Origin of the sequence: Streptomyces sp. NPDC046862 (genome assembly GCF_040704615.1) — a bacterium.
In the GTDB taxonomy this organism is placed as follows: Bacteria; Actinomycetota; Actinomycetes; order Streptomycetales; family Streptomycetaceae; genus Streptomyces.
In genome coordinates this window covers 1-55,644 of the sequence record NZ_JBEYXP010000067.1, presented here as the reverse complement: position 1 = coordinate 55,644, position 55,644 = coordinate 1, and the positions used below count along the sequence as shown (strand labels likewise).

Below are 55,644 nucleotides of genomic sequence, written 5' to 3'. Positions count from 1 at the left end.
GTCAGGAGTCACGATGACAGCCCCGTCCCCCGTCCCCCTGGCGTCGAACGCCCTGGTCAACACGTTCTTCGACGGGGACCTCATCGCCCGGACCTTCCCCCGGCTGCTCACCGAGGGCTTGTTCAACACGCTGGTGATCGCCGCCGGCGCGATCGTCCTCGGTGTCGCCATCGCCCTTCTGGCCGCGATGCTGCTGCTGTCCAAGCGCTGGTGGGTGCGCCTGTCGGCCCGGCTCTACGTCGACGTCTTCCGCGGCCTCCCGGTGATCATCACCGTGATGCTGGTCGGTGTGGGCCTGCCCGCCGCCGGAATCCGGCCCTTCGGCACCAACCCGTTCGGCTACGCGATCCTGGCGATCGGCATCATCTCCGGCGCCTACACCGCGGAGATCTTCCGCTCCGGCATCCAGAGCGTCGACGCCGGGCAACTGCAGGCGGCGCGCAGCCTCGGCATGCCCTATCTGACGGCCATGCGACTGGTCGTCGTGCCGCAGGGCATCCGCCGTGTGCTGCCCGCGATGGCCGGCCAGTTCGTCAAGGACATCAAGGAGAGCTCGCTGGTCTACCTCCTCGGACTGGCCGCCGGACAGCGCGAGTTGTACTTCATCGCGCAGGAGGAGGTCGCCCGGACCTACAACTCCTCACCCCTGATCGCCGCCGGCCTCTGCTACCTCGCGCTCACGATCCCCCTGACCTACTTCGTGAACCACCTCGACCGGCGGCTGCGCGAAGGCCCCCGGCCCCAGGCCGCCCCGCCGGACCCCACCGAGCCGGACATGCCCAGAACCCCGGTCCAGGCCGCTCGGGGAAAGATCCGTGTCGCCGGAGGAGAGACCCGATGACCACGACCGAGGCACCCGTCATCCCCGCCGCCCTGAAGGTCACCGGCCTGGTCAAGAGCTACGGCAGCACCGCCGTACTGCGCGACATCACCCTCGACGTCCGGCGCGGCGAGACCCTCTGTCTCATCGGTCCCTCCGGCTCCGGAAAATCCACCCTGCTCAAGTGCCTCAACCTGCTGGAGACCCCCGACTCCGGGGAGATCCGGCTCGGCGAGACCTGCCTGACCGCCCCGCACACCGACGTGGACGCCGCCCGCGCCCGCATCGGCATGGTCTTCCAGCACTTCAACCTCTTCCCGCACATGAGTGTCGAGCGCAACGTCACCCTCGCCCTGACCTCGGTCAAGCGCATGGCTCGCGAGCAGGCCCGCGACATCGCACGCCGCCGCCTCGCCGAAGTGGGCCTGGCCGCCTTCGTCGACCAGAGGCCCGGCCGGCTCTCCGGTGGGCAGCAGCAGCGCGTCGCCATCGCCCGCGCGCTCGCCATGGAACCGGAGGTGATGCTCTTCGACGAGGCCACCTCCGCGCTCGACCCCGAACTGGTCAAGGACGTGCTGGCCGTGATGCGGGACCTCGCGTCCCGCGGCATGACCATGGCCGTCGTCACCCACGAAATGGGCTTCGCCCGCGAGGCGGCGGACCGCGTGGCCTTCATGTGTGACGGCAGGCTCGCCGAGATCGACACCCCTGACCGCGTTTTCGAGCGCGCCGACCATCCGCGGCTGCGCCAGTTCCTCTCCCAGGTCCTGTGACGCCCCCGACGTCCAACTGCGTCACCTCACCTCCCTCGAAGTCCTCACCTCCCGCGAACTCCTCACCTGCCTGCCGACAAGAAAGCAGAGTCACCGTCACCATGAACACCATCTCCCGCAGATCACTGCTGATCGGCGCCGCGGCCACCACCCTGCTGTTCCCGCTCACCGCCTGCGGTGGCGACAGCGAGGCGGCCGGCACCGCGGCCGCGTCGTACGAACTCGTCCGCAGCGGGGTGATCACGGCGGCAACCCAGGCCGAGCAGCCGCCCTTCGCCGTCACCGACGCCTCCGGCCGGCCCAGCGGGTTCGCCGTCGACCTGATGAACGAGGCCGCCGAACGCCTCGGCCTGAAGGTCGAGTACCGGACCACGAACCTCCAGGGCATTCTCGCCGGCCTGTCCGCCGGGCAGTACGACATCGGCGTGGCCGGTGTCGGCGCCACCCCCGAACGCAAGAAGCAGGTCGCCTTCACCACGCCCTACTACTGGGGCTTCACCGATGTGGTGACGCTGAAGGGCGGCAAACAGACCACGCTTCCGGACTTCGACGGCGAACGGGTGGGCGCCGTCAGCGGTTCGGTGCAGGAGACCTTCGTGACCCGCGAGATGCGTGGAGCGAAGCTGGTGAAGTTCAAGGACCAGACGGCGCTGATCACCCAGTTGTTGTCCGGTGGTGTCGAGGCCGTGGTCCTCGGCGGGGCCGACGCGGACGAGTACGCCAAGAAGCAGCCGATACGCATCGCCGTCGAACTGGACAGTCTGCAGGGCAGTGCCTTCCCGCTGCGCAAGGACGGCGACCCGAAGCTGCGTGAGGACCTCGACGCCCAGATCGACGCGATGATCGACGACGGGACCTACATCAAGCTCTACAAGAAGTACTTCCACGACCCGATCGCCCGCGACCTGATCAGGGAACGGCCGAAGCTGGCACGGCAGGTCATGAACACGGATCTGGCCCCCGCCGGGAGCTGACGGTTCGGATATGATCCGGGCAGGATTTGAACTCGTTCAAAAGAGGGGGGCATGTCATGCCCGAGTCGACCGCGCCAGTCCGCACCGACACACCCGCAACAGCCCTGGGACCCACCGCCCTCGTCTTCGGCGTCCTCTCCGCCGTGGGCGCGTGGGTGCCGGCGCTCGTGTGGGTAACGCTCCCGTGGGCGATCCTCGCCGGCGCCCTCGCCGTCACGTTCGGAGTGGCGGCCATCCACTACGCCCGTCAGGGCATCGGCCGCATGTGGACCGCCGTCGCCGGAACCGCCCTCGGCGGCGCGGGCTTCGCCGGCACCGTGACCCTTCTCTGGGCGCTCGGCGCCTGAGCCTGCCGCGGGGGCGGCCGGCTTGTTCCGCCGCTCGGCCACGAAAGCGCGTGAGACCGCGATGAGTTTCCGTCGTCCGGCCGGTCTGCCTTCGCATGGATCAGGATTTCGGAGTCACCGGCTCCCACACAGAGGTCGAACTGCTCGTCGACGTCCCGGTCGAGCGGCTCTGGCAGGCGGTCACGGACCTCTCCCGGATCGGGGACTGGAGCCCCGAGTGCACCTACGCGGGCTGGCTGGACAGCCACAGCGCGCCGACGGTCGGCGCCCGCTTCGAGGCCCGCAACCGCTTCCCCAACGGGCTTGTCACACAGGTCGAATGCGTGGTCGTCGCGGCGGACCGGCCGTACTCATTCGGCTGGAACGTGTTCGGAAGCCCGCCGGAAGCCACGGAGGCGTTCGCCACCTGGCGCTACGACCTCCGTCCCGCCGCCCGGGCGAACCAGACCGTGGTCCGTCAGTCGTTCACCCACGGCCCGGGTGAGAGCGGAGCCCGCGCGGCGGTGCGGGCGGACCCCGGCAACGCCGCCGCGCTCCTGCAGGGGCGGCTGGACCAGCTGCGCCGCAACATGACAACGACGATCGAGGCCATGGTCCGCGACATCCAGAGCCGACGCGCATGACCGCGCCCGTGGTGTCACGGGGGAACGCGCACTCCGTATGCGGAACAAACCCCTCGCAACAAACCCCTCGCCCCCCGCGTCGGGGCTCCCGTAGGGTGCGCGGGTTGTGGTGGCGGAGAGGCGGTTCGGAACGTGGCACCCAGGGCAGTGACGCGGGAGCAGTTGGCGGGTGCGGCGCGGGCCGCGCTGGGCGGTGGGCGACGGCTGGAGGCGGTCCAGCGGGTCGCGGGCGGCAGTAAGAAGGGCGTGTACCGCCTGGTGATGGACGACGCGACGACGGCGATCGCCTACCTCTGGGACGACGCCGAGAACTACTGGCCGGCGGCCGAGGGTGACGACGACCTCACGGACCCGTTCTCTCCCGGTCTCGGGCTGGACCTGTTCGAGGCCGCGCACGCCCGGCTGGACGCGCTCGGCGTCCGTGTCCCGGCGATCCGTCTCGTCGACCACGAGGGCGCCCACTTCCCGGCCGGCCTCGCGATCGTCGAGGACCTCCCGGGCGAGAACCTGGAGGAACTGCTCGCGCGCGATCCGAGTGCGGCTGCCCCGGTCATGGCCCGGCTCGGGGAGGCTCTGGAGGCGATGCGGCGCCATCGGGCGCCGGCGTACGGCAAGGTGGCCGTGGTCGACGGGGGCGGAACGTCGCGCGGGACGTCGTGCGAGGGGGTCGTCCTGGACCGTGCGCTGCGGGACCTCGCCGAGGCGGCGTCGCGTGATCCGCGGATCGCGGGTGCCCGCGAGCGTCTGGAGGAGCGACTGCTGGTCCTGGCGGCGGCGGTGCGGCCGCGCACGGAGTACGCGGCCGTGCACGGCGAACTGGGCCCCGACCACGTGCTGGTCGACGCGGACGGGAACCCCGTACCGATCGACATCGAGGGCACGATGTACTTCGACGTCGAGTGGGAGCACGTCTTTCTGCGGATCCGTCTGCACGACGCCTACCGGCCGCTGGAGGTGGACGGACTCGACGAGGACCGGCTCGCGCTCTACATGCTGGCGCAGCGGCTCTCGCTGACGGCGGGCCCCCTGCGGCTGCTGGACGGGGACTTCCCCGACCGGGCGTTCATGGCGGGTATAGCCGAGTACAACCTGAAGAAGGCGCTGGAACTGGTCCGCGCCTGAACGCGGAGCCGCCCGAGGCGCCCCGGCGAGGTACGGGGTGCCCGGGCGCGTTTGTTTCCCCTGGCCCGAGCCAACTCGTTGAGGAGCCGGAGTCCGAAGAGGCGGACCGTCCCGGCCCGTCGGCTGCCGGCCACGAAGGGAACGATTCGTGATGGCCACGGTCAAGGACATGCTCGCCACCTATCCGGCCGATCTGGGCCAGGTCGACCGCGACAAGCTCACCCACTGCATCGAGGCGTGCATCGCCTGTGCCCAGGCGTGTACGGCGTGTGCGGACGCCTGCCTGTCCGAGGGCATGGTCGGCGAGCTGACCAAGTGCATCCGCACCGACATGGACTGCGCGGACATCTGCAACGCCACCGCGTCCGTGCTGTCCCGCCACACCGGCTACGACGCCAACGTCTCCCGGGCGATCCTCACCGCGTGTGCCACCGCCTGCAAGGCCTGCGCCGACGAATGCTCCACGCACGCCGACATGCACGAACACTGCCGGCTGTGTGCCGAGGCCTGTCGCTCGTGCGAGCAGGCGTGCAACGACCTCGTCCAAGCCCTCGGCTGATCCGCCCCCGGCGGGCTCGCGGCAACTCAGTGCACGTGCGGTCCGCCGGTCATCTGCGGCTTCCCACGCGGTACGAGACCCACGGCCACGGCCGCGCCGACGGCGGCCGCTGCCGCGCAGGCCGCGAAGGCGTCGGTGAAGCCGCCGACCATACCGCGTTCGATGCCGGAGGCCGCCACGGTGGAGACGACCGCGACGCCGATGGAGCCGCCCACTTCGTGGAAGGTGTTGACGACGCCGGAGGCCAGCCCGGCCTCGTGGTGTTCGACCATGGCGAGCGCCGTTGTGGTGGCCGTGACGAAGACCGCGCCGATACCGAGGGAGGCGACGGCGAAACCCGGCAGGAGAACGCCGTACACGCTGCCGGAGTCCGACAGCCGGGTCAGCGGCACCGTTCCGGCGGCCGCGATCGCCATACCGGCGACAGCCGTGGCGCGGCTGCCGATCCTGCCGACGAGGCGTGAGCCCAGGTGCGCGCCGACGCCGGTGACGACGGCAACGGGAAGGAAGACCAGGCCGGTCTCGAGCGGGCTGAAGCCGCGCAGCTGCTGGAGGTAGACAGACCCGAGGAAGAAGAAGGCGATCAGCAGGGCCGTGGCCATCAGCATGAGGAACGCCCCGGCGAGGACGGGCCGGCGGGTGAACATGCGCAGGTCCATAAGCGGGGCCCGGCTCGCCCGTTCGGCGACGGCGAACAGGACGTACGCCACCACCGCGCCGGCCAGCGGCAGCAGCGTGGCGGGAGCCGCCCACCCCGAATCGCCCGCCTCCACCAGCCCGTAGATCAGGGCGCCCGTGCCGGCCGTGACCAGGAACGCGCCGGGTACGTCGAGCCGGGCCGGCCGGGGGGCCCGGGCCGCCACGAAAGCGGGTACGGCGGCGAGGACGAGGAGCCCGACGGGCACGTTGACGTAGAAGACCCACTGCCAGCCCGGTCCGTCGGTGAGCGCACCGCCGAGCAGGACCCCGGCCGCCGCGCCGGACCCGCCGATCGCCGCCCACACGCCGAGGGCCTTGTTGCGTTCGGCGCCGTGGAAGGTGGTGGTGACGATCGACAGCGCGGAGGGGGACAGCAGAGCCGCTCCGACGCCCTGAGCCACGCGTCCGCCGAGCAGGACCGGGGCGTTGCCCGCCAGGCCGGTGAGGAGTGAGGCGGCGGTGAAGAGGGCGAGTCCGGCGAGCAGGGTGCGGCGGGCACCGAGGGCGTCGGCGAGGCGACCGCCGAGGAGCATCAGACCGCCGAAGCAGAGGGTGTAGGCGGTGACGACCCAGGTCAGCGTCTCGCGACCGAGGTCGAGGTCGGTCGCCATGTCGGGCAGGGCGACGTTCACCACGGTGACGTCGAGGATCAGCATGAACTGGGCCAGGCAGATCAGTGCCAGGGCGGCCCAGCGGCGCGGGTCGGGGTGCGGGTCGGTGTGTGCCGGCGCATGCGGCGCACCGGCCGTGGAGTGGGTCATGGGAGTTCCTTGTGGCGAGTTGCCGTCGCGGCGGGATGCCGCCCTCTTCTGAACTGTACTGTGCAGTTCATCTGAACTCAACTGTTCAGTTCAGGTGGGTGTTAGGCTCGGCCCGTGAACGTGGAAGGTGTCAAGCGGCCCCCCAGTGGCCCCCGCGCGGAACTCAAGAGGCAGGCCATCGTGGGGGCCGCCCGCGACCTGTTCCTGCGTGAGGGCTTCGGCGTGGGCATGGACGCCATCGCCGCCGAGGCCGGCGTGTCGAAGGTGACGGTCTACAACCACTTCGGCAGCAAGGAGGCCCTCTTCACCGCGGTCATCACGGGAGCTCTCGACGAGCCCCTCGCGGGGGACGCGTCCGCGGCGCTCGACAGGCTGGCCGGCGCCGAGGACCTCCGTCCGGCCCTCCTCGATGCCGCCCGCGCCTGGGTTCACTCGGTGCGCGCCAATGACGACGTGACGGCGCTGCGCAACCTCGTGGCCGCCGAGGTGCACCGCTTTCCCGAACTGGGCCGGGCCTGGCAGCGCCACGGACCCGAGGGGCACCACCCCGCCGTGGCGCGAGCGCTGCGCGCCCTGGCCGACCGGGGCCGGCTGGTCATCCCCGACCTCGAGGCGGCCATCATCCAGCTCTACGCGCTCCTGGTCTTCCCGCACATGGTCTTCGGCTCCTATGCCACGCACGTCGACGACGACCTCACCGACCGCCTCATCGTCAGTGGCGTCGACATGTTCCTGGGCCACTACGGGCCGGGGTCCGACTGACGTTGAACAATTCGTTCACAATAAAGGATTGACTCTGAAGCGTTGTTCAGGGCACGCTGATGTCATGTCCGTCACCCCTGATCAGCCCACCGACCCCTTCACGCCCCCGCAGCCGGAGCAGGCCCGCGCGCAACGTGTGTACGCGTCGCTCTTCCGCATCGCCGAACGGCACGCGGCCACCGAAGAGCAGCGCCGCCGGCAGGTCCACCCGTCGGTCCTCGGCCCGCACGAAGCCGTCAGGCTCGTGGCGTTCCTGCTCAGCGGGGCCGCACGGCCGGATGGCGGTGAGCCGGAGGTGGACCAGGCCGACATCACCGCCGCGTTGAGCCTCGTCCCGCTGGTTCGGGGAGAAATGGACGAGCTGGAAGCCGGGCTCCTCCAGATGGCGCGAGGTCGTGGCATGACCTGGCAGGAGATCGCTTTCGGACTCGGGCTCGGCACGCCGCAGGCCGCCAGGCAGCGTTACGAACGACTGGCGAGCCGCGCCAACACCGAGGGGGAGGGCGCGAATTAGAAGAGTGTCGCGGTTCGAGGGCACACCTGTCCGAGAACTCCGACGTCTGGGGCACGCGCCTGAGCCGGGACACCGGATTGTGGCTCGGAGCCCGTGGGGGAGGGCCTACTGTGGACGGCATGACCGCCCCCGAGTTGATCCGCATCGTCTCCCGCGACTCACCCATGGCGCTCGCCCAGGTGGAGCGCGTACGCGCCGAGCTGTCCGCGCTCCACCCCGGCATCCGCACCGAGGTCGTGCCGGTGAAGACGACCGGCGACAAGTGGATGGGCGACCTCGCCAAGGTCGAGGGCAAGGGGGCGTTCACCAAGGAGGTCGACGCGGCCCTCCTCGCCGGGCAGGCGGACCTGGCGGTGCACTGCGTCAAGGACATCCCCGCCGACCGCCCCCTGCCGGCCGGGACCGTCTTCGCCGCCTTCCTCAAGCGCGACGACATCCGCGACGCCCTCATCCACCCGGGCGGCCTCACCCTGGACGAGCTCCCCGACGGCACGCGCATCGGCACCTCCTCCGTACGCCGCGTCGCCCAACTCGCCGCCTCGCACCCCCACTTGGACTGCGTGCCCATGCGCGGCAACGCAAACCGGCGGCTGGACAAACTCGCGGGCGGCGACGCCGACGCCCTCCTGCTGGCCGTCTCCGGCCTCGAACGCATCAACCGCCCCGACGTCATCACAGAGATCCTTCCGGTCGACGTGATGATGCCCCCGATCGGCGCCGGGATCCTCGCCCTCCAGTGCCGCGAGGACGACACCGCCCTCATCGACACCGTCAGCGCCCTCGGTCACCCCGACACCCACCGCGAAGCCACGGCCGAGCGGATGTTCCTCCACGTCCTCCAAGGCCACTGCAACTCACCCATCGCCGGCTACGCCAAGGCCGAACGCAACGGCGAACTGTCCCTGCGTGCCTGCGTGTTCACCCCCGACGGCAAGACCATCCTCAACGCCCACGAATGGGCCGGTCGCCTCGACCCGGCCACACTCGGCACCGCGGTCGCCGTAGCACTCCTCCGCCAGGGCGCACGCGAGCTGATCGACACCATCCCCCACTGAGGCGCCGTGGGCGCCGAAGGCACCGACCTGGGTTCCGCGGTCGTCCTGATCACCGGCGTGATGGCGTCGGGGAAATCCACGGTGGCCGAACTTCTCGCCCGCCGCCTGCCCCGGGCCGCTCATGTGCGCGGCGACGTCTTCCGGCGGATGGTGGTCTCCGGACGGGAGGAACTGCTGCCCGAGGAGACCGCCGAGGCCAGGGCTCAACTGGAAATGCGCCACCGGCTCTCCGCGCTCACGGCCGACGAGTTCGCCCGCCAGGGCTGGACCGCGGTCGTCCAGGACATCGTCCTGGGGAAAGACCTGAGCCGGTACGTCGCCATGGTGCGCACCCGACCGTTGTACGTCGTCGTGCTGGCCCCCTCCGCCGCAGCCGTCCGCACCAGAGAAGCCGACCGCGCGAAAACCGGATACGGCGTCTGGACGGTCGACGCGCTCGACCACACTCTGCGCGAGGAGACGCCGCGGATCGGTCTCTGGCTGGACACCGCGGAGCAGACGGCGGAGGAGACGGTTTCGGCGATTCTCGACAACCTCTCCGCCGCCCGCGTGGAGACCGGCTGACTCGGGTCAGGCAGGCACTCCTGGGGTGACCGTCACCGCACCCTGGGCGTGCCCGTCACGGACATCATGAGTGAGTACAGCGAGGTGGTCGCCGTGATGAACATCTTGTTGTTCCTCGGGCCGCCGAAGGCGATGTTGGCGACCGGCTCGGGCACGCGCAGTCGTCCGATGAGCGTGCCGTCGGGGTGGTAGCAGTGCACGCCGTCGTCGAAGGCGGCGGCCCACAGCCGCCCCGCGTCGTCGAAGCGGATGTTGTCGAAGAAGCCGCCGTCGGTGCGCTCGGCGAAGACCACGTCGTTGGTGAGGGTGCCGTCGTCCCGCACGTCGAAGGCGCGGATCTGCGCGGCCCTCGTGTCGGCGACGAACAGCCGGCTCTCGTCCGGTGAGAAGACCAGGCCGTTCGGCCCGCCGAAACCGTCGGCGACGCGGTGGACCCCGCCGGTCACGGGGTCGATCCGGTAGACGTCACATGTGCCGATCTCACTCTCGGCACGATGTCCCTCGTAGTCGCTGAGGATCCCGAAGTCCGGGTCCGTGAACCAGACCGAGCCGTCGGAACGTACGACCGCGTCGTTCGGGCTGTTGAAGCGCTTGCCCTCGAAGCGGTCGGCGAGCACGGTGACGCTGCCGTCGTGCTCGGTACGGGTGACCCGGCGGTTGCCCTGCTCGCAGCTCACCAGCCGGCCCTCGCGGTCAAGGGTGTTGCCGTTGACGTACCCGGCCGGGGAGCGGAAGACCCCGGTCGTGCCCGTGGCCTCGTCCCAGCGCAGCAGGCGGTCGTTGGGGATGTCGCTCCAGATCAGCTGCCGCCAGGCGGGCAGGTAGAGCGGCCCCTCGGCCCAGCGGCAGTCGGCGTGCAGCCGCTCCAGCCGTGCGTCGCCACTGGCGCACCCTTCGGTGTGAAAGCGCTCGTCCAGGACCTCGTACAGATTCTTCAGCACCACGCCGGACACGATCCGCCTCTCTCGCAAAACAGCTGAATGGCATTCATCGTGATCCTAGTGCGTCCGAACCAGATATGGTGGAGACGTGGGGATGGTCAACGGAATCAACGGGATCAACGGGATCGTGGACGACGTCGACAGGGCACTGATCGCAGAGCTTCAGCGCGACGCCACCCAGGCCTACGCGGCGCTCGGCAGGGCGGTCGGCCTGTCGGCCGGCGCGGCCCATGATCGCGTACGCAAGCTCCGTGAACGCGGTGTCATCCTCCGTACGACCGTGGACGTCGACCCGGCCTCCCTCGGGCGGGGCGTACTCGCCTTCGTCATGGTCGACTCGTCGGCGTGGATGGGGGACGCGGCCGAGTCCTTCGCGGCCATCCCCGAGATCCAGGAAGCCCACATCATCGCGGGCACCGCCTCCGTCCTCGTGAAAGTGCGCTCGGCCACCACGCAGCAGTTGCAGGACGTCCTGCGGCGGCTCTACACGATCGACGGCGTGAGCGGGACGCAGGCGACGGTCGTACTGGAGACCTTCTTCGAAAGGCCCGTCCGCGCCGACTGATACTTGCTGGTGCAGGGATGCATCCCACACGTCCCCGTCACATGGAGCTGCCGGAAAGGGGCACCTTCGCATCGTGAACTTCTGGTCCATCTATGAGCACGGTTTCGCACGGATCGCCGCGTGCACCGGTCACGCGGCCATCGCCGACCCGCCCGCCAACGCGGAGGCGGTCCTGAGGCAGGGGCGCCGGTGCGCGCAGGAGGGGGTCGCCGTCGCCGTGTTCCCCGAACTCTGTCTGTCCGGATACTCGATCGAGGACCTGCTGCTGCAGGACGCGATGCTGGACGACGTCGAGACGGCGCTCCAGACCGTGGTGGCCGGGTCGGCGGACCTGCTGACCGTCCTCGTCCTCGGTGCCCCGCTGCGCCACCGCAACCGGGTCTACAACTGCGCGGTGGTCGTGCACCGCGGCCGGATCCTCGGTGTGGCGCCCAAGTCCTACCTGCCGAACTACCGCGAGTTCTACGAGAAACGGCAGATCGCCGCGGGCGACGACGAGCGCGGCGGGACGATCCGCGTCGGCGGCGCGACCGTGCCGTTCGGCACGGACCTGCTCTTCGCGGCCGAGGACGTCCCCGGCCTGGTGCTGCACGCCGAGGTCTGCGAGGACATGTGGGTGCCGGTGCCCCCGAGCGCCGAGGCGGCCCTGGCCGGAGCGACCGTCCTCGCCAACCTCTCGGGCAGCCCGATCACAGTCGGTCGGGCCGAGGACCGGAAGCTGCTGTGCCGCTCGGCGTCCTCGCGCTGCCTCGCCGCCTACGTCTACGCGGCGGCCGGACTGGGCGAGTCGACCACCGACCTGTCCTGGGACGGCCAGACCATGATCTACGAGAACGGCACCCTGCTGGCCGAGACCGACCGCTTCCCTCAGGACGACCAGTACGCGGTGGCCGACATCGATCTCGACCTGCTGCGCCAGGAGCGCCAGAGGATGGGCTCGTTCGACGACAACCGCCGCACCCACGCCGCACGCACCGGCGACTTCCGCCACGTGCCGTTCCGGCTCGACCCGCCCACGACCGACCTGGGGCTGCGCCGCCGGGTCGAGCGGTTCCCTTTCGTGCCGGCCGACCCCACCCGCCTCGCCCAGGACTGCTACGAGGCCTACAACATCCAGGTCGCCGGTCTGCAGCACCGGCTGGCGGCCATCGGCGGCCCAAAGGTCGTCATCGGAGTGTCCGGTGGCCTCGACTCCACCCACGCGCTGATCGTCGCCGCCCGGGCCATGGACCGCGCGGGCCGTCCCCGCAGCGACATCCTGGCCTTCACGCTGCCCGGCTTCGCGACCGGTGAGCACACCAAGGGCAACGCCCACAAACTGATGCGCGCACTCGGCGTCACCCCGGCCGAACTGGACATCACGCCGACCGCCCGGCTCATGCTCAAGGAGATCGGTCACCCGTTCTCGTCCGGTGAGCCCCAGTACGACGTGACCTTCGAGAACGTACAGGCCGGGCTCCGCACGGACTACCTGTTCCGGCTGGCCAACCAGCGCGGCGGCATCGTCCTCGGCACCGGCGACCTGTCGGAACTGGCGCTCGGCTGGTGCACCTACGGCGTCGGCGACCAGATGAGCCACTACAACGTCAACTCCGGCGTACCGAAGACGCTCATCCAGCACCTGATCCGGTGGGTCATCAGCAGCGGCCAGTTCGACGAGGAGACCAACGAGACGCTGGCCGCGATCCTCGACACGGAGATCAGCCCGGAACTCGTACCGGGGGAGGAGCTGCAGTCCACCGAGTCCAAGATCGGCCCGTACGCGCTGCACGACTTCACCCTCTTCCATGTCCTGCGCTATGGCATGCGGCCGTCGAAGATCGGCTTCCTCGCGTGGCACGCCTGGCACGACAAGGACGCCGGCGCGTGGCCGCCGGGGTTCCCCGAGGCCGAGCGGGTGGCCTACGACCTGCCCGCCATCTGGCACTGGCTGGAGTACTTCTGCCGCCGCTTCTTCGCGTTCGCGCAGTTCAAGCGCTCGGCCATGCCGAACGGGCCCAAGGTGCTGGCCGGCGGCTCCCTGTCGCCCCGCGGCGACTGGCGCGCACCGTCCGACAGCACGGCGAAGGCCTGGCTGAGGGATTTGGCCCGCTGGGACGTGCCGCGCGCCGACTGACTCCGGCCGTGGGTGTGCGCGGGCGGACACCTCCCGGCACACCCCCTTCGGCCCGTTGGCGTCCGCGGGTGCGGCGTGGTGCCGGGTGCGCGGCCGTGCTTTCAAGGGGCGCGGGGCTGTATCGATATGCGGTTCCGCCGCGGGGCGCGACCAGCCACAACGAACCCGCGGCCAGGGACGGCGGCAAACCACATCGGCGACCGGGACGGCGGCCTCAGATCGCCAGGGACCGGAGAGTCCGGGCCTCGCGGGCGAGAACCCCCTCGTCGTTCTCGGGAACGAACTCCATGAGGACGTCCAGCGGTCGGCCGTGCGCGCGCAGCCGGGCGAGAACCGCGCTCCACAGGTCGGCACGGGTGGCGAGCGGGTGGCGGGTGGTCCCGGGCCACCAGGCGAAGGCGTGCACCGCGGCGACCCGGTCGATCACCGTCTCGAGACCGGAGAGGGCGTCGGCGTCCGGCACGTCGAGCGGCGGCTGCCAGTAGGTGCGGACACCCGGGTGGTCCACCTCGTCGAGCAGCCGGAGGGTGCGGTCGGCCCCGTCGGTCAGGGTGTTGCGGTGGAACTCGTAGGCGAGTTGGATGCCCGCGCCTGCCGCCAGCATGGCCGCACGACGGGTGTCCTCGACGACCGCCGCCCGCCCCTCGGGCGACATCTCTTGCGTACCCGCCGCCCCCGCCCAGATCCGGATACGGGGCGCCCCGAGCAACACGGCGGAGCGGAGGACTCCGTCGAACTCGATGGGGTCGGTCTGTCCGGCGCGGTAGTACGAGCCGTACGAGGCGACCGCCAGGCCCGCGTCCTCGGTGGCCGCGCGAACCCGGGCGGCAACGGCCTCGTCTCCCGCCGGTACGTGGATGTCGGCGCCCCACTCGACGCACTCCAGACCCGCCTCGACCGCGGCGGCGAGAACACCGTCCACGTCGAGGTGGCGCAGGGTGACGGAACACAGCCCCAGGCGCGGTGCCACCTCGCTCACGCCGACTCCTCGGTGACCGAGGGCACGCCGGTGCCGAAGTCGACGACCGTACGGCCCCCGTCGGCCCAGCGAACAACGACGGCGAGACCGTTCACCTCGGCGGTCGCCTGCCCGGCGAGGGAGGCCGCGCCCGGTTCGCCGGTGAGCGAGGCCAGCGCGGCGAACACCGTACGGGCCGGGACCGCGCCGACCGTTCCGGTGAGTTCGGGAACGAGGGCCCACGGGCCGTAGGCCGTGCCCTGCGGAGCACGAACCGTGGCTTGCGTCTCCCAGCCGTACAGACCGAGGAGCTGGCTCGTCACCTCCGGCCCGTCGATCCGTACCTCCGCCCCCGCCTCCGCCGCCTGTTCGGTCTCGGCGGCGTCCCCCGGCGCGAGCGCGACGGCCCAACCGCTCTGGTGGACCGGCGTTCCCGTCGGCACGCCGACGGCGCGGTGCACGCGCAGTTCGACACGGCCGCGGGCCAGCGTGAGGCTCTCGATCCGGGCCGACGGAAGGACGGGACCGCCCTCGGGGAAGACCGGCCGGTGCCACGAGGCGAGCCAGTCGGGCCCGGCGGCAAGGGGGTGGATGCGGATACGGGCGCTGCGCACGCCGCGCGCCTGGAGCGCGACGTGGTTGTCGGGGGCGTTCGCGGCGCTGGTCGGGCCGGTGCGTGTGGAGTACGCGAGACGGGCGTAGAGCGGGTTGCCGGGGGCGCGTTCCGGTTCCCAGGAGGCGAGCTTGTAGCTGCCGTGGTTGTGCAGCCGCGCCAGGCCGTCCGAGCCCGTGGTCTGGATGAGCAGCCCCGGAGCGGGGAGTGCGAGCGCACGGTCGGGGCCCTCGGCGGGCGCTTTCTCCTCGGTGGCCGTCCACACCGGGTCCTCGGGCGGGATCAGCAGGGCGAGGAACCCCTTGGAGGCCCAGTACGGGGAGCCGGGCCCGGAGTAGCGCTGCAGGGTCGCCTCGTGCGGGCCGTACCAGCCGAGGCCGAGAATGCCGTCCGAGGTCAGCGCACCGCGGTCGAGGAAGTGGCGCAGCGCCCCGCTGAGGACGCGGCGGGTGGTGCCGGGGGCGAGCGGTGTCCGGCTGGTGAGGGCGCCGAGGGCCACGGCGGTCACGGCGGCGAAACGGTAGGTGAGGGAGCGCCCGTGGTGGACGGGGGCGCCGTTCGCGTCGAAGAGCAGCGCGAAACCGTCCAGGAACTCCCGCAGCCGCGGGCCGAGCCGGTCGAGCAACTCCTGGTCTCCCGCGAGGTGGGCGTGGAGCAGCGGGTAGAAGTGCAGGGCCCAGCCGTTGTAGTGGTCGAAGGACCGGCCGTCGCCGTCGGAGTACCAGCCCTGCCCCTGGTACCAGCCCTCCAGCAGGGCGAGCCCCCGCTCGATCGCGCCCCGGGTCTCGGCGTCGCCGCGCCCGGCGGACTCCAGGAAGCCCGCGACGGTCAGCGGGAAGAGGTACCAGTTGTTGGGGGCCGGAGTGTGGCGCAGCGCGCCGCGCAGCCACCGCTCGACGCGGTCCTGGTCGGCGGCGGGAAGGGTGTTCCAGGTCCAGGGCGCGGTCAGCCGCAGGGCCAGCGCCACGGAGGCGGACTCCACCATGGGCTGGCCCTGGATGCCGTGGTGGCCGATCTCAGGCCAGGACTCGGCGTCGTCACGGCCGGGCGTTCGGGTGCCCCGCGCGAGGCCGGTGGTGTAGCGCTCCAGGAAGCCGTACGGGTCCTTGCCCGACGCTCCGGCGGTGCGGAACGCGGCGAGCAGGAACGTACGCGCGAACCCCTCCAGGCCATCGGAACGCACCCCCGACTTCGAGGGCGGGCCGGGCAGGTCGATCAGGGCCTGGCCAGGAGTGGCGTAGCGGAGGGCGGAGGCCAGCAGCCGGTCGGCGGTGGCTTCCCAGTGGGCGCGGGCGTAGCCGGTGTACGGGCTGAGGGTGCGGTCTTCCTCGGGGGCCGTGGGGAGGTGCTGTTCGGGCATGGGCGGGGCCACGTCTCCTGTTCGTTCCAGCTCACGTGGGTCTGATGGGTGGGCTCAGGCGAGGCGGGCCAGATGCTCGGGCCGGACGGGGTGGGCGAAGGGGCGGCCGAGGGCGTACGCCTCGACCTCGGCCAGTGCCAGGTCGGCGAGACGGCGCAGTTCCCCACCTTTCGAGCCGGCGATGTGCGGGGTGACGAGGACGTTCGGGCACTCCCACAGCGGTGAGTCGACGGGCAGCACCTCCGGCTCGGTGACGTCAAGGATCGCGTTGAGCCGCCCGGAGACCACCTCGGCGGTGAGGGCGCCCTGGTCGACGACGGCACCCCGCGCGGTGTTGATCAGGGTGCCGCCGGTACGCAGCCGGGCCAGCAACTCGCGGCTGACCAGGCCACGCGTCTCGGGCAGCAGCGGTGTGTGGACGCTCAGGATGTCACTGGCCGTGAACAGTTCCGGAAGGGAGACGGGCCGCGCCCCGAGTTCCCGTGCTTCGGTGTCCGTGACGTAGGGGTCGTGGAGCAGGACGGTCAGGTCGTGCGGGCGGAGTAGGTCGATGACGCGGCGCCCGATGATCGAGGCGCTCAGGATGCCCACGGTTCTGCGGTAGTTGCCCGCTTCGGGGTGGCGCTCGTTCCAGTCGATGCGGCGGCGTTCGAGGCGGTACAGCCGGGCGGTGTCGAGGACCCGCTTGTTGGCGAGGAGGATCATGGCGAGGGTGTACTCGGCGACCGGTACGGCGTTGGCCGCGGCGGCGGAGGACACCGCGAGGCCGCGCTCCCAGCACGCGGGGGTGATGTGGTGGCGTACGGTCCCGGCGGTGTGCACGACCGCGCGCAGCCGGGGCGCGGCGTCCAGGGTGGCCGTGTCGACGGGCGGGCAGCCCCAGCCGGTGATGAGCAACTCCGCGTCGGCGAGCGCACGGTGCGCGGCGGGAGTGGTGAGATCGTCCAGGACGAGGTGCGGGTCGATGTCGGTGAGGGCGGCCAGCCGGGCCCGTACGTCCGTGTCGAGGACCTGTTGCGCGGTCCTGTGCGCCATGGCGAGCACGGCGCGCGGGCGACGACGGGACTGGTGGTCGGGGTGGGTCACTTGACGCTCCCTGCGGTGAGACCGGACTTCCAGTAGCGCTGCAGCGTGATGAAAGCGACGATCAGTGGCACGACGGCGAGCAGCGAGCCGATGACGACGAGCGGGTAGTACTCGGGTGAGACGGTGGCGGAGCTGTTCCAGGTGTAGAGCCCGAGACTGAGCGGATACAGGTGCTGGTCGGAGAGCATCACCATGGGAAGGAAGAAGTTGTTCCAGATGGCGGTGAGCTGGAACAGGAAGACGGTGACGAATCCGGGGCCGAGCATGCGCAGGCTGACGCGGATGTACGTCTGCAACTCGCCCGCGCCGTCCACCCTCGACGCCTCCAGCACCTCGTTGGGTACGTAGCCGCTGCTCAGCAGGCGGGCGAGGTACACGCCGAACGGGTTGAACAGCACCGGGATGAACACCGCCCAGAAGGTGTTGACCAGTCCGATGCCGGAGGCCACGAGGTAGAGCGGGAGGGCCAGCACGGTCGGCGGGACCATGACGCCGGTGAGGACCAGCCCGAAGAACTTCTCCTTGTGCCGGAACTCGTACTTGTCGAAGGCGTACCCGGCGGCGACGCTGATCAGCGAGCCGACGAGGGCGCCGACCACCGCGTACAGCAGGCTGTTGACGTACCACCGGCCGTAGATGCCCTCCTCCATGGAGAACAGGTCGGTGAGGTTGCGCCACAGGGAGAAGTCCCCGAGGGAGAAGATGTCGCTGCCGAAGAGCGCGTCGGCGTTCTTGGTGGAGGCCAGCAGCAGCCAGATGGCCGGCAGCAGGGTGTAGAGGGCGGCGAGGCCGACCACGGTGTTGGCGACGGCGCGGCTGGTCAGTCTGCTGCCGCCGGCCGCGGTGGGAGTCGTGGTGGTCACTTGGCGCTCCGTTCCCTGCGGCCGGACCATCGCGTCACGGCGTACGACAGGGCGCAGGTGACGACGAGGAGGATGACGGAGGCCGCGGAGGCCAGTCCGTAGTTGTTGCGGCGGAAGGCCGCGTCGTAGATGTACATGTTCGGGGTGAAGCGGGAGTTGACCATCGGCGTGGCCTGGTTCATCAGCATCGGCTCGGTGAACAGCTGGAGCGCGCCGATCAGGGCGAACATGCACACCATCACGACCGAGCCCTTGATGATGGGCACCTTCACCATCAGCGCGGTGCGCAGGCCGCCGGCGCCGTCGATCCGGGCCGCCTCGATCACTTCGCGCGGCAGCGCCTGGAGCGCGGCGTAGAAGATCACCATGTTGTAGCCGAGGCCGCTCCACAGGGCGATGTTGACGATTGACGGGAGCACGGTGTGCAGTCCCAGGAAGTCGACGGTGATGTCGGCCTGGGCGAAGAGCTTGATGACCGGGCTGAGGCCGGGCGTGTAGAGGTACAGCCAGATCACGGCGGCGATGATGCCGGGCACGGCGTGCGGCAGGTACAGCATCATCTGCGCGGTGCGCCGCAGCCGGATCAGCCCGGAGTCGAGGAGCAGGGCGAGCGCGAGGGCGCCCACCACGACGACCGGTACGAAGATCACGCAGTACAGGGCGATGACACCGAACCCGGACACGAAGCTCGGGTCGTCCAGCACGGCGAGGTAGCTGCGCAGCCCGGTGAAGACGGTGGTGCCGCCGCCGAAGCCGAGGCCCTTGTGGTCCTCGGAGAAGAGGCTGAGGCCGATGGCGTAGCCGACGGGGACGAGGAACACGGCGACGAGCAGAGCCGTGAACGGGGCCATGAGCGTGACGCAGGCGATCACCTGCTGTCGCCGTCCGGCTTTGCGGGGACGGGCCGGGGTCGCGGCCGGCGCCGTGGTGGCCGTCCGCTTCCCCGGTTTCCCTCGGGAGATCACTGTGCTCACGGGTGCACCTCAGTTGGTAGTGACCGACAGGCCGAGGCTCTTGAGGTCCGGCAGCGTCCGGCGTTCCCCTTCGCGGAGCGCGCCGATGATGGTGCCGCTGCCGGCTCCCGCCTTCGCGAAGCCGTCCTCGACGGAGGTGATGGTGGAGGTCATGCGCGGCCCCCACTGCCACCTGGGGGAGATCAGCTGGGCGGACTGCTGGAAGAGGCCGAAGATGTCCTGGCCCGAGTAGTAGCTGGTGTCCATCTCCTTGCGGGCGACGGGGACCAGCGCGGGCACCACGGGGAACGCGCTGCTGATACCGCTGGAGAGCTTGGCGCGCAGGGCGTCCGGGCTGGTCACCATCCAGGTGATGAACTCCAGCGCCTCCTTGGGGTGTTGGCTGTCCTTGGTGACGGCGAAGGTCGACCCGCCCTGGGTGCCCAGCGACGGCTTGGCAGGGTCCCACTGGGGGAGTGGCGCGATGGCCCACTTGCCCTTGCCGCTGGGGGTGGAGTTCATCAGCGAGCCCGCGGCCCAGGCCCCCGCCATGTAGCCGACGGTCTCGCCGCTCTGCAGATGGGCCCGCCACTGCTGGCTGTCCACCGGCTCGACACGCACCAGGTCCTGGTCCACCAGGCGCTGCCAGTATGCGGCGACCTTGCGGGTCGGGCCGTCGGCCATGGAGATCCGCCAGGTGTCACCGGAGGTCCTGAACCACTGGCCGCCGGCCTGCCAGGCGAACCCGGCCATGTGCTGCGATCCGTTGGTGAAGAAGCTGGCGATACGGGAGCGGGGCTGGGCCTTCTTCAGCTTGCGGGCCGAACTCTCGAACTCCGCCCATGTCTTGGGCACCGGGATGTCGTACTTCGTGAACACGTCCTTGCGGTAGAAGAACATCATCGGCTCGATGTCCACCGGCACGGAGTAGGTGCGCCCGTCGAGGGTGGTGAGGTCCAGCGCCTGGGGGAGGATCTTCCGGCGCACCGAGTCGGGCAGGAGGTCGGTGATGTCGCGTGGCACGCCGTCGATGGCGTAGCCCGGCAGCTGGGGGTACTCCATGGTGGCGACGTCGGGGGCGTTCCCGGCGCGGGCGGCGTTGCTGAGTTTGGCCCAGCCGCCCTGGGGGCCCGAAGGGACCTGCTGGTAGTCGACCCGGACCTTGTCCTGGATCCGGTTGTACTCGTCGACGACCTCCTGTGTGCCGCGCAGCGCCGACCAGAACGTGAGACGGACGGGGCCGCTCCCGGCGCTGGTGCTGCTGCCCGAGGCCGAGCAGCCCGTCATCAAGACGGCGAGGATCGTGAACAGAGCCGCTCCGACCCTGCGGGTACTTCGCATGAGCCCCTCCCGCATCCTTGCTGGGTTACGGGCATCCTCGGCGGAGAACGAAAAAGGCGTCAAGAGATCGAACAGAAGAAACTTAAACGGTCAAACGAACATGAAGGCCGGAGTTCCGCGCAGCAGACCGCGGTCGGAAGTAAGTCGTGTGTATGGGAAGTCGTGTGTATGGGGGCAGCCTTCAGACCGCCGACGGGGCCGTGGCCGTGGACTCCCTGATCACGAGGTCGGGGAGCAGCTCGATGTGGCGGGTGGCACCGGGCCGCACTCCGCCACGCGCCATGTCGAGCCGGCGCAGCAGCAGGTCGACCCCGACCCGGCCGAGCTCCGCCTTGGGCGGGGCGACGGCCGTCAGCGGGACCGGCCCCATGTCGGCGACCACGTCGTTGTACGCGACCACCGAGCAGCGTCCCGGTACGTCGACGCCCGCCGCCTGCAGCCGCTGCACCAGCACCAGCGCGTCCATGTCGCTGTGGATCAGCACCGCCGTGGCGCCGCTCTCCCCGACGGCCTCGGCCAGTTCGACCGCCCGTGGGTCGGCGACGCGCGGGTCGGGCCCGGCGGTGCGCGAGCTGAGGATCGTGCGGCACCCGTCGGCGAGCCCCCGGGCGGCCGTCTGCTCGGCGAACTCGGCCCGGATGACCCGCGCGGTGGGGCTGTCGTCGCGTGCGGCCAGCACGATCCGCCGGTGCCCGAGGCGGACCAGGTGACCGAGCGCCAGGTGCACGCCGTACGCGTGGTCCGAGCGCACACTGTCCAGCGAGTAGATCCCGCCGGTCCGTGCGGGGCGCCGCTCCACCAGCACCGTGGGAACGTCCAGGTCGGCCAGCCACGAGTGGTCCGCCTCCGCCTCGGCCCGCGTGCGCCAGTGCGGCGACAGCAACAGCCCGCGCGCGCCGGCGTCCAGCGCCTGGTGCACCGCCTCGCGCTCCGCCCCCATGTCACCCGCGGCGATGTGCAGCGCGAGCCGAAGGCCCGCCTTCTCCGCGGCCTCCCGCGCACCCTGCACGGCCTCGGTGAGATAGGTGTTGCTCTCGGGAACGACCATGGCGACGGCGTCACCCCCGGCGGCGACCTCCTCGGGCACAGGGCGAAGCGAACGCGCCACTCCGTGCCCGCGGCGCACCTCCCCGCGCCGGGCCATCTCCTCGACGTCCCGGCGCACGGTCACGACGGAGACACCGAGCTCGTCGGCGAGATCGGTGATGCGCGCGACGCCACGGTCCCGCACCACCTCCGCGATCCGGCCCTGCCGCTTCTGCGCCGACTCCCGCATGGCCCCACCGCTCTCGTTCACGTCATTCGCGTCGGTCGTACCTGCTGTCTCGCGATCGGTTGCGCGCGATGCGTTCATCGTACCGATCAATCGATCAGAATGCTGCCGACCGTGCTGACACGGAGAGGTCCGGGAGAGGTCCGGGCGTGCGGTAGACTGGATCTTGAGCCGGTCGCCAGAACTCCTGGTGCCTGGTCGTGCGTTGGTGGTCCAAGGAAAGACGTCCCGCTTCCTGCGGGGAGATGCAGGTGCAAGGCCTGCCCGGCGCTCCGATACGAGGGTCCGCCCCGCGTCACGCGGGACGGACCCTCGTTTTTTGCGCGGCTTCGCCGACCGATGAGTTTCCTGCTCCGCTGCCGTCCTGTCTTCGACGAGCGTCAACGACCGACGACCGATGACCGGCGGCGAGACGAGAAAGGGGTGATCGTCGTGGATGGAGCGCCACGTGACGAAGCCTTGGAGAGGCTGGACGTCCTGGTCGGCGAGTGGGCGGTGGAGGTCGACTTCCCCGGTCTGGCCGCGCCTGCCGCACGCAGCGTGTTCGAGTGGACGCTGGACGGACGTTTCCTGGTCCAGCGCACCGAGGTCCCGCTGGCCGAGGCCCCGGACAGCATGGCGATCGTCGCGGTCGATCCGGAGACCGGTCGGTACACACAGCACTACTTCGATGCGCGGGGAGTCGTCAGGGTGTACGCGATGACCCTCGCCGACGGGGTGTGGCGGCTGCTGCGCGAGACGCCGGACTTCTCGCCCCTGGCGTTCCGGCAGCGGTTCACCGGGTACGTCAGCGACGACGGCAACACCATCCGCGGCACCTGGGAGATGTCGAACGAGGGCTCGACCGGCTGGGAGCGCGACTTCGCGCTCACCTACCGCAGGAGCCGCTGAGCGCGGCACACAACGCACGAGCACCCGCCCTGGACGACAGGACGGGTGCTCGTGTGTGGAGCGCCGGGCAGGCCTTGCACCTGCATCTCCCCGCAGGAAGCGGGACGTCTTTCCTTGGACCACCAACGCACGACCAGGAACCAGGAGTTCTGGCGACCGGCTCGAAAGCAAGCCTAGCGCACCCTCGGCGTCGCTGTGACGACACCCGTGCTTCACCCGTCAGTGCGCCTGAGGTCCCTGTCCTCGGCGAGCCGCTGAACTGCTGGGTCACCATGAGGTTCCTCAGTCACTGAAAAGTGCGTTCTTCCATGTCGGCGACCGCTCTCCTATGGTTCCTGAGTAACCACAAGAGACCACGTGGAATCTGTGCCCGCAGAAGCGGGTCCATCGACTTTTCCACCCTTATGGCATGAAGGCGGACAACATGGCCATCACTCTCGTCAACCCCAGCGGCCTCCCGAAGATCGACGTGTACCGGCAGGTGTCGATCGCGACCGGGTCGAAGCTGGTCTTTGTCGCCGGACAGGTCTCCTGGGACGCCGAGGGGGCAACCGTCGGCGAAGGCGACCTCGCCGCCCAGGTCGAGCAGTGCTACCTCAACATCGCCACCGCCCTGGCCGAGGCCGGTGGTTCCTTCGACGACGTGGCGAAGCTGAACGTCCATGTCGTCGACTGGACTCCGGACAAGATGCCCGCGCTGCTGGAGGGGATCTCCCGGGCGGCCGCGAAACTCGGGGTCACCCCGGTGCCGCCGGTCACGCTGCTTGGTGTCGCGGCGCTGGACGTGCCCGACCACCTGGTCGAGGTGGAAGCCACGGCGATCATCGACTGACCGGGCGTTGCTCACTCCGACGGTGCGGCACAACCAGCCCGGGATTCCCGCAGGTTGCGGCCTGACGGTATGTCAGGAACTCCTCCCGGTGGTCGTCCGCCGGATCTAGCATGGCGGCATGGCCCTCGACCTGTACGCAGGCATTCCCGTCGCCGACTACGCGGCCGCGCTGGCGTGGTACGAGCTCCTGCTCGGCTCCCCACCCACGTTCGTCGCGAGCGATACCGAAGCCGTGTGGGAACTCGCGGAGCACCGGTCGGTGTTCATCGAACACCGACCGGAGCACGCGGGCCACGCCCTGCACACGGTCTTCGTCGACGGCCTCGAAGAGCTCGTCGCCCAGGTGGCCAATCGCGGGCTGGAGCCCACGAAGCGGGAGACCTATGCGAACGGCGTGCGTAAGGCGACGTACTTCGACCCCGACGGAAACGAGATCCAGTTCGGGGGCGCACCCCTCAGCCCCTCGCATGACGCCAGGCCCCCGAGTCAGTCCGTGGACTGATCACGGATCAGCTCGCGGCAGGACGTGTGCGGGGGTCGCTGTTGCCTAGCCTCACCTGCATGAATCGTCTGCCCCGCGGCGCCACCGCCGCGTTACTCGGTCTGTCCCTCGCCCTCCTTGGGGCGGGGACGGCCCACCCAGCACCCGCACCGGAATCGGCACCGGCTGACGTGTCGGTCGCCGCTGAGAGAGATCGCGTCCACCTCGAACTGCCGCGTCCCACAGGCCCGCTCGCGGTCGGCCGCGACACCCTGCACCTGGTCGACGCCGGCCGCCCCGACCCGTGGGTACCGGAGGCCGGGGCGCGCGAGCTGATGGTCTCGCTGTACTACCCGGCTCGCTCGGGCCACGGCAGGACGGCACCGTACATGACCACCGACGAGGCCCGCGCCTTCCTGGTGGACCGGGACCTGGCCGAGGTGGTGCCCGCCGAGACGCTCAGCGGCACCCGCACCCACGCCCGTCCCGGGGCCACACCCGCACGCGGGAAGTTCCCCCTGGTCGTACTGTCACCGGGATTCAGCGTGAACCGTGCGACCCTCACGCTGCTCGCCGAGGAACTGGCAAGTCGAGGCTACGTGGTCGCCGCCGTCGACCACGCCTACGAGTCGGTGGGCACGACGTTCCCGGGCAACCGTCTCCTCACCTGCGTCGCCTGTGACAAGGTCGCCGAAGCCGGGTACGAGGCCGTCCCTCGCGGCCGGGCCCAGGACGTCTCTTTCGTGCTCGACCGGCTGACCGCCCGTTCCCCGGCCTGGCGGCACGCCGGCATGATCGACCCCGCGAGGATCGGCATGGCGGGTCACTCCATCGGCGGTGCCTCCGCCGCGTCCACCATGGTGGGCGACAGGCGTGTGCGTGCCGGGGTCAACCTGGACGGCCGCTTCTTCGACCCGGTGCCGGCGGGCGGCATCGGGGGCCGGCCGTTCATGGTGCTCGGCACAGAGAGCGAGGACACCGCCTGGGCACAGGACTGGCCGAACCTCGACGGGTGGAAGCGCTGGCTGAAGGTGGCCGGTTCGGGGCACTTCACGTTCACCGATATACCCGTGCTCGCCGACCAGTTGGGGCTCCTGCCACCGGAGGAGCCCCTGTCGGGCGACCGGTCGCAGAAGATCACCCGCCGCTATGTGACGGCCTTCTTCGACCTCCACCTCAAAGGCGTCGACCGGCCCCTGCTGGACGGGCCGTCGTCCCAGTACCCAGAGGTGCGTTTCCACCGGACCGGCTGAGCCGGCGGGCGGCTTTGTGGGGACGGGCAGGAGCAGACCTGCCCCGCTGCCCGTCCCCACGGACCCGAAAGAGGGCCCGCAACGACCTGCCTACGCGCCGGCCGGGCCCGCCTGCTGCACCACTTCGAAGGACCACAGAGTGGACCCGCTCGCCGCCGGCCTGGGCCGCTCGCCGCCGCCCTCCGCGTCCCCGCCCTGGTGGGCCGCCTTCATGGGACCCTCCATCCAGGCCTGGAAGGATTCCTCGTCACGCCAGCGCGTGTAGACGAGGTAGGTGTCGGTGCCCTCGACGGGACGGAGGAGCTCGAACCACTCGAACCCGTCGGAGCCCTCCACGGCGTGGGCACGGGACGCGAAGCGCTTCTCCAGGGTCTCCCGCTGTTCGGCTGGGACGGTCAGTACGTTGATCTTGACGACGCTCATGGACCCATCCTGCCGTACGGCTGCCCGTGGACGAGGAGCGGCTCGTACCTCGCAGCAGTGCTCGAAGCCTCGCCCTGTCGCTGTCGCTGTCGCTGTCGCTGTCGATGCCGCTGTCGGCGGCCCGTAGCTCAGACGCGAGGTGGTCCGGCATCGACGACGGTCATCGACAGTTCCAGCGGGTCGAAGTGGATCAGCGACTCCAGCCACCAGGTCGCGCCGGCCTCGGCGAGTTCCTTGAGGTCCACGTCCTTGTCCTCCTCCCACGCGGGACTGGCGTTGCCGCGTACGGCGATGTCGAACGGCCGGGCGGTGGGCAGACCGGCTCGGCGCAACTCCTCGCGGATGCCGGCGACTTCCTCGGGGGAGAGTTCGTGGTCCGCCGGGTTGGGAAAGAACCCGTCGCAGCCGACCGCACGCCGGATCACTCGCGGGTGGTTGGTCGAGCCGGCCATCCAGACGGGAATGCGGTGCGGCTCCGGCTCGGTGGCAGCGATGTTCACCTGATAGTGCGTTCCGCTGTGCTCCAGTGCCTCGCCGGCCCACATCGCACGCATCACCTGGAGCCCCTCGGTGAGCATCGCCGAACGGGTCGTGAGATCGGCGGGTTCTCCGAAGCTGCTGAAGTCACCGGACTCGTCGACGCCCACTCCGGTACCGATGACGAGCCGTCCCCGGGAGAGCCTGCTGACGGTGGACGCGTGCCGGGCCACCATCCAGGGTCGGCGCCGGGCCGGCGGTGTGACCATCGGGCCGAGCAGCAGATCGTCGGTGGCGTGAGCGATCGCGGCCAAGGTGGTCCAGGGGTCGGCGATCGGCATCGCGTCGGAGAGCACGTGGTCCCACAGGAACACACCGTCCCATCCGGCTGCCTCCGCCCGTACGGCCAGTTCCACCAGGACGTTGGGATCGCCGAACGGGCCGAACGGTGGCAGGTAGACACCGAAGCGCATGTTCTCGGTCAAGGGGGCCTCCTTCAGGGCCGACTGCCGGGACGGGGTGGGCCGCACCCCACGCGCTCAGTCTCGCGGGCCTGCTCGACGGCGTGTGAATTGGGTCACCGCATGCGTGGAACCGGCCCGACGGCTCCGCTCGGCCCGGAGGACGAGCGCGACCTCCGTCGGGCGGCGGAGGCGGATGCTCCCAACGGTGGCTTCCCGACGGCGGGAGATGTTTCAGCCTGGTCTTCTGCCGAGGGACGGAGCGGGGGATGAGTGGAGTGGGACGGTGGGACCGGACCGGACGGTGGGGCGCGTACGGGGCCGCTCTGGCCCTCCTGCCCTACCTGTTGATCAAGATGTCATGGGTGGTCGGCTCGACCCTGGGCGTGGCACCGATCGGTGAGGGCTTCGACCTCGCCGGTTGGGTGGTCCTCAACACCGTGACGATCGGCATGGCGGCGATCGGTATCGCCTTGTCGCTCGCCCTGGTGCGGCCCTGGGGAATGCGGATGCCGGGGCGGCTGGTGGCCTTCTGCGCCTGGACCGGGTCCGGGTTCCTGGTGTCGGTCCTGCCGTACGCGGTGCTCAGCTCGATGCTGGACGCCGCGCGTGGCGGCCCGGGCGGCGGTGACAGCGGCGGGGGCGACGCCATGCCCGGCTGGGAGGCCGCGCTGGTGCAGTTCGGCTTCGTGGGGATGGGGCTGGGGCTTTCCCTGGCGCTGCCCGCCTACCTCCTGCGTCGCTGGCCGGAGGCGCTCACGCGACGGGTGGGGCAGGGGCACGGTGCCCTCGCCCGTGGCTCGGCCGGCACCGCGGCCGCCGTCGGTCTCGGCTGGCTGTACTGGGCGCTCGGTGGCACCGTGGGCATCACGCACCCGGCCGAGCGGGACACGAACTGGTACCTGCTGAGCGCCCTGGGCGCACTGTGGGCACTCGCCGGTTCGGCTGCCCTCTGGACACTCGTCCGCAAGCGTTCCGCCCGGCCGCGTCGCCTCCTGCCGGCGCTCGGCTGGCTCGGATCAGGCTCGCTGTTCGCGTGGAGCGGCTGGAAACTGGCCGTGACCGTGCTGGTGGCGTCGGCACATCCGAGCGACGTCATCCCACCGGAGAACCCCACCATGGCCGCAGCACTCCACCTCGCCGCCGTCGCAGCCGGGCTCGGCATGCTGAGAACACTCGTCCACACGCCGAAGGAAGCGTTGCCTGAGGCCACGTGAGGTCCCTAGGTGCCCTAGGTGGAGGAAACGTCGGCCACCGAGAAGACCCCCGGCCCACTGATCCCGTACAGCACCCCGCCCACCAGCAGCGGTGGTGTCGGGCTCGGTGTCAGCTCCTCGAAGGAGCGTCCCTCCGTGTCGAAGGACGGGGCGGTGCGCCCGATCTCCTTGCCGGTGCGCGGGTCGAGAGCGAGGATGCTGGTGTCCGGCATGTTGACGTACAACCGGCCGTCGTGGATGGCCGGTTCACTGAAGACGCGCAGATCGCGCGAGCTCGTCCACAACGGCTTCCCGCGCTTCAGGTCGAGGGCCAGAAGAGTCTCGTTGCCGTAGTCGAAGAGGTACATGACGTCGCCGTGCACCAGCGGCGGCCCCTCCGGCTCGACGTTCCACGGGAAGTCGACACGGCGGGTCTGCCCACTGTCGAGATCCTGGATGAAGAACGCCGCGGAGACACCGGAGTTGTCCTCCCAGCGCGCGTAGTACGCCGTGCCGTCGTGGACCGTGGCCAGCCACAGATCACCCTTGGGCGGCTTGACCGTGGCCACCGTCCGTCCGGTACGCGCGTCGACGCGGGCGATTCCGCCGGAGCCCCCGCGCAGATCGGCGTAGAGCGTTCCCTCGGCTCCCCCGTGGAATGGGCTCGGTGAGGTGGAGGTCAGCTCGCGTCGCCACAACTCCTCACCCGTGCGCGGCTCGTACGCGGCATAGCGCGCGGTGTCGGAAGGCCCCAGCTGATCCAGCCGTACGAGCAGTACGCCGCCCATGTACGCGAACTCGCCCAGTGGACCGTCCCGATGCCACAGCCGCTTCCCGGTCCTGCCGTCGAAGGCGTCCACCCCCTCCGACCGGTCGGCGCTGTTGACGTACACCACGCCGTCGTGGACGACCGGCTCGCGCAGCGAGAAGCCACTGACCTTCTTCTCGCTCATGGGCTTCGTCCAGTCCACACGGCCCGTCGCCGGGCTCAGGCGCATCAGCGCGACCTGTGGGGACGAGCAGAAGACCCCGAGTGCGTCAGCGGTGCACGACAGCTCCGTGGCGAACGGGTCGTCCTTGGCCGGCTCCAGGGCGTTGTGCCACGGCTTCCAGCCCGGTGGTACCGGGCCACGGGCCGCCGCCCGCGGGTCGTCCTGTCCGGCCTCGCCCACTGTGCCCGCAGGGCTGTCGGCCAGCAGGGTCACCGAAGCCGTTCCCGCCATCCCGAGGAGGACCGCGCCGACGACAGCGGTCCACAGCATCTTCCCGCGCCGCCTCCGCCCGCTCCTGCCGTCCTGCCCGTCCGGCCCGCCCTTCCTCGTCTCTCCGGTGCCGCGGGCCGTCGCGGGCGGCAGCGTCTCCGTTCCCGACAGGACGGTCACCGGAAGCGGGGACGGCTCCTCACCGGGCCGCTTCTGGGACGGTTCCTCCGGGAGCTCGGCCAGCGCGTCCAGCACCTCGCCCGACGTCGGCCGGCCCGCGGGCTCCTTCGTCAGACAGGCTGACACCAACGAGCGCAATTGTTCAGGCAGTTCGCCCAGCTCGGGTGTGTTGTGCACGGTGTTGTAGGCGGCGAGGTAGGCGTTGTCCGCCTCGAAGGGGCTGCGCCCGGTGGCCGCGTACACGAGCACCGCGCCCAGTGAGAAGACATCGACGGCGGGTCCGACCTCACGCGGACTGACGAACTGCTCCGGGGCCATGAACGGCGGCGAGCCCATCACCATGCCGGTCTGGGTACGGACCTCACTGCTGGCCGCACGGGAGATGCCGAAGTCGATGACGCGTACCGCCCCGTCGTTGTCCCCCTCCTCCAGCAGCACGTTGCTGGGCTTGAGATCCCGGTGCACGACCTCCGCGCGGTGGATCTCGCGCAGTGCCTCGGCGAGTTCGGTGCCGAGGCGGCGCAGCGCGGGCCAGTCCAGCGGACCGGATTCGGCGACCCGCTCGGCGAGGGTGCGACCCGGGACGAACGCGGTGGCCATCCAGGGCCGTTCCGCCTCCGGGTCGGCGTCCACGACCGGTGCCGTGAACGCTCCGCTGACCCGCCGCGCGGCCGCGATCTCCTGGCGGAACCTGGCCCGGAACTCGGCGTTGTCCGCGTACTTCGCATGCACGATCTTGACGGCGACGGCCCGCCCTGAGACCGACCTGCCCAGGTAGACGACGCCCATGCCGCCGGTCCCGATCCGCGATTCGATCCGGTATCCGCCGACCGACCGCGGATCGTCCTCGCGCAGGGTCACCGCATCTCCTCCACCGGTTCCGGCCTGAACGGCCCCGGCCGGACCCATCTGGCATGGACCGCTCACTCTAGTGGGCCGACCGTCCCGCCCACCACGAGCTCGTCAGCCGGTCAGGGTGAGGACCACCTCGTCGATCTCCTCGCCGCGCGCGTTCGCGAAGCCTCGGTCGTTGCCGACCACGACGAATCCGCACTTCTGCAGGACGCGGAGGGAGCCGCCGTTGTCCGCGGCAGCGCGGGCGTGCAGCGGACGGTCCGGCACGACGGCGAGCAGCTCCCGCAGCGCGGCCGTCGCGGCACCACGGCCCCAGTACTCACGCCCGATCCAGTACGTGACCTCGCGCTCCTCCGGCGGTCCGTAGACCGCGGCGTGGCCGACGACCTCCCCGCCCCCGCCGACGACGGTGCGCGTCACGTTCCCCGGATCGCGGCGGACCCGGGCCCAGTGTGCGTCGAACGCGGCACGGTCCGAGGGATCCTTCGCGGTGAACGCCGCCATCCGCACCCCCTCTGGATCCTTCATCTGGGCGTAGAAGACCGCCAGGTCGCCGTCCCTCACTTCTCGCAGCGTGACGTCCACCAGGACCTCCATGTAGTGACCTCGACAACAGGCTGAGTCACGGCGCCGGGCGGTGCTGTTGCGCGGAGCGGGGGCGCATGACAAGGGCGGCAACATGGTAAGTGCACGGCGCCGGGCCGGGGTTGGCATATCCGTGTGTGACGTCGGCGGCGAAGTAGGCGGAGTCGCCCGCGTCGAGATCGAGTACTTCGTTCCCGAGGGTCAGCCGGAGCGTGCCGGACTGCACGGCGATGAACTCGTGGGAGCCCGGGGCGTGGGCGGGGAACACACCGGCGTCGCAGCCGGACGGCAGAGTGGTGCGGATCCACTCGAAGTTCACCCCGGGGACGACCGGGGACAGGATCGTCCGTCGCCATCCGCCGGGCTCGTCGACCGTGTCCTGGTCGGCCGCTCGTCGCACGACGGCGCGGCTGTCCGTGAACTCGGCGACGAGCTCGGGAAGAGGAACGCCCAGCCCTTCGGCGATGCGGGCGAGGACGGTGATCGTCGGGGCCTTCTGCCCACGCTCGACCGAGGACAGCATGCTGACGCTCACGTCGGCCGCGTCCGCGAGTTGCTGGAGGGTCAGGCCCCGGTCGTGCCGCAGCCCTTGGATGCGCCTACCCAGCGCCAACAGATCGAGCATTACACTATAATAGCGATCATTTTTCCTATAGAGAAAAGAGCCGGCTGTGGCAGATTCCGAGGTGACGATCCGCCCGGCGACTCCACGGGACCTCAAGGCGGTGACCGGCATCTACGCGCACTACGTCCTGCACAGCGTCGCCACCTTCGAGACGACCCCGCCGGGTGTCGCCGACTGGGAGCGCCGGCTGGCCGACCTCACCGACCGCGGCCTGCCGTTCCTCGTCGTCGACCTCGACGGGGAGGTGGCCGGTTTCGCGTACGCGGCCCCCTGGCGGCCCAAGCCCGCCTACCGCCACACGGTGGAGGACACGATCTACCTCGCCCCGAACGTCACGGGCCAAGGCCTCGGCGGCGCCCTGTTGCGTGAGGTGATCGCCGGGGCGGCCCGGGCCGGAGCGCGGCAGATGATCGCGGTCGTCGCCGACACGGGCACCGAGGCCTCGGCAGCACTGCACCGCCGTTACGGATTCACCGACGCCGGCCGCCTCACCGGCGTCGGCCGCAAGCACGGACGGTGGATCGACACGCTGCTGCTGCAACGCGACCTGACGGCAGGCGAACCGGGACACCCCGCAGACGCACGGTGACACGGCCACGTTCCGCCGGTTAGCCCGAAGACGGCCTGGACCACCCCGGCGGTGGCCCAACGGGCTCAGGCGCCCACGGTCCCGTCGACGCCTTCCCGCAGGAAGTCCGCGTGCCCGTTGTGGCGGCCGTACTCCAGGAGCACGTGCACCATGACCATCCGCAGCGACACCTCCTCGCCCCACCTCGGCTGGTACCCGGCCAGGTCCAGGGACTCGGCCTCCCGCTCGATACGGCGCGAGTTCGCCACCTCCGCCTCCCAGGCCGCGAACGCCTCGGCCCTGGTCGACGCGCTCGCGTCGTACGCCGCCTGGAAGTCGATCTCGTCGGACCAGACCATGGGCGCCTCGTTGTCCTCGAACACGCGGCGGAACCAGGCGCGTTCCACCTCCGCCATGTGCCGTACCAGCCCGAGCAGCGACAGCGTGGACGGCGGCATCGACCGCAGCCGCAGTTCCTCGTCGGTCAGCCCTTCGCACTTCATGGCGAGGGTCGCGCGATGGTAGTCGAGGAAAGCCCGCAGCGTGTCGCGTTCGCTTCCGAAATGGGGCGGTCCTGTGCGCTTGTCGCTGGTCACTGGGCGTGCTCCTGATCGGTACCTGTATGGGCGGTCAGTATCCACTCCGGAGGGAGGTCATGGCTTGCGGGCGAGGCCGCCGTGCTCGCCGACGGGTTCCGGAGCGGGGGAGGCGGGCTCCGGGCGCCACAGGGAGACCGATACGACCCCGGGGTCGATGAGGTGCAGGCCGTCGAAGAAGGCGGTGATCTGGTCGACGGTGCGCAGGATGTACGGGACGGCGCCGGACGCGTTGTAGGCGTCCTGGGCCTGCTCGAAGGCCGGGTCGGTGCCCCGCGAACCGTCGTTGACGGAGAGGTGGCTGCCGGACGGCAGCGCGTCCATCAGGTGGGCGACGACCGAGCGGGCCTGATCGTGGTCGGCGATGTGACCGAGGATGTTGCTGAGGATGAGAGCGGTGGGCCGGGTGAGGTCCAGCGTTCCCGCGGCGGCCGCCAGGATGCGCTCGGGGTCCAGCAGGTCGGCGTCGATGTAGGAGGTCGCGCCCTCGGGCGTCGAACGGAGCAGGGTACGGGCGTGCGCGAGGACCATCGGGTCCTTGTCGGCGTAGACGATTCTGCTCTCCGGGGCGAGCCGTTGGGCGACCTCGTGGGTGTTGTCCACGGTGGGCAGCCCGGTCCCGATGTCCAGGAACTGCCGTATGCCTGCCTCGGCGACCAGATAGGTGATGTTGCGGCGCAGGAAGGCGCGGCTGCCGCGGGCGATGGTCACGATGCCCGGGAAGACGGCGGTGTACGCGTCCCCGGCTTCACGGTCGACGGGGTAGTTGTCCTTCCCGCCCAGCCAGTAGTTCCAGATCCGGGCCGAGTGCGGCACCGAGGTGTCGATCCTCTGATGTGCCGCTGGTGGGGGAGTGGTCGCAGCGTCGCCCATGGGTACCGTCCGTTGTCAGCCGGGGCATGGATGGTTCAGCGCACAACGTACGTCCCAACGGCACGGCTGAGTAGACCGGTTCGCGTTGCCGGTTCGGTGGAGTGGTGGTCTGCCGGGACGGAGAGTCCGGGCCGGACACCAGGGCTCCCGTGGATTTGACCTGCTCCAACCGGCCTGGGCAAGATCGCCGGCAGTCAGCCGGGCATGAGCAGGGGACACGGGGGAGGGCCTGCGGTGAAGACGGACGTGCGTGACGGAGGGTATCCGCGGAAGACCGGATCGGACGGGACCGGGCGGGGCGGCGGAGCGGGTGCGCACCTGACCGGTACCCGGCGGGGCGTCGGCAGCCGCGTGGGAGCCGGAGTGCTGGGTGTCCTGGTTCTGCTTCTCGGCCTGATCCTCGTCGCCGTGGGCTATGAGGACGGCCCGGCGAAGGTGGCCGACGGCACGCCCGGGACGATCACCATCGCCCGGTGCGGCAAGGACGACGGCCGGCGCGACGTGGAGTGTTCGGGCACCTTCCGCTCCGACGACGGCCGACTGCGCTACGACGTGGAGGACTTCGAGCCCGGCGCGGACCACGGCAAGGGCGAGAAGGTTCAGGCGATGGCGTTCAGCCCGACGTGGTTCAAGCCCGGCACCGCGGCGTCGTTCTACGTCGAGGGTGCGCGAGCCTGGTGCATAGCTGTGGCGATGTTCGGTGTGGCGGCGCTCATGCTGAGCCAGGCCTTCGGCTCCCGCACCCGCCCGGTGCGACGCGGGATGGCCGTCACCGGCATCGGCATGCTCTTCGGCGGTTTGCTGGGCTGCGGCCTCTGCGTGGCCGTGAACTCCGTGCTTCTGTAGGGGGTTTCGGCCGCCGTACGACGGAGCCGCGCCGCGGGCCGTCCTGTGCCGGGGTGATGGCATGGTCAGCGAGGTGACATTCGAGCCCGGCCTGTACCAGGGCACTGCCGACTACTACGACCGGTTCCGGCTGCCCTACCCGGACGCGATGATCGCCGATCTCGCGCGCCGGGCAGCACCCTCGGGGCGCGGCCGCCTGCTCGACCTGGCCTGCGGCACCGGTCAGCTCGCCTTTCCGCTGAGCGGCCGGTTCGCGGACGTATGGGCCGTTGACGCCGAACCCGGCATGACCGAGAAGGTCCGGGCCAGGGCGAGCGCCGCGGGCGCGGCCCACATCCGGACGGTCACCGCCGGTGCCGAGGACTTGCATGCCGGGCCGGCCGGCTTCGAGCTGATCGTCATCGGCAACGCCTTCCGCCGGCTGCGACGCGCCGTGGTCGCCGAGCGCGCCCAGGCCTGGCTCGAGCCAGGCGCTGCCTCGCGCTGTGCTGGTCGACCTCCCCGTGGACAGGCCCCCGCGACTGGCAGCGGGCGCTCGACGGCGTGCTGAGCAAGTGGCGGGACGCTCTCGGCGCGTCCGGTCGCGTTCCGGCCGGCTGGGAGCAGTCACGGCACAGGACCCCCGACGGTGACGTGTTGTCGCGTGCCGGGTTCGCTGCCGCCGGACGCCACGAGTTCTCCGTCGAGCACCATTGGACGATCCGCGAACTCGCCGGGCACATCCGGTCGACCTCCTTTCTGCCGCCCGCGGTGCTCGCGGACCACGCCGCCGAGTTCGACGCCGACCTCGCCGCCGAACTCGGCCACCACACCGTGGGCGACCGCCTCACCGAAACGGTCTCCTTCGCCTACGAACTGGCCCGCAAGCCGGCGGCGTCGGGGCCCGCGGCACACGGAGGTGATCAGTCCGCGTAGTCGGGGGCGACGCGTTTCACCAGCCGGAGCAGGGCCTGCCAGGCCAGGTCGTACGCATGGTCGTCCTGAAGGTCGGAGCCGTGTTCCTCACCGCGCAGTTGGCGCCCGGTGCGCTCGCACACCTCGGCGGGCGGCAGCTTCAGCGGGACGCCGCCGGCCTGGGCGGTGACCTGGATCTCGCAGGCCTTCTCCAGGTAGTACATGCGCAAGAAGGCCTGGGCGGCCGTCTCACCGACGGTGAGGAGGCCGTGGTTGCGCAGGATCAGCGCCGGGTGGTCACCGATGTCGGCGACAAGGCGCCGCTGCTCGTCGAGGTTGAGGGCCACGCCCTCGTAGTCGTGGTAGCCGACTCGGTCGTGGAACTCCATGGACATCTGGTTGACCGGCAGCAGCCCGGCCCGCTGGGCGGCGACGGCGCAGCCGGCCTTGGTGTGGGTGTGCAGCACGCAGTGGGCGTCGGACCGCGCGGCGTGGATCGCGCTGTGGATGACGAACCCGGCGGGATTGACCGGGTACGGGGTCGGCTCGACGGGGTTGCCGTCGAGGTCGATCTTGACGAGGTTCGAGGCGGTGATCTCCTCGAACAGCAGCCCGTAGGGGTTGATGAGGAAGTGGTGGCCGGGGCCGGGCAGCCGCAGCGAGATGTGGGTGAAGATCAGGTCGGTCATGCGGAAGTGCGCCACGAGCCGGTAGACGGCGGCCAGTTCGCGCCGCAGGCGTTGCTCTTCGTCGCTGTGGTGCCGTTGTCCGGCCGGGACGGGCGTGGCCGGTGCGGCGGTGGGGGTTGCGGCGGTGCGGGCTGCGGCGGTTTCGGCGGTCGTGCCGCTGGTGGCCATGGAACTGGGCTCCTGTCGGTGTGTCAGAGGGAGGTGGCTGCCGGCTGGGGCTGAGTGGCCGGACCGGTGTCGGGATCGGTGGCCTGCCCGGCGAGGCGGCGACGCCACTGTGCGAGGACGCGCGCATCGGTGGGCCGGGTGGTGAGGCTGACCACGATGTAGGCCACCAGGCTGGCGGCCAGGCCGTAGTAGATGGGTTCGTTGGCGAGCATGCCCTCGGCGGCCATGAGGGCGATGACGGTGATGCTGCCGGCGGTCATGGCCGCGAGCGCCCCGGGGAGGTTGCCGCGCTTCCAGACCAGGCCCCCGAGGATGGGCACCAGCAGGCCTCCGACCAGCAGGTTGTAGGCCACGGTGAGCGCTGCGAGGACATCGTCGAGCAGGCAGGCCAGAGCGATGGACACCATGCCGAGGATGATGATGGCGAGCCGGTTGGAGGCCACCTCGTCGTGATCGGCGACCTGGTCGTGGTACGCGACCTCGTCGTGGTGCTGGCCGGTCCGCCGGCGGTCGGCGCGTCCGCCGAGGGCACGCAGCCGGTGCCAGAGGTCGTTGTTGGCCACGGTGGCGGAGGCGATCAGGGCGCCGCTTGCGGTGGACATCATGGCGGACAGGGCGGCGGCCAGCACCAGGCCTTTGACACCGGTCGGCAGGGTACTCCTGACGATGGTCGCGAAGGCGCTGTCGGGGTCGGCCAGGCCGGGGTGGAGGATCTTGGTGGCCATACCGATCACGGCACCGGCCAGCGCGTAGAGCAGGCAGTACAGGCCCGCGACGGTGCCGCCCCAGGAAGCGACCTTGTCGCTGCGGGCGGTGAAGACGCGCTGCCAGATGTCCTGGCCGATCAGCATGCCGAACGTGTAGATCAGCACGTAGGTGAGGATGCTCTCCCCGCCCATCGAGCCGAACGAGAGGTAGCTGTCGGGTAGTTGGGCGGAGAGCTGGGTGAAGCCACCCGCCTTGATGACCGCGACCGGAAGCAGCACCACGAGAACGCCGATGCTCTTGACCACGAACTGCACCATGTCGGTGAGGGTGATCGACCACATGCCGCCGAGGGCGGAGTAGCCGACCACGATCGTGCCCCCGATGACCACGGCGGCCCAGCGGGGCACGTCGAAGAGAACGTCGAAGACGGTGGCGTAGGCGATGGTGGACGTGACGGCGAGCATCAGGGTGTAGACCCACATCACCAGACCGGAGATGACGCTCGCCGAGTCGCCGTAGCGAAGGCACAGCATGTCGGCGACGGTGTAGACCCGCAGACGGGCGATGCGCGCGGAGAAGCCGATGCTCAAGGCCAGCAGTCCGAAGCCGATGGCGAAGACCATCCAGGCGCCGGACAGGCCGTAGGTGTAGCCGAGGCGCACACCACCGATCGTGGACGCGCCGCCGATGACCACGGCGGCCATGGTGCCGGTGTACATGGCCGGGCCCAGACGCCGTCCGGCGACGAGGAAGTCGCTGGTTGAACGGGCGCGTCTCTTGCCCCACCAGCCGACGGCGGCGATGCCCAGCAGATATCCGATGATCACTACGTAGTCGACGCCCATGACGTTCTCCGGTCCTTGTGTTCGTGTGACTCATGAGGGGAGCGGCTGCACGCAGGGCCGGGTGAGGCGGCGGCTTGCTACTCGGGGGCGACGGGCGGGCTCGGCCACGGTAAGGAGGGTGGTGCCGGTGCGGAAGACGTATGCCCGGTGCCCGTTGGGTGTTCGGCAACCGTAGGCCGACGGGTCCTGACGTCACAGTGGCGGATCTGTCTCATATCCTGACCGCCAGGAGATGAATCATCCCGCCGGTGGGACACGTCGATCCGAGGAACCGCTCATGCCGCCGACCAGCCCCAGCCCCAGCCCCACCCCTCCACCGACCAACCCGACCAGCGCTGTCCCGTCCGCGCCGGGTGCGCCCACCGTCTCCCTGAGCACCCTGCTCGCCGACGCCGACCTGGGCCTGCGACAGGTCGCGGGGCCCGGGGAGGACCGTCTCGTCGGCACGATCGGCACCACGGAGCTGGAAGACCCGGCTCCCTACCTGCTCGGCGGGGAACTCCTGCTCATCGCCGGCGTCCGTCTCCCGGAGACGGCCGACGGCATCGACGCCTACGTACGGCGCGTCGTCCAGGCGGGCATCGCGGCACTCGGCTTCGGTGTCGCCCCCGTTCACGATGAGGTTCCGCCCGCCCTGGTCGCCGCCTGTGACCGGCACGGGCTGCCCCTGCTGCGGATTCCGCCCGGGACGCCGTTCGTAGCGGTCAACCACGCCGCCCACGCGGCCATGGCCGAGGCCCGGCATCAGGAACTCCGCCAGATCTCCGAGGCTCAGGCCGCCCTCGCCACGGCCGCGGCCCGCCCCGACGCGCTGAAGTCGGTCCTGCACCAGCTCGCCGCACGCCTCGGCGCCTGGGCCGTCCTCCTGGACCCGCTCGGCAACGAACTCCTCGCGGCCGGCAACCGGCCGGAGGCGTCCGCAGCGGTCCAACTGCGCGCACTCGTCGCACGCACCACCGCCCACGCGCGCACCCGATCCACCGCTGGGCGGCCGCAGCCGCCGACAGCGGCGGCCGAGCATCACGCCGAGTTCCACCTCACCGTGCACACCCTCCCCGCGGAGAACGCCGACGGCCCGTTCGTCCTCGGCGTCTCAGCCACCTCGGCGCCCACCGCCGTGCACCGCTCCGTGATCGGCAGCGCGCTCGTCCTGCTGTCCCTGCTCACCACTCCGCGGCACGCCCTGGGCACCGACAGCCGAGGCGCCTCGGCCCTGGTCCGCCTGATGCTCGGTCAAAGCCCTCTGGACGTGGCCCCGCTCCTGTCGTCGACCGCGCCGACCGCGGACAGCTGGGTCGTGGTCCACGGCCGCCTCACCGGGCCGGCCCCCTGGGCAACGTCGCGCCCCGGCGGCGACCCCGTGCAACTGGCCGCCCTCGGCACCGCCCTGACCACCCCCTACCTCGACCTCGACGGCATCAGCCTGCGCGCCCTCGTCCCCGTCACCACCCAGGCGCCGCTACCGGACCTCGCCCCGGTCGCCCGCCTCGGCTGGACCCTCGGCGTCAGCTCACCCGTCGCCGCCGCCGACCTCGCGATCGCCGACCGGCAGGCGGGCCGCATGCTGCGCCACGCGGTTGCCACCGGTACGTCCTCGGCACAGCACCGCACGCAGGACCTGACCATGCACTCCCTGGTCAGCCCGGGCGATGCCGCGGCACTCGCACAGGCCCGCTTCGCCCCCTTCACCGAAGCACCCGCGCCCGGCCCCGCCGTTCTGCTGGAGACCCTGCGCACCTGGCTCGCCCACCACGGCAGCTGGGACCGGACCGCCGCCGCCCTGGAACTCCACCGCAACACCGTGCGCCGACGCATCGCCAAGGCAGCCGAACTCCTCGACGCCGACCTTCAGGACCTCGACGTCCGGATGGAGCTCTGGTTCGCCCTCCGCTGGCTGCCCGGCGAGCGATCCGCCAAGCCGGCCACCGGGGAGATCCAGCAGGAGCCGTTGAGCGGGCGAAAAGCGGTTGCCGTTACCGCCAACGCGCAGGCAGGGTGCGGTGATGGCCCGGACAGGCGGTGATGGTCAGGACAGAGAGCCAACCCCCTCGTTGAGCGATCCCTGTCCTCGCAAGGAGTTGCAGTGCAGCATTCGGAAGTGCCGGTCGTCACGGAGATCCCCATAGCGGGCAAGGAGGCCGGCCCCTACGGCATCACACTCGGCCCTGACGGAGCCCTGTGGCTCACCTTCGCTCAGAGTGGCCGCGTCGCGCGCCTGACACTCGACTCCGAACTCATGGAGTACCCCCTGGATTCGCCCACCTGCCGTCCTACGGTCATCGCCGCCGGACCCGACGGGGCGCTGTGGTTCACCCGGTACCAGGACCACCGGATCGGCCGCATCACCGTCGACGGAGCGGCGGAAGCCTTTGATCTGCCGACGCCCGACAGCGGACCCTACGGCATCACCGCGGGTCCGGACGGTGCGGTGTGGTTCACGCTGATCAACGCCGACCGTGTCGGTCGCATCAGCGGCGAAGGAGACGTCACCGAGTTCCCGCTCCCCGTCGAGGGCGCCTACCCCTCGGCGATCACCGCGGGCCCTGACGGAGCCCTCTGGTTCACCCTGAACCAGGCGAACGCGATCGGCCGCATCACCGTCGACGGCGATGTCACCCTTCACCCGCTGCCCACCCCGGGCGCCGCACCGGTGGGCATCACCAGTGACGGCGTCGCCCTGTGGTTCGTCGAGATCGCGGCGGGACAGATCGGCAGGATCTCGGTCGACGGCGAGATCGAGGAGTTCCCGCTCCCCGACCGCACGGCCAAACCGCACGCCATCGTCGCGGCCGCCGCCGGGGACTGCTGGTTCACCGAGTGGGGAGCCAACCGCGTGGGGCACATCACCGACCGCGGCGAGATCTCCGAGTACGACATTCCGACCCCGTCGTCCGAACCGCACGGCATCACCGTGGGCCCCGACGGGGCGATCTGGGCGGCCCTCGAGACGGGAGGCGTCGTACGCGTGGCACCGACGCCGTAGCGGGCCCCGGTTCACCCGACGCCGTGCGTCGCGGCCCGGATCGCGCGGCGCTGGTCGAGCAGGTCGGTACTGTCGGCCCACTGGTCGACGTTTCCCACCAGCGGCAACGTGCACAGGTCCGGGTCCGTGACGGTGCGCGCGAGTGCCTGCGCGAATCGGTCGGCGTGCAGGACCAGGAAAGGGCGCGAGTAGTAGCTCCGACGCCCCGGGTCCACCGGCGCGATGAGTCCTGACGCGTTCTGCAGTGAGGCGACGGCCTCGTAGGCGTCGCACAGGTGCGCCTCGCGGGCCGGGTAGTCCGTCGCCGACAGCACACCGCGCAACGCCGGGGTGAGCGACTCGGCCACCGACAGTCTGCCGAACGCGCTGCCGAGCCACTTGCCGTACGGGGCGTAGCGGCGCTCCAGCAGCAGGCACAGACACATCAGGTCGCGCACCAGACGGGCGGCCACGACGGCGGACCCGATGTCGTCACCGACTTCCGCGCACCGCCCCACGAACGCCTCCTCCCGCGACACGCGCTGCCACTGGCACGCCAACAGGTACCGCCACACCTGCTCCGGGTACCACTCCAGCCCGCGCCGGCGGTCGCTGAGCGTGCCGGGCTCGTCGTGGAACACCGCCCCACCGGTGGTCTCGGCGAGCCGCTGCTGCGGTACGGCAAGCCAGTCACGGACGCTCAGCGTCACCTCGGCCCCACCCACTCCGAGCTGCGCGGCCAGCCATCCGTCCACGTCGAACACGTCCACGCGGTGGTTGACCGGGCCATCGGTCGGCTGCATGCGGCCGACCGGGTCCAGCGGGTCGTCGCTCTCCTGGAAGTGGGTGGGCCAGCCCCGAACCTGTTTCGGCAGCCGCTCGGCCAAGGTGCGGCGGATGTCCGCACCATGCCGTGCGTGCTCCTCGGCGGTCAGGAAGATCTCCAGCCGCGGCCCCCACTCGTGGTCTGCGGACCGCGGGGTGTCGAAGCCCAGCACCTCGGACCCGCCGCCGACCCGCGCGGCCGCGTACCGCAGCCCCGGAAAGGCCTCCCGGAGGATCGGTCGCACCGCCTCCTCGTACAGGATCCTGGACAGCTCGATGCCGGGCAGGAACCTGGCGCCGGAGATCGTCATGACCCCACTGTGCTGGAGCGCCTCGCCCAGGGGCCACCGAATTCCGCACCGCCCGGGTGCTACGGCCGAAGCACTGAGCGGGCGCCGCGCGACGGGCTTCAAGGGCGGCGCACGCACGCTCCTGGGGTTCACCCGCATGGCCCGGCTGGTTCGCGGTGTCGCACGGCACGACACACGATCGTTGCGATGCGACCGATACGCGCTCAGGTGTTGCGGCGGTCCGCCCCGTTCCACAGGAAGAGGTGTGCCGGATGGCAATCTCCCCAGCCGTTTCGGTGATCCCGGACGGCGTCTCCACCACAGCGTTCGACGGGTCCCGAGTGCGGGTTGTGCTGATGCTGGACATCCATGACGGAACCCAGCAGGAGTTCCTCGCCGCCTACGAGCACATGTGCGACCAGGTCGCCTCCGTGCCCGGCCACATCAGCGACCAGCTCTGCCAGTCCCTCGAGAACCCCACCCAATGGCTCATCACCAGTGAGTGGGAGAGCGCACCGCCCTTCCTCGCGTGGGTCAACAGCGAGGACCACCTGGAGATGGTCAAGCCCCTGCAGAACTGTGTCCGTGACACCCGGGCCATGCGGTACACCGTCCTGCGAGAGACCTCCGGCAAGAACCACAAGGCGCGTAGCGCGTCCCGGCAACGGCTGCAGTCCGCGCCGCGCCTGGGCGGCAACACGGTCCGGCAGGCGCTGACCTTCACGGTCAAGCGCGGCAGCGAGGCCAAGGTCGCGGAGATCCTGTCCGGTTACGACTCGCCCGAGGCCCAGGTGGACGACACCACCCGGCTGCTGCGTACCTCACTGTTCATGCACGGCAACCGTGTCGTCCGAGCGATCGAGGTCCAGGGCGACATGCAGGCCGCGCTGCGGCACGTCGCCCGGCAGCCCGAGATCCGCGCCGTCGAGCAGGCCCTCGACCCCTATCTGGAACAGGAACGGGACCTCAGCGACCCGCAGTCCGCCCGGCTGTTCTTCACCCGCGCAGCGGTCCCCGCCGTCCATCACGTGGCCTCCGGCCGCCGGGAGGGCCTGCACGTGCAGCGGTGCGCGTTCTCCTACCCGGCGATGCCCGGGAACGGCCACGCACTGGCCATGCTTCTGGCACAGCAGGACGTGGCCTCCATGAGCGACCCGTCCGGCCCGGTCCTCGCCTGCACCGTCTTCCACCGCGACGACCTCGTCGTCCGGCTCGTCGACATGGAGGACGAACCGGAGAACTCGCCCGGAGCCGCGCTGGCCCTGCACACGTCCGCCGTCGTCGCCGAGGCGGGGAGTCTGCTCGACGCCGGAGCACTCGGCCTCGGCGAGGCCCCGACGGACGACGGGGCACTGCCGCGGCTCTTCACCCGCGCCCGCATGAAGCCCCTCACCGACCGCCGGGCACCGGCCTCCTGACCCCGGCTGCTGTCCGCCGCAGCCCACCGCAGCATCTCGTCCCGCACCTTCGCATCCTGCTCCGGAGACCGACATGGCAGAACAGCACGCACGCATCGTCGACCTCGACGACATCGCGCCCAACCGCCGGCGAGGCGGCGACCTCCGTGCCCTCCTCACGCCCACCACGGTGGGGTCGACCAGCGGATTCATGGGCGTGGCCATCGTGCAGCCCGGGGAGCGCATCGGCGAGCACTACCACCCGTACTCCGAGGAGTTCGTGTACATCACCGACGGCGCCCTCGAAGTGGACCTGGAGGGCGAGCCCCACACCCTCCGGCCCGGTCAGGGGCTTCTGATCCCGCTGAACACCCGGCACCGCTTCCGCAACGTCGGCGACACCGAGGCCCGCATGGTCTTCCACCTGGGCCCGCTGGCTCCCCGCCCGGAACTCGGCCATGTCGACACGGAGGAGACGGAAGGAACCGCGCGGGCCGAGGTGGTCTCATGAACCGGCGGGTGGCCGTCACCGGCGTGGGTGTCGTCGCCCCCGGCGGAATCGGCATATCCCAGTTCTGGGACCTGCTGTCCAACGGGCGTACGGCGACCCGCCGGATATCCCTCTTCGACCCGGCGAGCCTGCGCTCACAGATCGCGGCCGAGTGCGACTTCGACCCGTCGGCGCACGGTCTGGACCACGAGGACACCCAACGGTGCGACAGATACGTACAGTTCGCGCTGGTCGCAGCCCGCGAGGCGGTCCGGGACGCGGACCTCGACCTCCAGCGGACCGACCCCTGGAGGATGGGGGCAAGCCTCGGCAGCGCGGTGGGCGGCACCACACGCCTGGAACACGACTACGTCCTCGTCAGCGCGAACGGCGCGCGGTGGGACGTCGACGACCGGCGGGCGGAGCCGTCACTGCACCGGGCCTTCACCCCGAGCACCCTCGCCTCCGCGGTCGCCGAGGAGTTCGGCGCCCACGGTCCCGTACAGACTGTCTCCACGGGGTGCACGTCCGGGCTGGACGCGGTCGGATACGCCTACCACGCCATAGCCGAGGGCCGCGTCGACGTATGCCTCGCCGGCGCCGCGGACTCCCCGATCTCGCCGATCACGATGGCGTGCTTCGACGCCATCAAGGCGACCTCCCCGAACAACGACGACGCCGCGCACGCCTCCCGCCCCTTCGACGCCCGCCGCGACGGGTTCGTCATGGGAGAAGGCGCCGCGGTACTGGTCCTGGAGGACCTCGAACACGCGCGTGCCCGTGGGGCGGAGGTGTACTGCGAGATCGCCGGCTACGCGACGTATGGCAACGCCTACCACATGACCGGGCTCACCAAGGAGGGCCTGGAGATGTCGCGGGCGATCGACGGCGCACTCGACCAGGCCCGCGTCAACGGCTCCGACATCGACTACGTCAACGCGCACGGCTCGGGCACCAAGCAGAACGACCGGCACGAGACCGCGGCGGTCAAACGGTCACTGGGCGACCACGCCTACGCGACGCCGATGAGCTCGATCAAGTCCATGGTGGGCCACTCGCTCGGAGCGATCGGCTCCATCGAGGTCGCGGCCTGCGTCCTGGCCCTGTCCCACCAGGTGGTACCACCGACGGCCAACTACGAGACCCCGGACCCCGAATGCGACCTGGACTACGTGCCCCGCGCGGCACGCGAGCGGAAGCTGCGCCACGTGCTGTCGGTGGGCAGCGGCTTCGGCGGGTTCCAGTCCGCGGTCGTGCTGACCGGCCCGGAGGGGAGGCGGCAGTGAGCAGTCAACGTCCCAGGCGCAACGCGGTCGTCACCGGCCTCGGCGTGGTGACACCCCACGGGATCGGTACCGAGGTGTTCTGGAAGACCGTCGAGGAGGGCGGCAGCAGCCTCGCGCCCGTCGGCAAGGAAGGATGCGCGCACCTTCCCCTGCGGATCGCGGGCGAGGTACGCGACTTCGACGCGGACGCCCTGATCGAGGGAACGTTCCTCGTCCAGACCGACAGGTTCACGCACTTCGCGATGGCGGCGGCCCAACTGGCCCTGAACGACGCGGGTTTCGGGCACGCCGACATCGACTCGCCCTACTCGGTCGGGGTGTTCACCGCCGCGGGCTCCGGCGGCGGTGAGTTCGGTCAGCGCGAACTCCAGAAGCTGTGGGGACAGGGATCGCGCTACGTCGGCCCCTACCAGTCGATCGCGTGGTTCTACGCGGCCAGCACGGGGCAGATCTCGATCAGCAACGGCTTCAAGGGCCCCTGCGGTGTCGTGGCGAGCGACGAAGCCGGTGGCCTGGACGCCCTGGCACACGCCGCCCAGGCCGTGCGGCGCGGCACCGACGCGGTCGTCGTCGGCGCGACCGAGGCCCCGCTGGCCCCGTACTCGATCGTCTGCCAGCTGGGCTACCCCGAGCTCAGCCGCAGCGCCGACCCGCAACGCGCCTACCGGCCCTTCACCACCGCCGCCTGCGGGTTCGTGCCCGCAGAGGGCGGAGCCATGCTCGTGGTGGAGGAGGAGCGGACGGCGCGTGAACGAGGGGTCACCCCACGAGCGACGGTGGCAGGCCACGCGGCGACGTTCACCGGAGCCTCCCGTTGGGAGGACTCCCGCGCCGGGCTGGCCCGGGCGATCAGCGGCGCGCTGGCGGAGGCCGACTGCCGCCCGGAGGACGTGGACATCGTGTTCGCGGACGCCCTCGGCGTGCCCGAGGCCGACCAGGCCGAGGCACTGGCCCTCACCGACGCACTCGGCCCGCATGCCCGGCGCGTGCCGGTCACCGCTCCCAAGACGGGAACGGGACGTGCGTACTGCGCGGCACCGGTGCTCGACGTGGCGACGGCGGTGCTCGCGATGGAGCACGGGGTGATCCCGCCCACGCCCAACGTCTTCGACATCTGCCACCACATCGACCTGGTGGTGGGCCGTCCACGCCCTGCCGAACTGCGCACGGCACTGGTGCTCAGCCGCGGACTCATGGGCTTCAACTCGGCGCTCGTCCTGCGTCCGGGCACCGCTTCGCCCTCCGATTGAAGGAGTACATCCCTATGACCGACCAAGTGGACCACCAGGTGACGATCGAGGATCTGGCCGAGCTGATGAAGCGTTCGGCCGGAGTGAGCGTCGATCCCCTCATCCTCGAGGAGGAGGCGGGTTCGGGCTGGGACACCTTCGGCCTGGACTCCCTCGGCCTCCTCGGCATCGTGGCCGAACTGGAGAAACGCCACGGCATGGGTCTGCCCGAGCAGATGGAGCGTTGCAAGACGCCCGAAGAGTTCCTCGCCGTGGTGAACGGCGTCCTGGCGAAGGGAGCATGACATGGCCGGCCACACCGAGAACGAGATCACCATCGCGGCACCCCTGGACCTGGTCTGGGACATGACCAACGACATCCAGAACTGGCCGCGGCTGTTCAGCGAGTACTCCTCCGTCGAGGTGCTCGACCGCGACGGCCACCGCACGACGTTCCGGCTCACCATGTACCCCGACGACGAGGGACGGGTGTGGAGCTGGGTGTCCGAACGCGTGGCGGATCCCGTGACGCGGTCCGTCTGGGCCCATCGCGTCGAGACCGGCCCCTTCGAATACATGAAGATCCGCTGGGAGTACACCGAGACACCTCACGGCACCCGGATGGACTGGATCCAGGACTTCGCGATGAAGCCGGACGCACCCGTCGACGACGACGCGATGACGGAGATCATCAACCGCAACTCCCGCAAGCAGATGGCCCTCATCCGCGACCGGATCGAGCGGGCCGCGGGCGAACGGCACGGCGCCGCGGTCCTCACCGACTGACCTGACCGAAGGGGACTCCCTGATGCACCACACCCTGATCGTCGCCCGCATGGCGCCCGGCGCCGCATCGGACATCGCCAAGGTCTTCGCCGAGTCGGACCGCGGCGAACTGCCCCACCTCGCGGGAGTCGCCCGGCGCAGCCTCTTCGAGTTCGGCGATGTGTACCTGCACCTCATCGAGAGCGAACGCGACCCTGCCCCCACCATCGCCAAGCTGGCCGGCCACCCGGAGTTCCGCGACGTCAGCGAACGGCTCGCCCCGTATGTCTCCGCCTACGACCCGGAGCACTGGCGCAGCCCCAAGGACGCAATGGCACGGTGCTTCTACCGCTGGGAACGGGAGGGTGCGGGCTGACGTGTGATGACGTGGGAGGGGACGGGCGATCTCCAGCAGGGGGCAGCCGGCCAGGACGGAAGGCCGACTGCCCCCTGCGCATGCCTGCTCCGAGCCGTATAGTTCCGCCATGCCTCGCGCGCATCGCCCCACCCCGCACGGCAAGGTGCTCGTCGTCGGTATGGACGGGTTGCGCTACGACCGGCTGACCCGGTCGCCGTCCGTCGCGCCCGTCCTGCACGGTCTGCTGGCCTCGGGCGCCCACGGCACCAGCCTGTTGCCCTACGGCGAGGTGGACGGCCATGCCGACGGCGGCCCGTCGACCAGCATGGCCTACACCGACTCCGGGCCCGGTTGGTCGAGCGTGCTCACCGGGGTGTGGCCCGACCGGCACGGGGTGACCGGCAACGACTTCACCGGTGCCGACTACCTGCGTTACCCCGACTTCCTCACCCGCGCGGCCACCGTGCGTCCCGGTCTGCGCACCGCGGCCGCGGTGTCCTGGGCGGAACTGGTACGCCGCGGCACGCTCGGCTCCGCCATCGGCCACCTCGTGCATTACGACGGCGACCGCGACGGCTACGGATCCTCGGACGCCCTCGTCACCGACAACGTCGTGCGCCGGCTCACCGAGGACGACCCGGACGCCGTGTTCGTCTACTTGGGCGCCACCGACGAGGCCGGCCACGACACAGGACCCCTCAGTCCCGCCTACGACCAGGCTCTGCTGGACCAGGACGCCCACCTCGGGCGCCTTCTGGAGGCGATACAAGCCCGCCGCTCCCGTCCCGATCGCGCCGACGAGCACTGGACCGTGCTGGTCACCACGGACCACGGCCATCTCGACGGCGGCGGCCACGGCGGCGACACCCGCGCCGAGCGGGAGGTCTTCGTCATCCTCGCCGAACCCGGGACACCGGCCGGCACGCGCCTCGACGAGCCCCGGCTCATCGACATAGCCCCAACGGTCCTGGACCGTCTCGGCATCGACCTCGACCCCGAGTGGCAGCTTCAAGGCCGGGCGCTGCCCGGGGGCTCCATCGCGCCGTACTGAGAAAGAACACTCGGCCGGGCTCCAGCCCGGCCGAGTGCGCGGTTCATGGTGGTGGGAGGTGTGTTACTCGACCTCGACCCAGTCGAGGCTGCGTTCCACCGCCTTCTTCCAGCCCGCGTAGCCCTTCTCGCGCTCCTCGTCGTTCCACTGCGGGTCCCACCGTTTCGACTCGTGCCAGTGCTGGCGGAGTTCGTCGGTGTTCTGCCAGAAGCCGGTGGCGAGTCCCGCCGCGTACGCCGCGCCGAGCGCGGTGGTCTCGGCGACGACCGGGCGGCTGACCGGTACGCCGAGGACGTCGGCCTGGATCTGCATGCACAGGTCGTTGGCGGTGACGCCGCCGTCGACCCGCAGCACGTCGAGCGTCACCCCGGAGTCCCGCTCCATGGCCTCGGCGACGTCGCGGCTCTGGTAGCAGATGGCCTCGAGGGTCGCCCGGGCGAGGTGGCCGCTGGTGTGGTACCGGGCGAGGCCGACGATCGCGCCGCGGGCGTCGGAGCGCCAGTACGGCGCGAACAGACCGGAGAAGGCCGGCACGAAGTAGATGCCGCCGTTGTCCTCCACCTGCCGGGCCAGCGTCTCGATCTCCGGCGCGGAGGAGATGATCCGCATCTGGTCCCGGAGCCACTGGACGGCGGACCCGGTGACCGCCATCGAGCCCTCCAGCGCGTACACCGCGGGCGCGTCCCCGAACTGGTAGCACAGCGTGGTCAGCAGACCACTGCTGGAGCGGACGATCTCCGTGCCCGTGTTGAGGACCAGGAAGTTGCCGGTGCCGTAGGTGTTCTTGGCCTCGCCCGGGCTGAAGCAGACCTGGCCGACCGTGGCCGCCTGCTGGTCCCCGAGGACACCGGTGATGGGCACCGCGGTGCGCAGCGGACGGCTGGTGCGGGTGGTCCCGAACGCCTCCGCGTGCGAGGACGGCTTGATGGCCGGGAGCATGGCGCGCGGGATGCCGAAGACGTCGAGCAACTCGTCGTCCCAGTCGAGGGTCTCGAGGTTCATCAGCATCGTGCGGCTGGCGTTGGTGACGTCCGTCGCGTGGATGCCGCCGCTCGGGCCGCCGGTGAGGTTCCACAGAACCCAGGCATCCGTGTTTCCGAAGAGGGCCCGCCCGTTCTCGGCGGCCTCCCGGACACCGTCGACGTTCTCCAGGACCCACTTGATCTTGCCGCCGGAGAAGTACGTCGCCGGCGGCAGACCCGTCTTGCGCCGGATGAGGTCGCCGTGCTCGCGTTCCAGCGCCGCCGCGATGGAGTCGGTGCGGGTGTCCTGCCAGACGATCGCGTTGTAGTACGGCTGACCGGTGCTGGGATCCCAGATGACCGTGGTCTCCCGCTGGTTGGTGATTCCGATCGCCACCAGGTCGTCGGCGGACAGCTCGCCCAGGCGGAGGGCGTTCTGGATCGTGGAGTTCGTGCGTTCCCAGATCTCCACGGGGTCGTGCTCGACCCATCCGGAGCGCGGGAAGATCTGCTCGTGTTCGAGCTGGTGACGCGCGACCTCGTTGCCGTCGTGGTCGAAGATCATGAAACGGGTGCTGGTGGTGCCTTGGTCCACTGCACCGACGAACTCAGGCATGGCAGCCCCTTTCACTCGCCCGGCGCGGGCACCCGGCGGATCTGGTCGCGGAAGGTGTGGCGGCGAACTCGGCCGAGAGTTCCCCGATGAGACGTGTTCCGGAAGTGGATTCCGGCATGTTCCACACCTCCCGCAAGGTGGGCAGAGCGCACTGCGATCACGTACCGGAATCGTCTCCGGCGCGGACGCGCGCTGCATCAACACGTGAGCCATTCGGGTGAACCGGGCCCTGGGGCCTGGGCCAGGATGTTCGGAACGGGTGGTCAGGCCCCGAAGGGCGGCGCCTGAGCGGTGGTGCAAACGGGTGACGTGGGGCAGCCTGTCCGCGGTTGGGTCGTTGATGCGGTCATGAACGTCTTCGGTGACAAACCCGACCCGGGTCCCGATGAGCGGCTAGCCGGCCTGGAGGAGCACACCTGCGTCTGGTGCGTGCAGCTGCGGGACACCGACGCCCGGGCCGGGCAGACGCCGACAGCCGGGAAACGTCCACCCGCGCCCTGGATGGTGCCGCTGGGGCTGCCCCCGCGTCCGGCCCGGACCGACCGGTGAGGGCCATGAGGACGGTGATGGTCGCCCTGACCGCCGTCACGATCGTCGCCTCGGCGGTGTGGGTCGTCATGACGGGATGAGCCCACGGCGTCCGGTGCCCTCGTCCACCACTTCGCGCCTGCCATGACGGCGGGCAGCCCGTCATGGGGTCTGCCGCGCGGGGGACCTGGCTTGGCGGGCGGCGACGGCCATGACGACGACGGAGGTCAGGGCGATGCCGGCGCCGACGTAGAGGGGCGCGGTGTAGCCGAGGCCCGCGGAGATGGCCAGGCCCCCCAGCCAGGCACCCAGGGCGTTGCCGACGTTGGACGCGGACACGTTGGCGCTGGCGGCCAGCGCCGCCCCGTGGGCGGCGTCGGTGACGCGAGTGATCATGCCGGGCACGCCGGCGAATCCGAACAGACCCATCAGAAACACCAGGATCACCGACGCGATGGGACTGCCGGCCAGCAGCCCGAACACGGCCAGAGTGACGGTGAGTCCCAGCAGGGCGAGGACCAGAGTACGGTCACGGTCACGGTCGGCGGCTCGCCCGCCGATCAGATTCCCGACGACCAGACCGACGCCGTACACCATCAACAGCCAGGCGACATCCCCCGGGGAGAAACCACCGACCTCGGTGAACGTGTACGCGATGTAGCTGAACGCGCCGAACATCCCGCCGTAGCCGAGCGCGGTGGCCGTCAGCGTCAACCAGACCTGCGAGGAACGGAACGCGCGGACCTGGTCCCGCAAGCCGGTGGGCGGTACCGGTGCCGGCACCCGACCTGAGGGGCCTGCCCCTGTCGGCGACGGCGCCCGGCCCGCCCAGGCGGGGACGAGAGCGACGATTCCCGCCAGCGCGAGCACGCCGATTCCGGTTACCGCCCAGAAAGCCGCCCTCCAGCCCCAGCGCTCACCGACCAGCGCGCCGAACGGCACTCCCAGCACGTTCGCGACGGTCAGCCCGGCGAACATGACCGCCACCGCGCGGGACTTCTTCTCCGGCGCGACCAGACTACGAGCGACCAGCGAACCGATCCCGAAGTACGAACCGTGGCACAGCGCCGCGACGATCCGCCCGAGCATCATCACCGGGTAGCTCGTCGCGACAGCGGACAACAGGTTGCCGAGGACGAACAACGCCACCAGGCCGACCAGGACTCCCTTGCGAGGCAGTCGCGTCGTTGCCGCGGTCAGCGCGATCGCTCCGACCGCGACACTCAACGCGTACCCGGAGATCAGCCGGCCCGCCGCCGCCTCGGACACCGCGAAACTCGACGCCACCTGCGGCAGCAGCCCGGCGATCAGGAACTCGGTCAGACCGATACCGAAACCGCCGAGTGCCAGCGCGACGAGCCCGCTCGGCATCCGTCGCTGCCCGATCGCGCGCCTGGCCGAAGTCGCAGTCACCGACCGTGAATTGCTCATGGCCCCCACCCTGACGCCCGGCGGCGGGCCGGTCCATGGACAAAGATCGGCGGCACTTGGACGAAAGTGAGGGCGGGCGTCTCCGCGCCGCCCGGTCAGCGGAAGAGGTCGAGGGGCACGGCCCGGGCCATCGCGGCCATGCCCGCGTCGTTCGGGTGGAGGTGGTCGCCGCTGTCGTACGCCGGGAGCAGCCGGCCGGGGTGCTCGGGGTCGCGCACCGCCCGGTCGAAGTCGACGACCCCGTCGTACGCACCGCTGGTGCGGATCCACCGGTTGACGGTCTTCCGGGCCGCCTCACGCTCGGGCGTGTAAAAGTTCAGGGTGTCGCCCTCGAACGGCAGGATCGTGGCGCCGAAGATCTTCAGCCCATGGGCGTGGGCGCGCCGGATGAGCTTCCGGTACCCGGCGATGAGGTCCGCGGCCGTGACCTCCTCGTCAGCGGGGGCGATGTTCCCCGGGTGGCCGAGGTCGTTGACGCCGATCAGGACGATCGCGTAGCGGGCGCCCGGCTGGGAGGTGACGTCGCGGTCGAAGCGTTTGAGGCCGGCCTCGCCGAAGTACGCGGCGTACGCCTCGGCCGGGTTGCCCGCGGGCGGATTCGGGTCGCGCAACAGGCGGTTGCCCCCGATGCCCGTGTTCAGGACGCCGATCCGGGCCAGACCGGGGTCCTGGCGCAGGCGCTCGGCCAGCAGGTCGGGCCAGCGGTGGTTGGCGCCGGTCTCCGTGACGGCGCCGTCGGTGATCGAATCCCCGAACGCGACCAGGGAGGAACGCGCGGCACCGCCGGTCACGCTCACCCCGGACAGGAAGTACCAGCTCGTCGTGGTCGTCGTCGGTTCCACGCTCGGCTTGCCCGCGACGTTGCCGGCGGCGACGTACGTTTCCTCGAAGGCCCCGGAGTGGACGGTCGTCGCACGCGTCCGTTGCGGTAGGTGCAGGCTGACGACCAGGTCCGCAGCGGCGGGGGTGCGCAGGGCGACCGGGTCGCTCCAGCGCCGCTCGCCCGGAGCGAGAGTGACGGACGATCGGCCGCCGAAGCGCAGGACGCGGTCGCTGTCCGGGACGATCTCGGTGCCCGTCGGTCCGTCGGCGCCGCGCGCGAGGTGCGCCTCGCCGACGACCAGGGGCTCGGTGCCGTACTCGTTGGTCAGCCGTACCCGGACCGTGTGTCCGGGGACGCTGGGGTGCACGACCTGACGGACGGTCTGGTCCGTGAAGACGGTGTCCGCGCCGGCCGGAACCCCGCTCACCCCCGATGCCCAGGTCCCGGTCCAGAGCCTGTCCGGGCTCGGCGGCGCGGCGGTCGAGGAAGGCGTCGTCAACAGTGCGAGCAGTCCGGTGAGCAGGGCGGCGACAAGGGCGAGCAGCGGGCCTGGGGCGCGGCGGGGCAGGCGTGCGAGCACGGGCCGTCGTTCCTTCCGTGTGCGGGACGGGACTCGGAAACCAGGGACCAAGTGTGAGCATGTCAGCTCCGCTCGGTGCGGGGTGCCCGAACGCGTGCTCTCGGCCGTCGCTATGGCCGGTAAGTGCCAAGAATGATGAGAAAAGGAAAAGACAAGGAGATCCAACTCCCCAGCTTGTCGACCGGCCGCACTGGGCCGTCCGAGTGGCCGAGCTGGGCATCGGGGCGGCACACGACGGCCCGACGCCGACGTTCGACCCTGTCCACCGCGCTCACCACGGGCCTCGCCCGTGCCCGCGTCTCATGTGTCAGGGCCGTGGCCGGCACGATCCGTACCGACGGGTCGACGGTGGCCGCGAGGATGCTTCTCGACACGGACAGCCGGGGGAGACCGCCCCTGTCCGCGTGAACTAGACGTCCGTGCGGGTGCCGCGCGCGGCGCCCGCCGATGCGGCCACCACGCACAGCACCGCGATCCACTGCGACCACAGCAGCGACTCCTGGAGCACCACGAGGCCGATGAGGGCCGCCATCGCCGGTTCGAGGCTCATCAGGATGCCGAACACGCGCGGTGGGATCTTGCGCAGTGCTTCCAGATCCAGCGAGTACGGGATCACCGACGACAACAGCGCCACGCCGAGCCCCGCGATCAGGACCCACGGCTGCATCAGCGCCGTTCCGCTGTCGGCCACGCCGAACGGAACGGCCACCAGTGCCGCGACGGCCATTCCCAGGGCCAGACCGTTGCCTTCCGTGGTGTGGCGGCCAGCGCCGCGCCGACCAGGACGTACAGGCCCCAGCACGTTCCCGCGGCGAGGGCGAACAGAAGCCCGACGAGGTTGCGGTCGCCGCCTCCGTCCATCAACAGCACCACTCCGCCTGCCGCCAGCACGGCCCAGAACGCGTCCAGCCATCGCCTCGACCCGGCCAGGGCCACCGCCAGCGGCCCGAGGAACTCGACGGTCACCGCGATCCCCAGTGGGATCCGGGCCAGCGCCAGGTAGAAGCACAGGTTCATCAAGCCGAGAGTCACGCCGTAGCCGAGCACCACAGTCCATGCGCGTCGGTTCATGCGCAGCGACGGCCGCCACAGCAGCATCAGAACCGCCGCCGCGAAGAACAGGCGCAACGCGACTGTCCCGAAGCTGCCCACCGCGCTGAACAGGTGCTTGGCCGACGCCGAGCCCACCTGCACGCTGACGATGCCGAGCAGTACCAGTGCCGTTGGCGGGATCACGCCGCGCGTCACATGATTTCCCGGCTTCCGAGACGGGACCTCACTGGATGCCGAGTGGTGGGCTTGACCTGGTCAGAGGTCGGTGTCGTGCACGAGGCCGCTGGGTAGCGGGTGGCGGTCAGCCGCGTAATCGCACGCGAAAACCCGGCGACGTCGGCGATCATCCCCGGGATACTGGTCGCCCATGGACGAGATCAAAGTCGTTGTCGCCCATTCCGAGCGCGCGACTCTGCGCGTCGGCGACGTGTTCCTGAAGGTGGACGCCGATCAGGCGCGCATCGACGTCGAGGTCGAGGCGATGTCCCTCGCGCCGGTCCCGACCCCGGAGGTCCTGTGGCACAAGCCGCCCGTGCTCGCGATCGGCGCACTCCCCGGGACGACGCTTGGGCGCCTCGGCGGGCCGTCGACCGGGTCGCCGACGGCGTGGGCCGCGGCGGGCGCCGCCATCCGGAAGCTGCACGACGCGCCGCTGCCGTCCCGTCCCGGCCGGGCCGGCCGGAGCATCGTCGCGCTGGCGGCGGAACTCGACGACGAGTGCGAGTTGCTCGTGACGAACGGCGTCCTGCCGGCCGACCTGGTCACCCGCAACCGCCAGGTCGCCGAGGCCGCGCTCCGGCCGTGGACTCCGGCGTTCACGCACGGCGACCTGCAGATCGCGCACGTCTTCGTCGACGGCGACGAGGTCACGGGCATCATCGACTGGTCCGAGGCGGGCCAGGGTGATGCCCTGTACGACCTCGCCACCTTCACGCTCGGACACGAGGAGCACCTCGACGACGTCATCGCCGGCTATGGCAGCGACATCGACCTCGACGTGCTCCACGCGTGGTGGTCGTTGCGGAGCCTGCTGGCGGTTCGCTGGCTGATCGAGCACGGCTTCGACCCCTTCGCGCCGGGCTGTGAGGTCGACGTACTGAGATCCCGGATGTGAGGCCGCGCGGGCCCGACTGTCCGAGGGTGACGAACGCGTGCAGGCCCAGGCCGGAGCCGTGCCCGGTGCCGCGCCGGGCGAGGTGCGGGGTGATCTGGAACCGGCGGACCTTGTCCCGGTAGACCTCGTGGTCATGGCGGCGGTCGGCGTACAGGTGCTCGGGGCGGCGCAGTGGCTGTCCGTGCTTGCCGCGGATCGGCGGGACGGCCGGGATCAGCGGGATCAGTCGGGTGACGTCGTCGCGGTTGCCGCCGGTGGTGATTGCCGCGAGCGGGATGTCGTGCGCCTCGACGATCAGGTGGTGCCTGCTGCCGGCCTCGTTCCAGTCCCGCAGCCGGTCGCCGGCAGGTCATCCCGGAGCCGAAGCCAAGCTCCTGGGGCAGAAACTCCCAGCGGATCCTCTTGTACGACACGAACAGGATCCCGCACAGCACCTTTACGGTCTGGCAGCGGTCTTCCTCGTCCGAAGTCCGGAAACCTCCTTTTGATAGGAGTCGTTAGAGAGCATCTGATCAGTGTTCACGCCGATGCGAGTGGGATGTCCGTTTCGATTCGCCACGTTGGTGCGGATTCCCCGGTCAGCTCGCGGGACAT

59 protein-coding genes and 1 pseudogene (1 of these 60 only partly in view) are annotated in these 55,644 nt (G+C 70.6%); 35 read left to right on the top strand and 25 right to left on the bottom strand.

Annotated elements, in window-relative coordinates; all coding sequences use genetic code 11:
* The 8 genes from AB0959_RS46115 to AB0959_RS46080 all read left to right on the top strand — a co-directional run.
* On the top strand, positions 1-17 hold the 3' end of the coding sequence (locus AB0959_RS46115) for an amidohydrolase (RefSeq protein ID WP_366832905.1). It extends 1,189 nt beyond the left edge of the window; only the last 17 of its 1,206 coding nucleotides appear in the window; the start codon falls outside the window, past its left edge; it ends in the stop codon at positions 15-17.
* Complete coding sequence (locus AB0959_RS46110; RefSeq protein WP_366832904.1) at positions 14-841, top strand: amino acid ABC transporter permease; 828 nt, start codon at positions 14-16, stop codon at positions 839-841. The genes AB0959_RS46115 and AB0959_RS46110 overlap by 4 nt, the downstream gene beginning before the upstream one ends.
* On the top strand, positions 838-1,593 hold the full coding sequence (locus AB0959_RS46105; protein WP_366832903.1) for an amino acid ABC transporter ATP-binding protein: 756 nt from the start codon (positions 838-840) through the stop codon (positions 1,591-1,593). Before AB0959_RS46110 ends, AB0959_RS46105 begins: the two co-directional genes overlap by 4 nt.
* Before the next feature lie 101 nt (positions 1,594-1,694).
* Positions 1,695-2,567, top strand: a complete 873-nt coding sequence (locus AB0959_RS46100) for a transporter substrate-binding domain-containing protein (protein WP_366832902.1) — start codon at positions 1,695-1,697, stop codon at positions 2,565-2,567.
* Between the two features lie 56 nt (positions 2,568-2,623).
* The gene (locus AB0959_RS46095; RefSeq protein WP_366832901.1) at positions 2,624-2,914 is read left to right on the top strand and encodes a hypothetical protein; all 291 of its coding nucleotides are present in this window, start codon (positions 2,624-2,626) and stop codon (positions 2,912-2,914) included.
* Between the two features lie 95 nt (positions 2,915-3,009).
* Positions 3,010-3,537 (top strand): SRPBCC family protein, encoded by a 528-nt coding sequence (locus tag AB0959_RS46090; RefSeq protein ID WP_366832900.1) that lies wholly within the window; start codon positions 3,010-3,012, stop codon positions 3,535-3,537.
* Positions 3,538-3,684: 147 nt separating this feature from the next.
* A complete protein-coding gene (locus AB0959_RS46085) occupies positions 3,685-4,659 on the top strand; it encodes a phosphotransferase (RefSeq protein ID WP_366832913.1) in 975 nt (324 codons plus the stop codon).
* Positions 4,660-4,810: 151 nt separating this feature from the next.
* Positions 4,811-5,218, top strand: coding sequence for a four-helix bundle copper-binding protein (locus AB0959_RS46080; protein WP_366832912.1), 408 nt, complete (start codon positions 4,811-4,813; stop codon positions 5,216-5,218).
* A gap of 26 nt (positions 5,219-5,244) precedes the next feature.
* On the opposite strand, the gene AB0959_RS46075 is transcribed toward AB0959_RS46080, so the two are convergent.
* Positions 5,245-6,678: an MFS transporter gene (locus AB0959_RS46075; protein ID WP_366832899.1), complete on the bottom strand. Its 1,434-nt coding sequence runs from the start codon at positions 6,676-6,678 to the stop codon at positions 5,245-5,247.
* 114 nt (positions 6,679-6,792) lie between these two features.
* Between AB0959_RS46075 and AB0959_RS46070 the strand changes: the two genes are divergently transcribed.
* The 4 genes from AB0959_RS46070 (at position 6,793) to AB0959_RS46055 (ending at position 9,573) form a co-directional block, all read left to right on the top strand.
* Entirely contained in the window at positions 6,793-7,440 is a 648-nt protein-coding gene (locus AB0959_RS46070) for a TetR/AcrR family transcriptional regulator (RefSeq protein WP_366832898.1), read from the top strand.
* Between the two features lie 64 nt (positions 7,441-7,504).
* A complete protein-coding gene (locus AB0959_RS46065) occupies positions 7,505-7,954 on the top strand; it encodes a DNA-binding protein (RefSeq protein ID WP_366832897.1) in 450 nt (149 codons plus the stop codon).
* Positions 7,955-8,073: 119 nt separating this feature from the next.
* Complete coding sequence (gene hemC, locus AB0959_RS46060) at positions 8,074-9,009, top strand: hydroxymethylbilane synthase (RefSeq protein WP_366832896.1); 936 nt, start codon at positions 8,074-8,076, stop codon at positions 9,007-9,009.
* Between the two features lie 6 nt (positions 9,010-9,015).
* A complete protein-coding gene (locus tag AB0959_RS46055; RefSeq protein WP_366832895.1) occupies positions 9,016-9,573 on the top strand; it encodes an AAA family ATPase in 558 nt (185 codons plus the stop codon).
* Between the two features lie 32 nt (positions 9,574-9,605).
* Here the strand turns inward: AB0959_RS46055 and AB0959_RS46050 are convergent, their stop codons facing one another.
* Complete coding sequence (locus AB0959_RS46050) at positions 9,606-10,517, bottom strand: SMP-30/gluconolactonase/LRE family protein (protein ID WP_366832894.1); 912 nt, start codon at positions 10,515-10,517, stop codon at positions 9,606-9,608.
* Positions 10,518-10,641: 124 nt separating this feature from the next.
* Here AB0959_RS46050 and AB0959_RS46045 point away from each other — a divergent pair, with 124 nt between their 5' ends.
* Together AB0959_RS46045 and AB0959_RS46040 are read left to right on the top strand one after the other, a co-directional pair.
* Positions 10,642-11,079 (top strand): Lrp/AsnC family transcriptional regulator, encoded by a 438-nt coding sequence (locus AB0959_RS46045; RefSeq protein WP_366832911.1) that lies wholly within the window; start codon positions 10,642-10,644, stop codon positions 11,077-11,079.
* 73 nt (positions 11,080-11,152) lie between these two features.
* Positions 11,153-13,195, top strand: a complete 2,043-nt coding sequence (locus AB0959_RS46040; RefSeq protein WP_366832893.1) for an NAD(+) synthase — start codon at positions 11,153-11,155, stop codon at positions 13,193-13,195.
* Positions 13,196-13,409: 214 nt separating this feature from the next.
* Here the strand turns inward: AB0959_RS46040 and AB0959_RS46035 are convergent, their stop codons facing one another.
* The 7 genes from AB0959_RS46035 to AB0959_RS46005 form a co-directional block, all read right to left on the bottom strand.
* Positions 13,410-14,174, bottom strand: a complete 765-nt coding sequence (locus AB0959_RS46035) for a TIM barrel protein (RefSeq protein WP_366832892.1) — start codon at positions 14,172-14,174, stop codon at positions 13,410-13,412.
* The gene (locus tag AB0959_RS46030; RefSeq protein ID WP_366832891.1) at positions 14,171-16,126 is read right to left on the bottom strand and encodes a DUF2264 domain-containing protein; all 1,956 of its coding nucleotides are present in this window, start codon (positions 16,124-16,126) and stop codon (positions 14,171-14,173) included. Before AB0959_RS46030 ends, AB0959_RS46035 begins: the two co-directional genes overlap by 4 nt.
* A 54-nt stretch (positions 16,127-16,180) precedes the next feature.
* Entirely contained in the window at positions 16,181-17,161 is a 981-nt protein-coding gene (locus AB0959_RS46025; RefSeq protein ID WP_366832910.1) for a hydroxyacid dehydrogenase, read from the bottom strand.
* A gap of 47 nt (positions 17,162-17,208) precedes the next feature.
* Entirely contained in the window at positions 17,209-18,075 is an 867-nt protein-coding gene (locus AB0959_RS46020) for a carbohydrate ABC transporter permease (RefSeq protein WP_366832890.1), read from the bottom strand.
* Positions 18,072-19,049 (bottom strand): sugar ABC transporter permease, encoded by a 978-nt coding sequence (locus AB0959_RS46015; RefSeq protein WP_366832889.1) that lies wholly within the window; start codon positions 19,047-19,049, stop codon positions 18,072-18,074. The genes AB0959_RS46020 and AB0959_RS46015 overlap by 4 nt, the downstream gene beginning before the upstream one ends.
* 9 nt (positions 19,050-19,058) lie before the next feature.
* Positions 19,059-20,369 (bottom strand): sugar ABC transporter substrate-binding protein, encoded by a 1,311-nt coding sequence (locus AB0959_RS46010; protein WP_366832888.1) that lies wholly within the window; start codon positions 20,367-20,369, stop codon positions 19,059-19,061.
* Between the two features lie 181 nt (positions 20,370-20,550).
* Entirely contained in the window at positions 20,551-21,645 is a 1,095-nt protein-coding gene (locus AB0959_RS46005; protein WP_366832909.1) for a LacI family DNA-binding transcriptional regulator, read from the bottom strand.
* Positions 21,646-22,074: 429 nt separating this feature from the next.
* Here AB0959_RS46005 and AB0959_RS46000 point away from each other — a divergent pair, with 429 nt between their 5' ends.
* From AB0959_RS46000 to AB0959_RS45985, 4 genes are all read left to right on the top strand, one after another.
* A complete protein-coding gene (locus tag AB0959_RS46000) occupies positions 22,075-22,533 on the top strand; it encodes a hypothetical protein (protein WP_366832887.1) in 459 nt (152 codons plus the stop codon).
* 424 nt (positions 22,534-22,957) lie between these two features.
* Positions 22,958-23,365 carry a RidA family protein gene (locus AB0959_RS45995; RefSeq protein WP_366832908.1) on the top strand — a complete coding sequence of 136 codons (408 nt, stop codon included), beginning with the start codon at positions 22,958-22,960 and terminating at the stop codon, positions 23,363-23,365.
* Positions 23,366-23,483: 118 nt separating this feature from the next.
* Positions 23,484-23,867: a VOC family protein gene (locus AB0959_RS45990; protein WP_366832886.1), complete on the top strand. Its 384-nt coding sequence runs from the start codon at positions 23,484-23,486 to the stop codon at positions 23,865-23,867.
* 59 nt (positions 23,868-23,926) lie between these two features.
* Positions 23,927-25,099 (top strand): alpha/beta hydrolase, encoded by a 1,173-nt coding sequence (locus AB0959_RS45985; RefSeq protein ID WP_366832885.1) that lies wholly within the window; start codon positions 23,927-23,929, stop codon positions 25,097-25,099.
* 90 nt (positions 25,100-25,189) lie between these two features.
* Here AB0959_RS45985 and AB0959_RS45980 read toward each other — a convergent pair whose 3' ends face one another.
* Together AB0959_RS45980 and AB0959_RS45975 are read right to left on the bottom strand one after the other, a co-directional pair.
* A complete protein-coding gene (locus tag AB0959_RS45980; RefSeq protein ID WP_366832884.1) occupies positions 25,190-25,522 on the bottom strand; it encodes an antibiotic biosynthesis monooxygenase in 333 nt (110 codons plus the stop codon).
* 128 nt (positions 25,523-25,650) lie between these two features.
* Positions 25,651-26,484: an LLM class flavin-dependent oxidoreductase gene (locus AB0959_RS45975; protein ID WP_366832883.1), complete on the bottom strand. Its 834-nt coding sequence runs from the start codon at positions 26,482-26,484 to the stop codon at positions 25,651-25,653.
* Positions 26,485-26,729: 245 nt separating this feature from the next.
* On the opposite strand from AB0959_RS45975, the gene AB0959_RS45970 reads away from it, so the two are divergent.
* Complete coding sequence (locus AB0959_RS45970) at positions 26,730-27,677, top strand: hypothetical protein (protein WP_366832882.1); 948 nt, start codon at positions 26,730-26,732, stop codon at positions 27,675-27,677.
* 14 nt (positions 27,678-27,691) lie between these two features.
* Here AB0959_RS45970 and AB0959_RS45965 read toward each other — a convergent pair whose 3' ends face one another.
* The 3 genes from AB0959_RS45965 to AB0959_RS45955 form a co-directional block, all read right to left on the bottom strand.
* Positions 27,692-29,899 carry a serine/threonine-protein kinase gene (locus AB0959_RS45965; RefSeq protein ID WP_366832881.1) on the bottom strand — a complete coding sequence of 736 codons (2,208 nt, stop codon included), beginning with the start codon at positions 29,897-29,899 and terminating at the stop codon, positions 27,692-27,694.
* 102 nt (positions 29,900-30,001) lie between these two features.
* Positions 30,002-30,490: a GNAT family N-acetyltransferase gene (locus AB0959_RS45960; RefSeq protein ID WP_366832880.1), complete on the bottom strand. Its 489-nt coding sequence runs from the start codon at positions 30,488-30,490 to the stop codon at positions 30,002-30,004.
* A 25-nt stretch (positions 30,491-30,515) separates the two neighbouring features.
* Positions 30,516-31,103, bottom strand: a complete 588-nt coding sequence (locus AB0959_RS45955; RefSeq protein ID WP_366832879.1) for an XRE family transcriptional regulator — start codon at positions 31,101-31,103, stop codon at positions 30,516-30,518.
* 46 nt (positions 31,104-31,149) lie between these two features.
* Between AB0959_RS45955 and AB0959_RS45950 the strand changes: the two genes are divergently transcribed.
* Positions 31,150-31,692 (top strand): N-acetyltransferase family protein, encoded by a 543-nt coding sequence (locus tag AB0959_RS45950; protein WP_366832878.1) that lies wholly within the window; start codon positions 31,150-31,152, stop codon positions 31,690-31,692.
* Between the two features lie 65 nt (positions 31,693-31,757).
* Here the strand turns inward: AB0959_RS45950 and AB0959_RS45945 are convergent, their stop codons facing one another.
* Together AB0959_RS45945 and AB0959_RS45940 are read right to left on the bottom strand one after the other, a co-directional pair.
* Entirely contained in the window at positions 31,758-32,267 is a 510-nt protein-coding gene (locus tag AB0959_RS45945) for a DinB family protein (RefSeq protein ID WP_366832877.1), read from the bottom strand.
* A gap of 57 nt (positions 32,268-32,324) precedes the next feature.
* Positions 32,325-33,140: an SAM-dependent methyltransferase gene (locus AB0959_RS45940; protein WP_366832876.1), complete on the bottom strand. Its 816-nt coding sequence runs from the start codon at positions 33,138-33,140 to the stop codon at positions 32,325-32,327.
* Between the two features lie 234 nt (positions 33,141-33,374).
* Here AB0959_RS45940 and AB0959_RS45935 point away from each other — a divergent pair, with 234 nt between their 5' ends.
* The 3 genes from AB0959_RS45935 to AB0959_RS45925 all read left to right on the top strand — a co-directional run bounded on the left by AB0959_RS45935 (position 33,375) and on the right by AB0959_RS45925 (position 34,901).
* Positions 33,375-33,986, top strand: a complete 612-nt coding sequence (locus tag AB0959_RS45935; protein WP_366832875.1) for a hypothetical protein — start codon at positions 33,375-33,377, stop codon at positions 33,984-33,986.
* Positions 33,987-34,059: 73 nt separating this feature from the next.
* A complete protein-coding gene (locus tag AB0959_RS45930) occupies positions 34,060-34,536 on the top strand; it encodes a methyltransferase domain-containing protein (protein ID WP_366832874.1) in 477 nt (158 codons plus the stop codon).
* The gene (locus tag AB0959_RS45925) at positions 34,530-34,901 is read left to right on the top strand and encodes a hypothetical protein (protein WP_366832873.1); all 372 of its coding nucleotides are present in this window, start codon (positions 34,530-34,532) and stop codon (positions 34,899-34,901) included. Before AB0959_RS45930 ends, AB0959_RS45925 begins: the two co-directional genes overlap by 7 nt.
* Here AB0959_RS45925 and AB0959_RS45920 read toward each other — a convergent pair.
* Together AB0959_RS45920 and AB0959_RS45915 are read right to left on the bottom strand one after the other, a co-directional pair.
* Positions 34,889-35,737 (bottom strand): class II aldolase/adducin family protein, encoded by an 849-nt coding sequence (locus tag AB0959_RS45920; protein ID WP_366832872.1) that lies wholly within the window; start codon positions 35,735-35,737, stop codon positions 34,889-34,891. The genes AB0959_RS45925 and AB0959_RS45920 overlap by 13 nt on opposite strands.
* A gap of 23 nt (positions 35,738-35,760) precedes the next feature.
* A complete protein-coding gene (locus tag AB0959_RS45915) occupies positions 35,761-37,290 on the bottom strand; it encodes a sodium:solute symporter (protein ID WP_366832871.1) in 1,530 nt (509 codons plus the stop codon).
* Positions 37,291-37,567: 277 nt separating this feature from the next.
* Here AB0959_RS45915 and AB0959_RS45910 point away from each other — a divergent pair, with 277 nt between their 5' ends.
* Both AB0959_RS45910 and AB0959_RS45905 read left to right on the top strand, forming a co-directional pair.
* Positions 37,568-39,313 carry a PucR family transcriptional regulator gene (locus AB0959_RS45910; RefSeq protein WP_366832870.1) on the top strand — a complete coding sequence of 582 codons (1,746 nt, stop codon included), beginning with the start codon at positions 37,568-37,570 and terminating at the stop codon, positions 39,311-39,313.
* Between the two features lie 60 nt (positions 39,314-39,373).
* A complete protein-coding gene (locus AB0959_RS45905; RefSeq protein ID WP_366832869.1) occupies positions 39,374-40,273 on the top strand; it encodes a virginiamycin B lyase in 900 nt (299 codons plus the stop codon).
* Positions 40,274-40,284: 11 nt separating this feature from the next.
* Here AB0959_RS45905 and AB0959_RS45900 read toward each other — a convergent pair whose 3' ends face one another.
* A complete protein-coding gene (locus tag AB0959_RS45900) occupies positions 40,285-41,388 on the bottom strand; it encodes a DUF4037 domain-containing protein (RefSeq protein ID WP_366832868.1) in 1,104 nt (367 codons plus the stop codon).
* A 251-nt stretch (positions 41,389-41,639) separates the two neighbouring features.
* Here AB0959_RS45900 and AB0959_RS45895 point away from each other — a divergent pair, with 251 nt between their 5' ends.
* The 8 genes from AB0959_RS45895 (at position 41,640) to AB0959_RS45860 (ending at position 47,943) form a co-directional block, all read left to right on the top strand.
* Entirely contained in the window at positions 41,640-42,785 is a 1,146-nt protein-coding gene (locus AB0959_RS45895; protein WP_366832867.1) for a SchA/CurD-like domain-containing protein, read from the top strand.
* Positions 42,786-42,858: 73 nt separating this feature from the next.
* A complete protein-coding gene (locus tag AB0959_RS45890; protein ID WP_366832865.1) occupies positions 42,859-43,275 on the top strand; it encodes a cupin domain-containing protein in 417 nt (138 codons plus the stop codon).
* Positions 43,272-44,540, top strand: a complete 1,269-nt coding sequence (locus AB0959_RS45885) for a beta-ketoacyl-[acyl-carrier-protein] synthase family protein (RefSeq protein WP_366832864.1) — start codon at positions 43,272-43,274, stop codon at positions 44,538-44,540. The genes AB0959_RS45890 and AB0959_RS45885 overlap by 4 nt, the downstream gene beginning before the upstream one ends.
* Complete coding sequence (locus tag AB0959_RS45880; RefSeq protein ID WP_366832863.1) at positions 44,537-45,790, top strand: ketosynthase chain-length factor; 1,254 nt, start codon at positions 44,537-44,539, stop codon at positions 45,788-45,790. Before AB0959_RS45885 ends, AB0959_RS45880 begins: the two co-directional genes overlap by 4 nt.
* Before the next feature lie 14 nt (positions 45,791-45,804).
* Positions 45,805-46,074 carry an acyl carrier protein gene (locus tag AB0959_RS45875; RefSeq protein WP_366832862.1) on the top strand — a complete coding sequence of 90 codons (270 nt, stop codon included), beginning with the start codon at positions 45,805-45,807 and terminating at the stop codon, positions 46,072-46,074.
* Between the two features lies 1 nt (position 46,075).
* A complete protein-coding gene (locus tag AB0959_RS45870; protein ID WP_366832861.1) occupies positions 46,076-46,555 on the top strand; it encodes an SRPBCC family protein in 480 nt (159 codons plus the stop codon).
* A 22-nt stretch (positions 46,556-46,577) separates the two neighbouring features.
* On the top strand, positions 46,578-46,910 hold the full coding sequence (locus tag AB0959_RS45865) for a TcmI family type II polyketide cyclase (RefSeq protein WP_366832860.1): 333 nt from the start codon (positions 46,578-46,580) through the stop codon (positions 46,908-46,910).
* A gap of 109 nt (positions 46,911-47,019) precedes the next feature.
* Positions 47,020-47,943 (top strand): alkaline phosphatase family protein, encoded by a 924-nt coding sequence (locus tag AB0959_RS45860; protein WP_366832859.1) that lies wholly within the window; start codon positions 47,020-47,022, stop codon positions 47,941-47,943.
* A gap of 63 nt (positions 47,944-48,006) precedes the next feature.
* On the opposite strand, the gene glpK is transcribed toward AB0959_RS45860, so the two are convergent.
* Positions 48,007-49,521, bottom strand: a complete 1,515-nt coding sequence (gene glpK / locus AB0959_RS45855) for a glycerol kinase GlpK (protein WP_366832857.1) — start codon at positions 49,519-49,521, stop codon at positions 48,007-48,009.
* A gap of 348 nt (positions 49,522-49,869) precedes the next feature.
* Between glpK and AB0959_RS45850 the strand changes: the two genes are divergently transcribed.
* Positions 49,870-50,070: a hypothetical protein gene (locus AB0959_RS45850; RefSeq protein WP_366832856.1), complete on the top strand. Its 201-nt coding sequence runs from the start codon at positions 49,870-49,872 to the stop codon at positions 50,068-50,070.
* Between the two features lie 141 nt (positions 50,071-50,211).
* Here AB0959_RS45850 and AB0959_RS45845 read toward each other — a convergent pair whose 3' ends face one another.
* From AB0959_RS45845 to AB0959_RS45830, 4 genes are all read right to left on the bottom strand, one after another.
* Complete coding sequence (locus AB0959_RS45845; protein WP_366832907.1) at positions 50,212-51,420, bottom strand: MFS transporter; 1,209 nt, start codon at positions 51,418-51,420, stop codon at positions 50,212-50,214.
* 155 nt (positions 51,421-51,575) lie between these two features.
* A complete protein-coding gene (locus AB0959_RS45840; RefSeq protein ID WP_366832855.1) occupies positions 51,576-52,883 on the bottom strand; it encodes an SGNH/GDSL hydrolase family protein in 1,308 nt (435 codons plus the stop codon).
* A gap of 409 nt (positions 52,884-53,292) precedes the next feature.
* Positions 53,293-53,574, bottom strand: a complete 282-nt coding sequence (locus AB0959_RS45835; protein WP_366832854.1) for an EamA family transporter — start codon at positions 53,572-53,574, stop codon at positions 53,293-53,295.
* Positions 53,550-54,131, bottom strand: a complete 582-nt coding sequence (locus tag AB0959_RS45830; protein WP_366832853.1) for a hypothetical protein — start codon at positions 54,129-54,131, stop codon at positions 53,550-53,552. Before AB0959_RS45830 ends, AB0959_RS45835 begins: the two co-directional genes overlap by 25 nt.
* A 172-nt stretch (positions 54,132-54,303) precedes the next feature.
* Between AB0959_RS45830 and AB0959_RS45825 the strand changes: the two genes are divergently transcribed.
* The gene (locus AB0959_RS45825; RefSeq protein ID WP_366832852.1) at positions 54,304-55,050 is read left to right on the top strand and encodes an aminoglycoside phosphotransferase family protein; all 747 of its coding nucleotides are present in this window, start codon (positions 54,304-54,306) and stop codon (positions 55,048-55,050) included.
* Positions 55,051-55,093: 43 nt separating this feature from the next.
* Here AB0959_RS45825 and AB0959_RS45820 read toward each other — a convergent pair.
* A pseudogene (locus AB0959_RS45820) lies at positions 55,094-55,409 on the bottom strand (IS5/IS1182 family transposase); the annotation flags it as partial.
* Between the last annotated feature and the right edge of the window lie 235 nt (positions 55,410-55,644).

Excerpts from the sequence above, each read along its gene's own strand:
- AB0959_RS45885 (WP_366832864.1), top strand. The coding sequence starts at position 43,272 with ATGAACCGGCGGGTGGCCGTCACCGGCGTGGGTGTCGTCGCCCCCGGC.
- AB0959_RS45960 (WP_366832880.1), bottom strand. The coding sequence starts at position 30,490 with ATGGAGGTCCTGGTGGACGTCACGCTGCGAGAAGTGAGGGACGGCGAC.
- AB0959_RS45910 (WP_366832870.1), top strand. The coding sequence starts at position 37,568 with ATGCCGCCGACCAGCCCCAGCCCCAGCCCCACCCCTCCACCGACCAAC.
- AB0959_RS46005 (WP_366832909.1), bottom strand. The coding sequence starts at position 21,645 with ATGCGGGAGTCGGCGCAGAAGCGGCAGGGCCGGATCGCGGAGGTGGTG.
- AB0959_RS45920 (WP_366832872.1), bottom strand. The coding sequence starts at position 35,737 with ATGGCCACCAGCGGCACGACCGCCGAAACCGCCGCAGCCCGCACCGCC.
- AB0959_RS45955 (WP_366832879.1), bottom strand. The coding sequence starts at position 31,103 with ATGCTCGATCTGTTGGCGCTGGGTAGGCGCATCCAAGGGCTGCGGCAC.
- glpK (WP_366832857.1), bottom strand. The coding sequence starts at position 49,521 with ATGCCTGAGTTCGTCGGTGCAGTGGACCAAGGCACCACCAGCACCCGT.
- AB0959_RS46030 (WP_366832891.1), bottom strand. The coding sequence starts at position 16,126 with ATGCCCGAACAGCACCTCCCCACGGCCCCCGAGGAAGACCGCACCCTC.
- AB0959_RS45870 (WP_366832861.1), top strand. The coding sequence starts at position 46,076 with ATGGCCGGCCACACCGAGAACGAGATCACCATCGCGGCACCCCTGGAC.
- AB0959_RS45845 (WP_366832907.1), bottom strand. The coding sequence starts at position 51,420 with ATGCCGAGCGGGCTCGTCGCGCTGGCACTCGGCGGTTTCGGTATCGGT.
- AB0959_RS46105 (WP_366832903.1), top strand. The coding sequence starts at position 838 with ATGACCACGACCGAGGCACCCGTCATCCCCGCCGCCCTGAAGGTCACC.
- AB0959_RS46075 (WP_366832899.1), bottom strand. The coding sequence starts at position 6,678 with ATGACCCACTCCACGGCCGGTGCGCCGCATGCGCCGGCACACACCGAC.
- AB0959_RS45900 (WP_366832868.1), bottom strand. The coding sequence starts at position 41,388 with ATGACGATCTCCGGCGCCAGGTTCCTGCCCGGCATCGAGCTGTCCAGG.
- AB0959_RS45940 (WP_366832876.1), bottom strand. The coding sequence starts at position 33,140 with ATGGGCGACGCTGCGACCACTCCCCCACCAGCGGCACATCAGAGGATC.
- AB0959_RS46065 (WP_366832897.1), top strand. The coding sequence starts at position 7,505 with ATGTCCGTCACCCCTGATCAGCCCACCGACCCCTTCACGCCCCCGCAG.
- AB0959_RS45825 (WP_366832852.1), top strand. The coding sequence starts at position 54,304 with ATGGACGAGATCAAAGTCGTTGTCGCCCATTCCGAGCGCGCGACTCTG.
- AB0959_RS45850 (WP_366832856.1), top strand. The coding sequence starts at position 49,870 with ATGAACGTCTTCGGTGACAAACCCGACCCGGGTCCCGATGAGCGGCTA.
- AB0959_RS45860 (WP_366832859.1), top strand. The coding sequence starts at position 47,020 with ATGCCTCGCGCGCATCGCCCCACCCCGCACGGCAAGGTGCTCGTCGTC.
- AB0959_RS45890 (WP_366832865.1), top strand. The coding sequence starts at position 42,859 with ATGGCAGAACAGCACGCACGCATCGTCGACCTCGACGACATCGCGCCC.
- AB0959_RS45865 (WP_366832860.1), top strand. The coding sequence starts at position 46,578 with ATGCACCACACCCTGATCGTCGCCCGCATGGCGCCCGGCGCCGCATCG.
- AB0959_RS46095 (WP_366832901.1), top strand. The coding sequence starts at position 2,624 with ATGCCCGAGTCGACCGCGCCAGTCCGCACCGACACACCCGCAACAGCC.
- AB0959_RS45970 (WP_366832882.1), top strand. The coding sequence starts at position 26,730 with ATGAGTGGAGTGGGACGGTGGGACCGGACCGGACGGTGGGGCGCGTAC.
- AB0959_RS45995 (WP_366832908.1), top strand. The coding sequence starts at position 22,958 with ATGGCCATCACTCTCGTCAACCCCAGCGGCCTCCCGAAGATCGACGTG.
- AB0959_RS46110 (WP_366832904.1), top strand. The coding sequence starts at position 14 with ATGACAGCCCCGTCCCCCGTCCCCCTGGCGTCGAACGCCCTGGTCAAC.
- AB0959_RS45895 (WP_366832867.1), top strand. The coding sequence starts at position 41,640 with ATGGCAATCTCCCCAGCCGTTTCGGTGATCCCGGACGGCGTCTCCACC.
- AB0959_RS45990 (WP_366832886.1), top strand. The coding sequence starts at position 23,484 with ATGGCCCTCGACCTGTACGCAGGCATTCCCGTCGCCGACTACGCGGCC.
- AB0959_RS45915 (WP_366832871.1), bottom strand. The coding sequence starts at position 37,290 with ATGGGCGTCGACTACGTAGTGATCATCGGATATCTGCTGGGCATCGCC.
- AB0959_RS45980 (WP_366832884.1), bottom strand. The coding sequence starts at position 25,522 with ATGAGCGTCGTCAAGATCAACGTACTGACCGTCCCAGCCGAACAGCGG.
- AB0959_RS46100 (WP_366832902.1), top strand. The coding sequence starts at position 1,695 with ATGAACACCATCTCCCGCAGATCACTGCTGATCGGCGCCGCGGCCACC.
- AB0959_RS45985 (WP_366832885.1), top strand. The coding sequence starts at position 23,927 with ATGAATCGTCTGCCCCGCGGCGCCACCGCCGCGTTACTCGGTCTGTCC.
- AB0959_RS46010 (WP_366832888.1), bottom strand. The coding sequence starts at position 20,369 with ATGCGAAGTACCCGCAGGGTCGGAGCGGCTCTGTTCACGATCCTCGCC.
- hemC (WP_366832896.1), top strand. The coding sequence starts at position 8,074 with ATGACCGCCCCCGAGTTGATCCGCATCGTCTCCCGCGACTCACCCATG.
- AB0959_RS46090 (WP_366832900.1), top strand. The coding sequence starts at position 3,010 with ATGGATCAGGATTTCGGAGTCACCGGCTCCCACACAGAGGTCGAACTG.
- AB0959_RS45875 (WP_366832862.1), top strand. The coding sequence starts at position 45,805 with ATGACCGACCAAGTGGACCACCAGGTGACGATCGAGGATCTGGCCGAG.
- AB0959_RS46080 (WP_366832912.1), top strand. The coding sequence starts at position 4,811 with ATGGCCACGGTCAAGGACATGCTCGCCACCTATCCGGCCGATCTGGGC.
- AB0959_RS46025 (WP_366832910.1), bottom strand. The coding sequence starts at position 17,161 with ATGGCGCACAGGACCGCGCAACAGGTCCTCGACACGGACGTACGGGCC.